The sequence below is a fragment of the Leifsonia shinshuensis genome (assembly GCF_022606355.1).
Classification (GTDB): domain Bacteria; phylum Actinomycetota; class Actinomycetes; order Actinomycetales; family Microbacteriaceae; genus Leifsonia; species Leifsonia shinshuensis_B.
This window is the reverse complement of the sequence record NZ_JAHHZQ010000001.1, coordinates 619,372-677,042: the sequence shown is the minus strand read 5'-3', so window position 1 is coordinate 677,042 and position 57,671 is coordinate 619,372. Positions and strand designations below refer to the sequence as shown.

Below are 57,671 nucleotides of genomic sequence, written 5' to 3'. Positions count from 1 at the left end.
TCGGTGCAGGCGCGCGACGCGATCGGTCGCACCTGGCAGCTTTCGACGGTGCAGCTGGACTTCAACCAGCCGGAGCTGTTCGAGCTGGAGTACAACGCGGCCGACGGCACCCGCAAGCAGCCGGCGATGATCCACCGTGCCCTGCTCGGCTCGATCGAGCGGTTCTTCGCGATCCTGCTGGAGCACTACGCCGGCGCCTTCCCGGTCTGGCTGTCGCCGGTCCAGGTGGTCGGCATCCCGGTCGCCGACGCTTACGGTCCGTTCCTCGACGACGTGATCTCGCGGCTCAAGGCCCGCGGGGTGCGCGCGGAGGTCGACCACTCGGACGACCGGATGCAGAAGAAGATCCGCAACCACACCAAGGCCAAGGTGCCGTTCCAGCTGATCGTCGGTGAGGAGGACGCGACCGCGGGCACGGTCAGCTTCCGCTTCCGCGACGGCACGCAGCGCAACGGCGTCACCGTCGACGAGGCGATCGAACGGATCGTCGCGAGCATCGGGAGCCACGAGCTGGTCGACACGGCATGGACCGACTGAGCGATTCGAGCGTCGGCGACGCGCGCGTCGCCGGTGACGCGGACGGGATCGACGGTCCCGTCCGCGTCGACGACCCGTCGTACCTGGTCGGCGTCCCCGACGAGTTCCAGCGCCTGTGGACCCCGCACCGGATGGTCTACATCCAGCAGGGCGACCCGGGTCACGAGGGCTGCCCGTTCTGCGTGGCGCCGACCCTGAGCGACGAGGACGCCCTGATCGTGGCGCGCGGCGAGCACGCGTACGCACTGCTCAACCTGTTCCCGTACAACAGCGGCCACCTGCTCGTGTGCCCGTACCGTCACATCGCCCTCTACGACGACGCGACGCCCGAGGAGGTCGCCGAGATCGGCAGCCTCACGCAGACGGCGATGCGCGTCATCCGCGAGGTGTCGCACAACGACGGCTTCAACATCGGGATGAATCAGGGCGCTGTGGCCGGGGCCGGGATCGCCGCGCACCTCCACCAGCACATCGTGCCGCGCTGGGCGCAGGACGCGAACTTCTTCCCGATCATCGCGCGCACCAAGGCGCTCCCGCAGCTGCTCGGCGATGTCCGCGCTGCGCTGGCGGACGCCTGGCCGAAGGGCGACGCTTAGGGGCGCGGCGATTCGTCAGCGCACCTGCGTCACGGCGAACTGCTCGCGCGGGTTCGCGTAGAACTCCTGCGACTCGACCAGCTGGAGTTCGCGGTCGCCCGACTGCAGGGTGCGGTCGAGGAGGTCGTAGACGCTCGACACGGTCTTGCTCAGGGCGCTCGCGGCGCTTCCGGAGGCGCCGTAGTGAGCGGTGAACAGTGCGGCGGTGACATCTCCCGAGCCGTTCGCCTTCAGCGGCAGGAGGGGCGTCTGCACGATCCATGCTCCGGCGTCGTCGACCGCGAGCATCTCGATGGTGTCGTCGGGCCGGTCGGGACGCTCGACGCTCGTGACGAGGACGGTGCGCGGGCCCATCGCCCGCGCCGCGTCGACGGAGGCCAGCGTGGACTCCAGGTCGGCGGGCTCGGTGCCGGTGAGGTAGCCGAGCTCGAACTGGTTCGGTGTGATGATGTCGGCGACCGGTACGACACGATCGCGCAGGAGGTCGGGGATCGCCGGGGCGACGAAGCAGCCCGACTTCGCGTTGCCCATGACGGGGTCGCAGGCGTACACGGCGTTCGGGTTCGCCGCCTTGACCCGGGCGACGGCGTCGACGATCACGTCGCCGATGCCTTCGCTGCCCTGGTAGCCGGACAGCACCGCGTCGATCTGCCCGAGCACGCCGCGCTCCTCGATGCCGGTGATCACCGCACGGACGTCGTCCGGTGCGATCAGCGGACCGCGCCACGCCCCGTACCCCGTGTGGTTGGAGAAGTTCACCGTATAGACGGGGAGCACCTCGACGCCGATGCGCTGCAGGGGGAAGACGGCGGCGGAGTTGCCGACGTGACCGTAGGCGACAGCGGACTGGATCGAGAGGATCTTCATCCCACGATCCTCTCATCCCGCAGGGGCCGCCCTCGTCAGGTCAGGTCAGGTCAGGTCAGCTCGGCTCAGGTCAGCTCAGGTCAGGGCCGCGGCCCGGCGACGTCCGCGAGATCGTCGAGCAGCCGGTCGGTCTCTTCCGGCGTGAGGTCGTGCACGGTCAATCGCAGCTGGTGCGATGGCGCCCTCCGCTCGCCGAGCCCGAACTCGTCGCCGGTGCGGGCGAGCCACCCGCGTCGCATCAGCCGCTCGGCGACGATCCGCGCCTCGCCCGGGAGGTCGATCCACAGGTTGAGGCCGTCGCCGGCCTCGGTCGGCAGCCCGCGCTCGGTGAGCTGCGCCGCGAAGTCCGCGTTGCGCTCCGCATAGTGGCGACCGGCCTCCGCGATCTCGGCGAGCACCGACGCGTCGCTCAGCTGGGCCAGCACCAACCGCTGGAGGATATGGCTGACCCAGGTCGTGCCCGGGCTGAGCCGGAAGGCGAGGCGCTCCGCGGTCTCCGGGTCGGTCGCGGCGACGGCGAGGCACATGTCGGGGCCGAGGAACTTCGACACCGAGCGCACGAGCGCGTAGCGCTGGTGGCCCGGGCCGATGAGGGTCTCGTACGGTCGCTGGGACAGCATGGAGAAGTGGTCGTCCTCGATCACGAGCACGTAGGGGTGCTCGACGAGCAGCGCGCGCAGTTCGGCCGCGCGGGCGGGGGAGAGCGTCGCCCCCGTCGGGTTCTGCGCGCGGGGCGTGCAGATGATCGCCCGCACGCCCGCGTCGAGGGCGGCGCGGAGTCCGTCGACCGTCATCCCCTCGGCATCGACCGGAACGGCCACCGCGCGATAGCCACCGTGTCGGACGGTGTGGATGCTGGCGAGGAAGCACGGGTCTTCGAGGGCGACGGCGTCGTCGCGGAGGAGTGCCTGGGCGAGCAGCCGCTCGACGGCGTCGACGGCCCCGTTGGTCACCGTGATCCGCAGATCGTGGTCCGGGAGGTCCTCCCGCACCCAGCTGAGGGCACGCGCCTGCAGCGCGGGGTCGATCACCGGCTCGCCGTAGAGCACCGGGCGGCCGACGGCGCGGGCCAGCGCCGCGGACAGGTCGGGGATGCGACCCGGGTCGGGGTTGCCCGTGCCGATGTCGCGCAGCACGCTGTCGGCCGCGAAGCCCTCCTGGGCCACGGCCTCCACTCCGGCGATGACCGTGCCGGCGCGCCCGCGCGCCACGACCACCCCGGCCTGCGCGAGCAGGCGGTAGGCGGCGACCGCGGTGTTGCGGTTGACCTGCAGCTGGACGGCGAGCTCGCGGACCGGCGGCAGGGCGTCTCCCCGGCGCAGCGCCCCGCGCTCGTGCAGCGCGCGCACGCTCGCGGCGATCTCCGCCGCCGTCGTTCCCGTGATGACTTGTTCGTCCATTGCACTCCCCGGCTTCAGAGTCTACCGAGCCGCGACGGGGATGCTATCGTTCGGCATAGGCCAAAACAATTTTTGTACCGTAGAGAGGGCGACGATGACAGACACAGAGCAGGGCACCGCCACCGGGTCGAACCGGGTCAAGCGCGGCCTGGCCGAGATGCTGAAGGGCGGCGTCATCATGGACGTCGTCACACCGGAGCAGGCCCGCATCGCCGAGGACGCCGGCGCCGTCGCCGTCATGGCGCTGGAGCGCGTCCCCGCCGACATCCGCGCGCAGGGCGGCGTCGCCCGCATGAGCGACCCCGACCTGATCGAGGCGATCATCGCCGAGGTGTCCATCCCCGTCATGGCGAAGGCCCGCATCGGCCACTTCGTCGAAGCGCAGGTGCTGGAGGCCCTCGACGTCGACTACATCGACGAGTCCGAGGTGCTGTCGCCGGCCGACTACGTCAACCACATCGACAAGTGGAAGTTCACCGTTCCGTTCGTCTGCGGCGCCACCAACCTCGGCGAGGCGCTGCGCCGCATCAACGAGGGCGCTGCGATGATCCGCTCGAAGGGCGAGGCCGGCACCGGCGACGTGTCGGAGGCGACCAAGCACATCCGCAAGATCACGTCGGAGATCAACGCCCTGAAGTCGATGACGCGCGACGAGCTCTACGTCGCGGCGAAGGACCTCCAGGCCCCCTACGAGCTGGTCGCCGAGATCGCCGAGACCGGCAAGCTCCCCGTCGTGCTGTTCACGGCCGGCGGCGTGGCCACCCCGGCGGACGCAGCGATGATGATGCAGCTGGGCGCGGACGGCGTCTTCGTCGGTTCCGGCATCTTCAAGTCGGGCAACCCGGAGCAGCGCGCGGCCGCGATCGTCAAGGCGACCACGTTCTACGACGACCCGAAGGTCATCGCGGAGGTTTCCCGCGGCCTCGGCGAGGCGATGGTCGGCATCAACGTCTCCGACCTCGCCGCCCCGCACCGGCTCGCCGAGCGTGGCTGGTAACGCCGGCGGAGCGACGACGACCGCCTCGACCGGCCCGCGCGTCGGCGTCCTGGCCCTGCAGGGAGACTTCCGCGAGCATCTCGCGGTCCTGCGCGGCCTGGGCGCCGACGCCGTGCCGGTGCGGCGTCCGGAGGAGCTGGAGCAGGTCGCTGGTCTCGTCATCCCCGGCGGGGAGTCGTCCGTCATGGACAAGCTGTCCCGCGCGTTCGGTCTCGCCGAGCCGTTGAGGGCCGCGATCGCGGGAGGCCTTCCGGTCTACGGCACGTGCGCCGGGCTGATCATGCTCGCCGACACGATCGTCGACGGGATCGCCGGGCAGCAGAGCCTCGGCGGCCTCGACGTGGCCGTGCGCCGCAACGCGTTCGGCTCGCAGGTGGACTCCTTCGAGACCGACCTCGACATCCCGCAGCTCGGCGAGGAGCCGGTGCACGCGGTGTTCATCCGCGCGCCGATCGTCGAGAGCGTGGGGGAGCGGGCGACCGTGCTCGCGCGCGTGCCGGACGGCCGTGTGGTGGCGGTCGAGCAGGGCGACCTCCTCGGCACGTCCTTCCATCCGGAGATCACCGGGGACACGCGCTTCCACGCCTACTTCCTGGCGAAGGTGCGGGCGCGGGAGGCCGCTATGCAATATCTTTGATGGTCTAGCCCTGGCCTTTCGATGTGGTGATCTCATTTGCTGACGCTCGTACGCTTCCTTTGTCTCGTCGTGTTCTGGCTGGCCGTTCCGGTGGGATCAGCGGGGGCGATCGTAGGCAGCCTCTCTCCGACCTCTACAGCTGAGCAGACGCGACTCGCCGTTCAGTTCAAGGAGCACGGGCGCCAGGTGGATCCATCCAAGCTCGATATCCGCTGGACTGCCGACACCGTAAACGACAGCCAAGCTCTAACGGTTCTCATCGATCAAGCCGATGCTGCGAACCCGCACTTTCTCGACAGTGCGAACATCTGGGTTGAAAACGGCGACCGGTGGAAATGCAGCCCGCGATATACATGGTTCGGTCGCGAAGCTAAGCAGGCCTCGGCGGATCGAACGGGCTACGTGGCATGGATGCTTCCGAAACCGGATCAACAGGATCGCGCGCGGCTTAAGCGCGCCGCGTCGTCGTTGTATCCAGAGTCAGTGGAAGCGGGTCTGATGTTCGAGGTCAGGGCAGATCCAGGCGAAGCCGAACAGGTGCGGATGTCATACGGCCATGACTTTTTGACTGCGTCTGGCGGTATGACGGGCGTGGCCTGTCGCCTGCGTCTTCATCCTGAAAACCAACGATCTCCGCAGCCGTCACTTCCTTTCCCCTCGGTCGCGGTGGCGCACGAGAGTGCGGCGGATACTAGTGTCGAGTTGAGTGCCTCCGTGAATCATCAAGCGCGCTGGCAACTCGCCGCCGTTAGCCCGATGGCGATTCAGGAGCCCTTGCAAGCATCCCCTGGACGTCTGGAATACGTCACAAAATACGTGCAGAGAAGCCAATCGGACTACGTGTCTTCCGGGCCATCGATGACCTTTGTCAACCCGGAAGCGCGGGATCGGTCCAATGCCGTCTTTCAAGTGGCCGTTCTTGTATTGGGGGCTTGGCTAGGCATTGTGGGTGGAGCTCTGTCGCATCTGGTCCTGCCGAAAAGAAGAGGTCAGCGGAATGCTCGGGAGTCCGACTCACAACAGTCGGAGCTCTAATTCCGCGACGTCGCCGCGCTCAATGACCGCCGCATGTCGACGACCTCGACGGCCTGGACGACATTCCGGGGGACGGTAAGCCCGCGGCAGCCGCACCTCGGACAGGTCGCGTTCGCGCGATTTGGGGAGTTCGGCCCGCCCGAGTTGTTTGCAGCAGGCCACGCGCGATTCCGCGCCGTCGAGGTCGAACTCGACCTCTTAGTGATGCCGTCGTGAAGGCTGGGCGCGTTCGGGATGAGTGCGATCAAGTTCTCTGACGCTCGGCCCGCCGCCTTCGGGCGGGTGCCCACCGAGGCATTATTATGGACAGGTTCAAACGCAACTCGAGGGAGCACCAGTGTCCGGGCATTCCAAGTGGGCAACGACCAAGCACAAGAAGGCGGTCATCGACGCCCGCCGAGCCAAGTCGTTCGCCAAGCTCATCAAGAACATCGAGGTGGCCGCCAAGACCGGCGGCGCCGACCTGTCCGGCAACCCGACCCTGGTCGACGCGGTGCAGAAGGCCAAGAAGACCTCCGTCCCCAACGACAACATCGACCGCGCCATCAAGCGCGGCGCCGGTCTCACCGGTGAGACCATCGACTACACGACGATCATGTACGAGGGCTACGGCCCTGGCGGCGTCGCCCTGCTGATCGAGTGCCTCACCGAGAACAAGAACCGTGCGGCCGCAGAGGTGCGTACCGCGATGACCCGCAACGGCGGCACCATGGCCGACCCTGGCAGCGTCGCGTACAACTTCCACCGCAAGGGCGTCATCGTGGTCCCGCACGCCGACGGCGTCGACGAGGACGCCGTGCTGTCGGCGGTTCTCGACGCCGGAGCCGAAGAGGTCACCGACCGCGGCGAGAGCTTCGAGGTGCTGACCGAGGCGACCGACCTCGTCGCCGCCCGCACGGCACTGCAGGAGGCCGGCATCGACTACGACTCGGCCGACGCCGAGTTCGTGGCCACCGTCAACGTGGAGGCCGACGCCGAGGTGGCGCGCAAGGTGTTCCGCCTCATCGACGCGCTCGAAGACTCGGACGACGTGCAGAACGTCTACACGAACCTCGACCTCACGGCCGAGGTGCAGGCGCAGCTCGAAGACGACGAGTAGCCCGATCAGGGCGGACGGTCCGATCACGAAGGCCGGGCCGGTCGAGACAGAGAGGCCGCCGAGATGACGATCCGGGTGCTCGGAATCGATCCGGGGCTGACGCGGTGCGGCGTCGGTGTGGTCGATGTGCGTCCCGACCGCCGGGCGACGCTGGTCGAGGTCACGGTCATCCGCACCCCGGCGGACCTGCCGCTCGAGAAGCGGCTGCTCGCGGTGGGCGCCGGCATCGACGCGCTGCTCGACGAGCATCGCCCGGAGGTCGTCGCCATCGAGCGCGTCTTCGCCCAGCACAACCTGCGGACCGTGATGGGCGTCGCCCAGGTCAGCGGCGTCGCGCTGCACGCGGCCGCGCGCCGCGGCCTCCCGGTCGCCCTGCACACGCCGAGCGAGGTGAAAGCCGCCATCACGGGCTACGGCTCCGCCGACAAACGCCAGGTGCAGGCGATGGTCGCCCGCATCCTCGGGCTCGCGGAGGCACCCAAGCCGGCCGACGCGGCCGACGCCCTGGCCATCGCCATCTGCCATGCCTGGCGGGGGTCGCCGGCGACGGATGGGTCGGGGGCCGAGGGCTCGGACGCGTCGCAGACGCCCGCCCAGGCGGCGTGGCGCGCCGCCGAGCGCTCCGCCCGTGCGTCGGCGGTGCCCCGTAGGCTTGCCAGGTGATCTCCTCCCTCCGCGGTACCGTGCTCTCTGCGATCGGCGGTACCGCTGTGATCGAGGTGGGCGGCGTCGGCTTCGCCGTTCAGCTCACCCCCGACCACGTCCTCTCGCTGCGCGTCGGTGACGAGGCCTTCGTCCACACCACGCTGATCGTGCGCGAAGACGCACTGCAGCTCTTCGGCTTCGCCGATCTCGAGCAGCTGCAGGTCTTCGAGCTGCTCAACGGCGTGTCCGGCGTCGGCCCGAAGTCGGCGATCGGAGTCCTCTCCGTGCTCAGCCCCGACCAGGTGGCCGATGCCGTGGCGGCCGACGACGACGCGCCGTTCCGCAAGGTGTCCGGTATCGGGCCCAAGACCGCCAAGCTCATCGTGGTGTCCCTGACCGGAAAGCTCACCGCCGCACGCCGTGCGCCCGCGCGTGCCGTGAAGGCCGGGGGAGCCGCGTCCGCGGTTCCTGACAGCGTGCTCGTCGCGCTGGTCGGCCTCGGCTGGCCGGAGAAGATCGCGGCGGAGGCGGTGGCCGACGTCGTCGCCGAGACGGATGAGAGCGCGCGTGATTCCGTGCAGACGCTGCTGCGGCTCACGCTGGCTCGCCTCGGCCCGGCTACAGCGGGTCCGGCGAAGGGCGCCTCCCGATGAGCGACGACCTCACCGCCCCCGAGCTGGAGTCCGAGTCCGAGCTCGCCTTCGAGGGTGCGCTGCGCCCCCGCACCCTGTCCGAGTTCGTCGGCCAGGCCAAGGTGCGCGGCCAGCTGCAGCTGCTACTGACGGCCGCGAAGATGCAGGACCGCACGGCCGACCACATCCTCCTGGCGGGCCCGCCAGGGCTCGGCAAGACGACGCTCGCGATGATCGTGGCGCACGAGAGCGAGCGTCCGCTGCGGCTCTCCAGCGGTCCGGCGATCCAGCACGCGGGTGACCTCGCGGCTCTGCTGTCGTCCCTCACGCCGGGGGAGGTGCTCTTCATCGACGAGATCCACCGCATGGCGCGCTCGGCGGAGGAGATGCTCTACCTCGCCATGGAAGACTTCCGCATCGACATCATGGTCGGCAAGGGGGCGGGAGCGACGTCGATCCCGCTCGACCTCGCGCCGTTCACGCTCGTCGGCGCGACCACGCGCTCCGGCCTGCTGCCCAACCCGCTGCGCGACCGGTTCGGGTTCACCGCGCACCTCGAGTTCTACGACGAGGGCGAGCTCACCCAGGTGCTCTCGCGCGCCGCAGCCATGCTGGAGTTCGAGATCGATCGCGAGGCCCTCGCCGAGATCGCGGGTCGCTGCCGCGGAACGCCGCGTATCGCCAACCGGCTGCTGCGCCGCGTACGCGACTACGCCCTCGTCCACGGTCGCCGCGCCGACTTGGAGGCCGTCCGGGCGGCACTGGAGCTCTACGACGTCGACGCGCTCGGCCTCGACCGCCTCGACCGGGCGGTGCTGCACGTCATCCTGGAGCGCTTCGACGGTGGACCGGTGGGGTTGAACACGCTCGCGGTGTCGGTCGGAGAAGAGGCGGAGACCATCGAGTCGGTCGTCGAGCCGTTCCTGGTGCGCATCGGGCTGCTGTCCCGCACCCCGCGCGGGCGGGTCGCGACACCGGCCGCGTGGCGCCACTTCGGGATGTCCAGCCCGCAGCAGGGCCACTCACAGCAACCGTCCTTGATGGATGACCTATAATTCAAGCTGGCCACTCGCCTACCCCCTTGACTTAACCGGAAGGTTCGGCAGACTTCATGCCCATTGATCCGTTGACCATTGTGATGGTCGTCATTCTGGCGGCCCTCGTGTTCTTCATGTTCCGCAACAGCCGCAAGCGGCGCAAGGAGCAGGACGAGACGCGTTCGAAGATGGTGCCTGGCGCCGAGGTCATGACCAACTTCGGGCTCTACGGCACTCTGCTGTCCGTCGACGAGGACGACAACACCGCGCTCATCGAGACCAGCCCCGGCCACGTCGTGAAGGTGCACCGCCAGGTGCTCGCCCGCGTCGTCGAGCCCAAGACTCCCGAGGTCGACGACACCGAGACCACCGGTCCCGAGCTCAACCAGGATCACGCGATCTCGGTCGAGCCGTCGGAGCCGGAGTTCGGTGAGCGGATCGACGGCGCGCCGAAGAAGCCCGGCGCCAAGAGCGACGACTGATAGCATCCCTGTGCTCCGCGCGCCGAGAGGGTGCGCGGATCGCTCGTAGAAAGCTGAGTTCCTAGGTGGCAAAGTCGACCCCGGTCAAAAAAGCCTGGCGTTCGCTGACATGGCTCGGCGTCATCGTGGTGGTCCTTCTCGGAACCCTCGCGGCCGGCGTCATCTTCAGCAACGCGACGTGGCTGCCCAAGCTCGCGCTCGACCTCGAGGGCGGCACGCAGATCATCCTCGCGCCGCAGGTCGAGAACGGTCAGAGCGTGCAGCAGCAGCAGCTCGACCAGGCGGTCTCGATCATCCGTCAGCGCATCGACGCGTCGGGTGTCTCCGAGGCGCAGATCTCCACTGAGGGATCGCGGAACATCGTCGTCTCGCTGCCGGGCAAGCCCGACCAGCAGACGCTCGATCGCGTCAAGGCGAGCGCGCGACTCGACTTCCGCCCCGTGCTGCTGACCAGCGGCCCGACGAACCAGGTCGTCGGCGCCGACGGCAAGTCGACGCCGGCTCCGAGCCCCGCGCCCGGCCTCCAGTCGACGCCGTCGACCAAGCCGACCAACGGCAGCGACCTCGCCTGGGTGACCCCGGAGCTGCAGGCGCAGTTCGCCGCGTACGACTGCGCGGCGAACAAGAACAAGGACCTCAGCGCCGCGCCGACCGACAAGCCGCTCATCACCTGCGACGACAGCAACACGGTCAAGTACCTGCTCGGCCCCGTGGAGGTCAAGGGCCAGAACATCTCCGACGCGAGCGCCGGGATCATGCAGAGCTCGCAGGGCGTTTCGAACGGCCAGTGGGCCGTCAACATCGTCTTCGACGGCACGGGCACCAAGCAGTTCGCCGCCGTGACGACCCGGCTCATCGCGCTGCAGGGCGCGCAGAACCAGTTCGCCATCGTCCTCGACGGTCGCGTGATCTCCGCGCCGACGACGCAGGCGGCCATCACCGACGGCAAGCCGCAGATCTCGGGCAACTTCACCGAGCAGAGCGCCAAGACGCTCGCCGACCAGCTGAAGTTCGGTGCGCTGCCCTTCAGCTTCAAGGTGCAGAGCCAGGACGACATCTCGGCGACCCTGGGAACCTCGCAGCTCATCAGCGGTCTCATCGCCGGACTGATCGGCCTGATCCTGGTCGGCATCTACACGTTCTTCCAGTACCGCCTGCTCGGTTTCGTCACGATCTTCTCGCTCGTGGTCGCCGGCGCGCTCACCTGGCTGACGATCTCGCTGCTGTCGTGGCACTACGACTACCGGCTCTCGCTGGCGGGTGTCGCCGGCCTCATCGTCGCCATCGGCTTCACAGCCGACTCCTTCATCGTGTACTTCGAGCGAATACGAGACGAACTGCGCGACGGGCGAAGTCTCGAATCGGCCGTGGAGGCCGGCTGGGGTCGCGCCCGGCGCACGATCTACGCGTCGAAGGCGACCAACCTGCTCGCGGCCGTCGTGCTGTACGTGCTCGCGGCGGCGAACGTCCGCGGGTTCGCGTTCACGCTCGGCCTGACGACGATCATCGACGTGATCGTGGTGCTGCTGTTCACGCACCCGACGCTGCAGCTGCTCGCCAAGACGCGCTTCTTCAGCAGCGGCCACCCGCTGTCGGGCCTCGACCCCGACGCACTGGGCGCGGTGTACCGCGGCGCCGCCCGCTTCCGTACTCCGGCGCAGACGGCGGTTCCTGCCGGCAAGGCCGCCCGCAGCAGCGGGGAGGCCGCGCGCCGCCAGACGATCGCCGAGCGCAAGGCGGCGGAGCTCGCCTCCGCCTCGACCTCCTCGTCGTCGGATCGCTCGTCCGAGGGGAAGGACAACTGATGGCCAGCCGCCTCACCAGGTTCGGAAACGACCTCTACACCGGTGCCCGCTCGTTCGACTTCGTCGGCAAGCGCAAGATCTGGTACTCGATCGCGATCGTCCTGGTCGTGCTCTCGATCCTGGTCCCGATCGTCAAGGGCGGGTTCAACTTCTCCATCGAGTTCCGCGGCGGATCGCAGTTCTTGATCAGCGACGTGCAGAGCACCGACACCTCGAAGGCGCAGGGCGCCGTGCAGAGCGTCGTCCCCAACGCGGTCTCGCACGTGAGCGTGGTCGGCAACAACGCCATCCAGGTGCAGACCGACCAGTTGTCGGAAGGCCAGACCAAGGCCGTCGGCGACGCGCTCGCGAAGACCTACGGCGTGTCCTCGTCCGAGGTCTCGTCGACCTTCATCGGGCCGTCCTGGGGTGCCGACGTCACGCAGCAGACCATTCAAGGTCTGGTCGTCTTCCTCCTCCTCGCGTTCATCGCGATGGCGCTGTACTTCCGAACGTGGAAGATGTCGGCGTCGGCGATCGTCTCGCTGTTCCACGATCTCATCATCACGGCGGGCATCTACGCACTGGTCGGTTTCGAGGTGTCCCCGGCCACGATGATCGGCTTCCTGACGATCCTCGGCTACTCGCTCTATGACACCGTCGTGGTGTTCGACAAGATCCGCGAGAACACCAAGGAGGAGCTGGAGCTCACGAGGCGGACCTTCCCCGAGGCCGTCAACCTCGCGGTCAACCAGACGTTGGTGCGTTCGATCAACACCGCGGTCGTCGCAGTGCTGCCGGTCGCGTCGATCCTCTTCATCGGTGCGTACGCGTTCGGCGCGGCGACGCTGCGGGACATCTCGCTGGCGCTCCTCATCGGCATCATCGTGGGAACCTACTCGACGATCTTCCTCGCGGCCCCGATGTACTCGCAGTTCCGCGAGGGCGAAGCGGCGATCAAGAAGCACGACCAGAAGGTGCGTTCGGTTCGTCCCAAGGCCAGCGTCACAGCGGTCGAGCCCGTCGCGGCGGAATAGCAGGGGCGTGTGGGCGGTTTCTTCCTGTCGGACGACGAGGTGAGCGCCGCGCGTGCGCGTGAGCTCACCGAATCCGGAGCGGCGTGGCTGCTCGACGTCCGGGAGGTGGACGAGTGGGAGGCCGGTCATGCGCCGGACGCCCATCACATCCCGCTCTCGGAGCTCGGCAACCGCCAGCACGAATTGCCCGAGGACGCCCAGATCCTGGTGATCTGCCACAGCGGGGCGCGGTCCCGCATGGTGACCGACGCGCTGCTGCAGGCGAACTATCCTGCGGCGAACGTCGCAGGCGGGATGCTCGCCTGGCAGGCTTCCGGGGGCGCGCTGTCCGGGCCGGACAACCGGCCATAATGGACGAGAGGAGGCGCGCACATGGTTGACACATCGACACCGCAGTCCGCTTCGCTGCGCCGCCTCGTTCCCCGGATCTTCTCCCGCGCTCAGCCCGCGGGCGCGGTGGACACCCTCATCCGCACGGTGCGCATGCACCACCCCAAGGCCGACTTGTCGCTCATCGAGCGCGCGTACGCCGTGGCCGAGCGCGCACACGACGGCCAGAAGCGGCGCTCCGGGGAGCCGTACATCACGCACCCGGTCGCGGTCGCTCAGATCATCGCCGACCTCGGCATCGGCGCCAAGACGATCGCCGCTGCGCTTCTGCACGACACCGTCGAAGACACCAGCTACACCCTCGACGAACTGCGCGACCAGTTCGGCGACGAGATCGCCATGCTGGTCGACGGCGTCACCAAGCTCGACAAGGTCAAGTACGGCGACAGCGCGCAGGCCGAGACCGTCCGCAAGATGATCGTGGCGATGTCGAAGGACATCCGCGTGCTCATCATCAAGCTCGCCGACCGGCTGCACAACGCGCGCACCTGGGGGTTCGTGCCGGCTGCCAACGCCACGCGGAAGGCGACGGAGACTCTCGAGATCTACGCGCCGCTGGCCCACCGGCTCGGCATCCAGACGATCAAGTGGGAGCTCGAGGACCTCTCGTTCGCGGTGCTCTACCCCAAGCTGTACGCCGAGATCGAGAGCCTCGTGAAGCAGCGCACGCCGGAGCGTGAACGGCTCGTCCAGCAGGTCATCGACGCGATCAACGACGACCTCAAGACCGCGAAGATCCGCGGCAAGGTCGTCGGACGGCCCAAGCAGTACTACTCGATCTACCAGAAGATGGTCGTGCGCGGACGGGAGTTCGACGACATCTACGACCTCGTCGGCATCCGCGTCCTCGTGAACACGGTGCGCGACTGCTACGCGGTGCTCGGCTCGATCCACGCCAGGTGGACGCCGATGCCCGGGCGCTTCAAGGACTACATCGCGACTCCGAAGTTCAACCTCTACCAGTCGCTGCACACCACGGTGATCGGGCCGCAGGGTCGCCCTGTCGAGATCCAGATCCGCACGGAGGAGATGCACCAGCGCGCCGAGTTCGGTGTCGCCGCGCACTGGAAGTACAAGGAGCAGACCACCGGCAAGAGCACGGGAGGCCCGGGCAAGGTCGACACCGACCTGGCCTGGCTGGCCCACATCTCCGACTGGCAGGCCGAGACGGCGGACCCGTCGGAGTTCCTCGACTCGCTGCGCTTCGAGATCGGTGCCAAAGAGGTCTACGTCTTCACCCCGAAGGGACGCGTCATCGGCCTCCCTGCCGGCGCGACCCCGGTCGACTTCGCGTACGCGGTGCACACCGAGGTGGGCCACCGCACGATGGGTGCCAAGGTCAACGGCAGGCTGGTGCCGCTCGAGAGCGCGCTCTCGACCGGCGACGTCGTCGAGATCTTCACCTCGAAGAACCCCGACTCCGGGCCCAGCCAAGACTGGCTGAACTTCGTCAAGAGCCCGCGTGCGCGCAACAAGATCCGCCAGTGGTTCACCAAGGAACGCCGCGACGAGGCGATCGAGCAGGGCAAGGACGCGATCGCGCGCGCGATGCGCAAGCAGAACCTGCCCCTGCAGAAGCTGATGACGCAGGACGCCCTGGTGGAGGTCGCGTCGTCGCTCAAGCACCCCGATGTCTCGTCGCTCTACGCGTCCGTGGGCGAGGGGCATATCTCGACGCAGTCCGTGATCGAGAAGATCGTTGCCTCGCTGCAGAGCGAGGCCGAGTCGGACGGCGAGCTGGAGATCCCGGTCAAGGGTCGCGCCAAGCAGCTCCGGAACAGCGACTCGGGCGTCCTGGTGCGCGGAGCCCCCGACATCCTCGTGAAGCTCGCGAAGTGCTGCACGCCGGTGCCCGGCGACCCGATCGTGGGGTTCGTGACCCGAGGCCAGGGCGTCTCGGTGCACCAGGCCAACTGCCACAACGTGCAGTCGCTGCTGCAGGAGCCCGACCGCATGATCGACGTGGAGTGGGCACCCAGCTCCAAGAGCGTCTTCCTGGTGCAGATCCAGGTCGAGGCGCTCGACCGCTCCGGGCTGCTCTCCGACGTCACGCGCGTGCTCTCGGAGCACCACGTCAACATCCTCTCTGCGACGGTCACCACGTCGAGCGACCGGTTGGCGCTGAGCCGCTTCGTCTTCGAGATGGGGGACACCACCCACCTCGACCGAGTCCTCAACGCCGTACGCCGGATCGACGGCGTCTACGACGTGTATCGCGTCAGCGGCGGCTGAGCGGCGCCTCCGGGCGATCACGCGACGGGCCCGGGAAGCCGGGTCTCTTCGACGACGGCCAGCCGGTGCAGTCCGCGTGCGCTCCCGCGGCGGCGAGAGCGCCTCAGCCGTTCGCCGAGCTCGGCGGGCGAGGCTCGGGCGAGCGCGAGCAGATGCCGCACCTCGAGCGCGTCGGGCGGCTCGAACCTCGACAGGGTGAGCACGAGATCCGATGCTGTGCGCAGTGGCGCCGTCACGCTGACTCCACTGATTACTTCGGTGTCGCCACGATCGAGGGCGTGCTGGTGCGCGTCGAATCCCACGGGCACCCGGCCTCGGCTGCGTCGGTCGATGCAGACCTGCGCCTGCACCGGCGGCCTCGCGCGGGTGCCGTGGATCCACGCCGCCGTGCCGCGGTCGGCGATCAGACGCCCCGGCCGCAGCGCGCTGAACGCGAGCGCGCGCAGCGCCGGGGTGTCAGGGGTGTCGGTCGTCGCGAAGGAGTCGCCGACGCGGAAGAGCTGGCCGTCGAGCACCAGGGCGAACAACTCGGCGAGCGGGAGGACGGAGCGGTCGAGGAGCAGTGGGGATGCTGTGGTCATGCCTCCAGCCTGCTGCGCGGGGGCCTGCTACCGGCCGCCGATCGGTGAATCGGTGGAGACTTCGTCCGCGAACCGAGGTGTGGAGGACGAGCAGCCCAGCACGTTCAACCCAGGAGGATCAACCAGGGCAGGATCAACCCAGGGCGTCGAGCCAGATCTTGCGGGCGTCCAAAGCCTCCTGCGCCGCCTTCACCTTGGCGGAGTCGCCGCTCGCCTTCGCCTCTTCGAGCTCCTGCTCGAGCTTCGCGATCGCGGCGTTGAGCTGGCTGGCAAGGCCCTCCGAGCGTGCCTTCTTCTCGGGGTTGTTGCGTTCCCAGTGCTCCTCGTCGAGGCGGCGGACCGCCGACTCGACCTTGCGGAGCCGGTCTTCGATCGGACGCACCTGGTCGCGCGGCACGCGGCCGATGGCATCCCAGCGCTCCTGGATCGAGAGAAGCGTGGTACGCGCGGTCTCGCGGTCCTTCTCGTTCAGGAGCGGCTCCGCCTCATCGAGCAGAGCGAGCTTCAGCTCGAGGTTGGCCTGGTACTCCTCGTTGTCGCGGGCGTCGACCTCGGCCTTCGCCGAGTAGATCGCGTCGCCGGCGGCCTTGAAGCGCGCCCACAGCGCGTCGTCGTTCTTCTTGCCGGCACGGCCGGCGAGTTTCCACTGGTCGAGCAGCCGGCGGTACTCCGGCACGCCGTCGGCGCCGAGCGGCACCAGGCGCTCCGCCTGCTCGATGAGCGCGTTCTTGCGGGACCGGACGTCGCGGTGCTGGTTGTCGAGGTCGGCGAAGAAGGCCTTGCGGTTGTGCTCGATGGTCGAGCGGGCGGCGCGGAACCGCTTCCAGAGCTCGTTGGCCTCGTTCTTGGGCAGGCGCGGGCCGTCGTGCTGGTGCGCCTGCCAGCTGGTGAACAGGGCGTCGAGCTCGGCGGTGGTCTGCTTCCACTGCGTGCGCGCGGGATCCTGCGCCGCGAGCACCTCGGCCTGCTCGACGATCGCGGTGCGGTCGGCGATGGCCTGCTCGAGGGCGGCCTTGGCCTCCGCGCTCTGCTGCTCGGTGAGCTCCTCGACCGTGCCGCCGAGCGCGTCCAGCCGGGTGAGCAGCGACGGGAGGTCGCCGACAGCGTTCGCGCCCTCGACCGCGATGCGGAGGCTCGCCACCGACTTGGCGACGTCGGCGGCGGGGGCTCCGCGGCGGGCGCGCTGCTCCAGGAGGCCGACCTGACCGGCGAGGTCCGTGTACTTGCGCTCGAAGTACGCGATCGCCTCCTCCGGAGTGCCGTCCGGGTACTCGCCGACGGCTCGCTCGCCATCGCCCTCACGGACGTACACGGTGCCGGTCTCGTCGACGCGACCCCAGGGGTGCTGTTCAGAAGTAGCCAAGAGCCTCACCTTGCTTGCGGTGCCACGTTGGGAATCAGCCTATTGCACGCCGCAGGATCACTGCAGCGTGAAGCTGTCGATCTTCGTCGTCACGGCGGGCTTGCCGTCGGTGCCGCCGCCCTGCACGCCCTTGGCGGTGACGTCGCTCACCAGGGTGTCGAGGCCGCTCGTGATCTTGCCGATGACCGTGTAGCCGCCCGCGGAGTCGGACGGGATGGAAGTGTCCTTGTAGACGATGAAGAACTGGCTGCCCTGGCTGTCGGCGTTGCCGCTCTGGCGCGCCATCGCGAGTGTGCCGGCCGGGTACTTGTCGTCCTTGGGCGCGTTCTCGATCGGGCCGTACGAGTAGCCGGGGCCACCCGTGCCGTCACCCTTCGGGTCGCCGCACTGCAGAACGTAGAACCCGCCGTTGGTGAGCCGGTGACAGCTGAGCCCGTCGTAGAACTTCTTCTGCGTCAGTGCGATGGTCGACGAGACCGCCTGGGGAGCTGCGGCGCCGTCCAGGGAGACGCCGAGCTTGATCCCGTTGATCGTGAGGTCGCCCGTCCAGGTGCGGCCTTCGGCGATCGACTTCGACGGGACGCCCGCCGCCGTCGAGGCCGATGGGGACGGCGACGCCGAGGCGGAGGTCGCGGCCGGCTTGGCGAAGAAGAGCAGCTGCGTTCCGATCGCCAGGGCGACGATGACGATGACCGCGATCCCTCCGATCCAGTTGTCGCGCCTGCGGCGCTTCACCTTCTCTTCGTGCACGGTCTGTCGCGCCTGGTAGGCGCGCAGGCGCTCGCGTGCCTGCCGTGCGTCGCGGTCGTTCTGCTTGCTGGGTGCCACGTCTGTCCTCCGGGGGCGCCGTCGAGCGGGGGATGCATGCCTGTCGAGCGGATGGGATGCTGCACGAACCTTATCCGTCGCGGCTATGCGCGCCCAAACCGAACCGCGACGGGGAGGTCGGCGGCCGCGGTGCGGCTCGCGTGGAACCGATCTGAGCTTCCCGCCGTGCCACTACGCTGTATGGACATGAACAGGCTCCGGCGATCGAAGGTCCGGCGATGGGCTCCTCGCGCCGGTGCGCTTGCCACCTCCGAGCTGACCCTGGCGGTGATCGTGCATCGGCGCGAGGAGAGCGTCCGTCGCTGATCGCCGACGTGGATGTCGGTGGCTGCGACTAACCTTGTCGGGTGGTCGACGTGCAACCTGGGCTCCGGACGGGAGCGACGCCTCTCGCCGTGCGCATGCGGCCGAAATCCCTCGACGAGGTCGCCGGTCAACGTCATCTGCTGCGTCCCGGCTCGCCACTCGTCGCCCTCGCTACCGACAAGGAGGGGCAGAGCGGCTCGGTCTCCGTGATCCTGTGGGGTCCACCCGGCACGGGGAAGACCACGCTCGCCCAGGCCATCGCGCACTCGTCCGGGCGGCGGTTCGTCGAGCTCTCCGCCGTCACGGCGGGCGTGAAAGACGTCCGGCTGGTCATGGACGAGGCACTCTCGACCCGTGATCTCTACGGCGTCTCGACGGTGCTGTTCCTCGACGAGATCCACCGGTTCACCAAGGCCCAGCAGGATGCGCTGCTCCCCGGCGTCGAGAACGGCTGGGTCATCCTCGTCGCCGCGACCACCGAGAATCCCTCGTTCTCGGTAATCTCGCCGTTGCTGTCGCGCTCTCTCCTGCTCACGCTGGAGACACTGAGCGATGACGATCTCGGCGTCGTGATCGACAGGGCCGTCGCCGACGACCGCGGCCTCGCCGGCCAATACGCGCTCGACGACGAGGCCCGTGCCGCGCTCATCCGGCTGGCGTCCGGCGACGCGCGCCGGGCGCTCACGGCGTTGGAGGCCGCATCGGTCTCCGCCGCGTCGGCGACTCCGGCGACCGCGAAGAAGAAGCCGGTCATCACGGCCGAGCTCGTGGCCCAGGCCGTCGACCGCGCCCTGCTGCGCTACGACCGCAACGGCGACGAGCACTACGACGTGATCAGCGCCTTCATCAAGTCGGTGCGCGGGTCCGACGTCGACGCCGCCCTGCACTATCTCGCCCGCATGATCGAGGCGGGGGAGGATCCCCGATTCATCGCCCGCAGAATCATCGTCTCGGCCTCCGAAGACATCGGGATGGCCGACCCGCAGGCGCTCGTCGTCGCGATCGCGGCCGCCGACGCCGTGCAGTACATCGGGATGCCGGAGGGGCGGATCCCGCTCGCGCAGGCCGTCGTGCACCTCGCCACCGCGCCCAAGTCGAACGCCGCCTACATGGCGCTCGACGCGGCCATCGCCGACGTGCGGGCCGGCAAGATCGGCCGAGTGCCCAAGCACCTGCGCGACGCGCACTACCCGGGGGCCAAGCGGCTCGGCCACGGCAAGGGCTACAAGTACCCGCACGACGACGCGCTCGGCGTCCTGGAGCAGCAGTACCTCCCCGACGAACTGCGCGACACGACGTACTACACGCCGACCGAGCACGGCAACGAGCGCGACGTCGCTGCGAGGCTGGCGAAGCTGCGCCGCATCGTGCGCGGACGCTGACCGCGATCTGCTAGAATCGACGGGCCTAGAAGCGCGTCCAGGGAGCGGCTGCCCGAGATGCGCTTTCGACGGGAACAGCCCTGTAGCCGGGCGTCCCTGGCGTGAATCCCTCTCTCTTGCAGGTGAAAAACCCTGCGCACGGCGCCCCTGTGCGCCGTGCGACCAACATTCGTAGAGAGAAAACCGAAAGGAAACCGTGTCTTCACGTTCCCGCAGCAAGACCCGCGAGTCGCGCGCCCTGGGCATCGCCCTGACCCCGAAGGCGGCCCGCTACATGGAGAAGCGCCCGTACGCCCCGGGCGAGCACGGCCGCACCAAGCGCAAGGCCGACTCCGACTACGCCGTGCGTCTGCGCGAGAAGCAGCGTCTTCGCGCCCAGTACGGCATCCGCGAGAAGCAGATCCGCATCGCGTTCGAAGAGGCGCGCCGCACCCAGGGCCTGACCGGTGAGAACCTGGTCGAGCTCCTCGAGATGCGTCTCGACGCGCTGGTGCTCCGCGCCGGCTTCGCCCGCACCATCTCGCAGGCCCGCCAGTTCGTGGTGCACCGTCACATCCTGGTCGACGGCAAGATCGTGGACCGCCCGTCGTTCCGCGTGAAGCCGGGTCAGCTCATCCACGTCAAGGCCCGCTCCGAGGGCAGCGAGCCCTTCCAGGTCGCGGCCGCCGGCGGTCACGTCGACGTCCTGCCGAAGGTGCCCGGCTACCTCGAGGTCGAGATCGACAAGCTCCAGGCCCGCCTCGTGCGCCGCCCGAAGCGCGCCGAGGTCCCCGTCACGTGCGAGGTCCAGCTGGTCGTCGAGTACTACGCGGCCCGCTGAGGCAGCGCTCTCGACAGCAGAGACTCCCGCGAACGGGGTCGTGGCTTCGGCCGCGGCCCCGTTCCGCGTTTCTCGCGCGTTCCCGGCAACGGGGTTCCGGTCCGCCGCGTTCCCGTTACGCTGGACGTATGCCCGTCTCGGAATGGAGGGAGCCGACATGTCCGGAGGCGACATCGCTGGTCTGATCGCGGCGGGAGTGTTCGCCGTGCTCGTCGGGTTCATCGCGGTCCCGTTGCTCAAACTGGGGCGCGTGCTCGACTCGACGCGCGACGCCATCAAGGAGGCCAGCGACGGGATCACGCCCATCCTGGACGAGACGGCGACCACCCTGCAGGAGACGAACAAGCAGCTCGCGAGGGTCGACGTCATCACGAAGAACGTGGCCGACGTCACCGGGAACGTGTCGGCGCTCGTCGCCCTCTTCGCGGCGACCGTCGGCGGTCCGTTGATCAAGCTGGCGGGCTTCAGCGCGGCGGTGCGCGCGGCCTTCCGGGTGCCGGGCGCGACCGGCCGTTCCCGGCGCAAGGCGGACTAGACTTGCGCGAGTGCGCTCACGCACACATCCACGGAGGGAAGATCCTGCAATGAAGAGTTTCCTGTGGCTCCTGATCGGCGTCGCCGTCGGCTTCGTCGTCGCCCACAAGGTCAACGAGACCCCCAAGGGTCGCGAGTTCTTCGGCACGCTCGACAAGAAGGCCCGTGACTTCGGGGAGGCCGTGTCAGACGGCTACCGTCAGCGCGAGGCCGAGATCCGTTCCGCCATCGACGGTGACTGAACCCGTCGCCACTCCTCGCCTCTTCGCACCTCCCCACTCGACTTTCGCACCACCTCGAATGACCGGAACCCATGCAGACTGCTGAAATCCACCGCCGCTGGCTCGACTTCTTCGCCACGCGCGGTCACACCGTCGTCCCGTCCGCCTCGCTCGTCAGCGACGACCCGTCGCTGCTGTTCACGGTCGCCGGGATGGTCCCGTTCGTGCCCTATCTGACCGGTGTGGTGCCCGCGCCCTTCCCGCGCGCCACCAGCGTCCAGAAGTGCATCCGCACCCTCGACATCGACGAGGTCGGCAAGACTCCGCGGCACGGAACCTTCTTCCAGATGTGCGGCAACTTCTCGTTCGGGGACTACTTCAAGGAGCAGGCGATCACGTTCGCCTGGGAGCTGCTGACGTCGTCCGAGGACGAGGGGGGCCTCGGGTTCGACCCGAAGGACCTGTGGGTCACGGTCTACGAGGAGGACGACGAGGCGCGCGAGATCTGGAGCCGCGTCGCCGGGCTCCCGGCCGAGCGCATCCAGGGCCTCGGCAAGGACACCAACTACTGGTCGACCGGCCAGCCCGGCCCGGCCGGCCCCTGCTCCGAGATCTTCTTCGACCGCGGCCCGGCCTACGGCGTCGACGGCGGCCCCGCGACCGACGATGACCGGTACGTGGAGATCTGGAACCTGGTCTTCATGCAGTACCTGCGTGGGGAGGGAACGGGCAAGACCGACTTCGAGATCCTCGGCGACCTGCCCAAGAAGAACATCGACACCGGTCTCGGTCTCGAGCGCGTCGCGTTCATCAAGCAGGGCGTCGACAACATGTACGAGATCGACCAGGTGCGCCCTGTCCTCGATCGCGCGGCGGAACTCGCGGGCAAGCCCTACGGCAACGAGGCCCACGAGGACGACGTGCGACTGCGCGTGGTCGCCGACCACGTCCGCAGCGCGCTGATGCTGATGACCGACGGCGTGACGCCGTCGAACGAGGGGCGCGGCTACGTGCTGCGCCGCCTGCTCCGCCGCACGGTCCGGGCGATGCGCCTGCTTGGCGTGGAGACGGCGACGTTCCCCGAGCTCTTCCCGGCCTCCCGCGACGCCATGAAGGCTGCGTACCCGGAGGTGGCGGCCGAGTTCGCCCGCACGTCGCAACTCGCATACGCGGAGGAGGAGACCTTCCTGCGCACGCTCGCATCGGGCACCAGCATCCTCGACACCGCGGTCGCGAATACGCGCAAGGCGGGCAGCGATCAGCTCGCGGGCGACACCGCGTTCCTGCTGCACGACACGTACGGCTTCCCGATCGACCTGACGCTGGAGATGGCGGAGGAGGCCGGGCTCAGTGTCGACCGCGCGGCGTTCGACACGCTGATGGCCGACCAGCGCGCCCGGGCGAAGGCCGACGCCAAGGCCAAGAAGACCGCTCTCGCCGACCTGTCGGTCTACAGCGCGTTCCGCGCACAGGGCGAGACGGTGTTCACCGGCTACACCGACCTCGAGACCGAGTCGAGCGTGCTCGGCCTGATCGTCGACGGCCAATCGGTCAACGCTGCCCGCGAGGGCCAGATCGCCGAGGTCATCCTCGGTGCCACGGCGCTGTACGCGGAGTCGGGCGGGCAGAGCGCCGACGCCGGCACGATCGTGGGCCCGGGCTACGAGCTCGACGTGCTCGACGTGCAGAAGCCGGTGAAGGGCCTGATCAGCCACAAGGTGCTCGTCCGCAGTGGCGAGGTCGGCGTGGGGGCGCCCGCGACCAGCCTGGTCGACGCCCAGTACCGCCGTGGCGCGACGCAGGCGCACTCGGGCACGCACATCATCCACGCGGCCCTCCGCCAGGTGCTCGGCCCCAACGCCCACCAGTCGGGATCGTTCAACAAGGCGGGCTACCTCCGCCTCGACTTCTCCTGGAACCAGGCGCTGTCGCCGGAGACCCGCAGCGAGATCGAGGAGATCTCGAACAACGCGATCCGTGACAACCTCCCGGTGACGACCCGCGAGCTCCCGCTCGCCGAGGCCAAGGCGCTGGGCGCGATGGCCCTCTTCGGAGAGAAATACGGCGATGTCGTGCGCGTGGTCGACATCGGCGGCCCCTGGTCGCGCGAGCTCTGCGCGGGAACGCACGTGTCCACCAGCGCTGAGATCGGCATGATCAATCTGGTCAGCGAGTCGTCGGTCGGCTCGACCAACCGCCGGGTGGAATCGCTGGTCGGCCTGGAGGCCTTCCAGGATCTGGCTGTCGAGCGCACCATCGTCTCCCAGCTGTCCGGCGCGCTGAAGACCCCGCGCGAGCAGCTCCCGGAGAAGATCGCGGACCTCATGGCGAGCCTCAAGGCCGCCGAGAAGCGCATCCAGGCGTTCGAGGCGCGTGCTGTGCTCGACAAGGTGCCGGCACTGCTGGAGTCGGCGACCCGCCGCGGCGCCGTCACGGTCGTCGCGGAGGATGCCGGCGAGCTGAACTCGGCCGACGACCTGCGCCTCCTGGTGACGACCGTGCGCGAGCGGCTGGGCTCCGACCCGGCGACCGTCGCGCTGGCGGCGCGCGCCGCGGGCAAGCCCGTGGTCATCGTGGCGACGAACCAGGCCGCACGCGACGCCGGCGTGAACGCCGGTGCGCTCGCCAAGACCGCGGCCGGCGTCCTCGGCGGCGGCGGCGGCGGCAAGGCCGACCTCGCGCAGGGTGGCGGCACGGATGCCGAGGCGATCCCCGCCGCGCTCTCCGCAGTGGTCGCGGCGATCGGCTGACGCGTGCGGAGCGGAGTGCGGCTCGGCATCGACGTCGGCAAGGTCCGGATCGGCGTGAGCCGTTCGGACCCGCACGGGATGCTGGCGACACCGCTGGAGACGGTCGCTCGCTCCGAAGACGCTGCGGATCGCCGCAGGATCGCCGGGATTGTGACCGAACTCGGAGTTTTCGAGATTATCGTCGGGTTACCCCTGGCGCTCTCGGGCGCGCACACCGCGTCGACGGCGGACGCCGTCTCGTTCGCGGAAGCGCTCGAAGCCGAGGTCGAGGTGCCCGTGCGGCTGGTGGACGAGCGGCTTTCGACCGTTTCGGCGCATTCGGCCCTCCGAGCGTCGGGCAAGAACTCGAAAAGCGCGCGTCCAGTGGTGGATCAGGTGGCCGCCACGATAATTTTGCAGCACGCCCTCGACGCGGAGCGCGCTTCAGGCCGTCCGCCGGGCCATCCCGTCGAACCGAGCATTGGACCCTAGTTTGTCGCAGAACCCGCAGGAGAAGCCGGAGCCGCCCGTCTTTCCCGCCGTGAACCGGCAGCCGATGACCCGCCGCGAGGCGCGGGAGGCCAGGGAGGCTCAGGAAGCCAGGGAGGCTCAGGAAGCCAGGGAGGCCCAGGAAGCCAGGGAGGCCCAGGAAGCCAAGTCCACGCAGGGGGCCGGCGAGGCGCACGAAGCACAGGCGGCCCGACAAGACGCGGCGGCCGACGTTCCGGCAGCGCCTGTCGACCAGCGCCATCCGCAGACTCCGGGTCCGTGGACCCCGCCTCCGGCGGAGACGACCGCCCAGGTGGCGACGCTCGCCGGGCTGGACTTCGATTCGGTTGTGACCGGTCCGATCTCGGTCGGCTCCGAGGCGGCGGCGGAGCTCGGCCGCGAGCCGGTCGGCGCGGCGGCGCGGCACGAAGCGGCGCGCGGTGCGGCAGCCGACGACCACGGTGTCGCCGGAAGCCCGGTGCACGCGATCTTCTCGCCGCTGGCCGACGATCGCGGTGAGGTCGGTGGAGGGGACCCGGAGCACCCGCTGGCGTGGCGGCAGCAGAACTACCTCTCGCACGACAAGCCGCCCAAGCGCAGACGGCGCTGGGTGAAGCCCGTCGTCGTGACCGCGGTAGTCGTCGCGGTGCTCGCTGGGCTCGCCGGGGGCGCGTACGCGGCGTTCCAGCCCCAGGTCGCCAAGCTCATCACGGCGCTGTCGCCGGTCGACAACGACTACACGGGGACGGGGACCGGCCAGGTCATGTTCACGATCAAGTCGGGTGACACCGGAGACTCGATCGCGACGAATCTGCAGAAAGCCGGTGTCACGAAGAGCTACGACGCCTTCTACCAGCTGCTGCTCCGTCAACACCCCGAGGTCCAGTTCCAGCCCGGCGTCTTCAAGCTGGCCAAGCGGATGAGCGCCCAGGCCGCCTTGACCGCCCTGCAGGATCCCGCGAGCCGCATGCAGAACACTGCGGTCATCCCGGAAGGGACGGCGGAGAAGGACGCGCTTCAGACGGTGTCGGAGTCGACCAAGATCCCGCTCGCCGAACTGCAGCAGGCTGCGGCCAATCCGGCCGAGTTCGGCCTCCCGCCCGAGGCGAAGACGCTCGAAGGCTTCTTGTTCCCCGCGACGTACACCTTCGCTCCGGGAGCGACGGCGCACGACGTCGTCAAGACCATGGTCGACCGGTCGTTCCAGGCCCTGGACGAAGCAGGAGTCGCCCCGGGCGACCGGTGGAACACGGTCGTGCTCGCATCGATCGTGCAGCGCGAGGCCGGCCTCAAAGACGACTATCCCAAGGTCGCCCGGGTGTTCCTCAATCGGCTCGCGCAGGGCTGGGACCTGCAGTCGGACGCCACGGTCGCCTATGGCACCGGCAACACGCACCGGGTGGAGACGACGGACGCCGAGCGCGCCGACGCGTCGAACCCCTACAACACCTACGCGCATTCGGGACTCCCGGTCGGTCCGATCTCGAACCCGGGCGACCTGGCCATCAACGCGGTCGTGCATCCTGCGGACGGCCCGTGGATGTTCTTCGTGACCTGGAACCTCAAGACCGGCGAGACGATCTTCTCGACCACGGTCGCCGAGCATGATGCGGCGGTCGCGAAATGGCAGCAGTGGATGAAGGACAACCCCGGCTATGGATGAGAAACCGAAGACCCCGTCGCGCGGCGGTGCGGCCAGCCGCACACCGGCGGAAGCGCCCGACGTGCCGGCCGAGGAGGCCTCGGTCGGAGACGGCGTGTCCGAAGCCTCGGCGGAGGCGGAGATCGCCGCTCTGGTCGAGGCCGAGCGCGAGGTGCAGGCCGAGGAGGCCGCGATCGTCGAGGCTGAGGCTGCGGCCGACAGTGAGGAGCCCTTGGACGGCGATCACGACGGCAGCGACGGCGATCACGACGGCAGCGACGGCGATCACGACGGCAGCGACGGCGATCACGATGGCAGCGACAGCGATCACGACGGCGGCGACAGCGAAGACGACGTCGACGGGCCTGCGGCCGAGATCGACGCGGAAGAGACCGGCCCCGCAGCGCCCGAGACCGAACCGGCGCGCCGCCTGGCCGTCCTCGGATCTCCGATCGGCCACTCCAGATCGCCTGCGCTCCACCGTGCGGCCTACGACGTCCTCGGCCTTCCCTGGTCGTACGAGTCGGTCGATGTCGCCGAGGACGGCCTGGCCACATTCCTCGACGGCCTGGGGCCGGAGTGGCGCGGCCTCTCGCTCACGATGCCGCTCAAGCAGACCGTCGTGCCGTTGCTGACGGCCGTCGACCGGGTCGCGGTGCAGACCGGGGTCGCGAACACCGTGCTGCTCGACGGTGACGCCGTCAGCGGCTTCAACACCGACGTGGCGGGCATCGTTCGCGCGCTCGGCGCAGCCGGACTGCAGAGCGCACGGTACGTGCACGTGCTCGGCGGGGGAGCGACGGCCGCGTCCGCGCTCGTCGCCGCTGCCGAGCTGGGGGCAGAGCGGGTCGACGTGCACGTGCGCGACCTGCAGAAGAGCCTCTGGCTGGAACCGCTCGCGCACGAGCTCGGCCTGATGGTGCGGATCCGTTCGTTCGCGCAGGCGGATCGCTCGCTCGACGTGCCGGAGCTCGTGATCAGCACCCTGCCGGGCGGCGCCTCCACGGCGGCGGTCTACACCGACTCCACCCGGCGTCGCGCGGTGCTCCTGGATGTGGCGTACGACCCGTGGCCCAGCGCGCTCGGCCGCTCCTGGCAGCTGGTCGGCGGCAAGGTCGTCTCCGGTCTGGCGATGCTGGCCCACCAGGCGTTGCTCCAGGTGCGGATCTTCGTCTCGGGCGACCCGCTCCAGCCGCTTCCGGACGAAGACGAGGTGCTCGGCGCCATGCTCACGGCCGTCGGAATCGACGCGGAGGGCGCCCCGCTCGACGACGGCTCCGGCGCCGCGGAAGCCGAGTAGTCAGAGGCGATGACCGGCTTCGACGTCCGGCCGGCGCGGCCCGAGGAGTGGGCCGCCGTCGGTGGCCTGCGATGGGACTCCATCCGGGAGTTCGGAGGAGAGCCCGACGACACCAGGGCGGTCTTCGCGGAACGGTTCGCGGCCTGGGCGGCGGACCGGGATTCCCACGAGTGCTTCGTCGCGGTCGAAGACGGCCTCGTGCTCGGCATGACCTGGCTCGCCGTCGTCGCCCGGGTGCCGAGCGCGCGGCGGTTCGAGCGGGCCTCCGGCGATCTGCAGTGCGCGTACGTCGTGCCGCACCGGCGCGACGACGGCATCGGCGGCCGCCTGATCGACGCCGTGCTGGCGCGCGCCGCCGAGCTCGGGCTCGAACGCGTCACGGTGCACTCCAGCCCGCGTGCCGTTCCCGTCTACGAGCGTCACGGGTTCAGTTCGGACGACGACAGGCTGCTGCACGCGTTCGTCGTGCACACCGATGTCTTCGCGGCAGGAGACGGCGCGGGCCGGGCGTAACCACGCGAAGCGCCACCCCGCCGCTGTGCCAGAATCGAGTCATGCTTCGTTGGCTCACGGCCGGGGAATCCCACGGCCCCGAACTCATCGCCGTCCTGGAAGGGCTCCCCGCCGGGGTCCCCGTCTCCCTGGACGCGGTCCGCGCCGATCTCGCCCGCCGCAAGCTCGGCTATGGGCGCGGTGCGCGCATGAAGTTCGAGCAGGACGCCCTCGACATCTCGGGCGGTGTCCGTCACGGCCTGAGTCTCGGCAGCCCGATCGCGCTGCGGATCGGCAACACCGAGTGGCCCAAGTGGGTCGATGTGATGAGCGCTGAGCCCGTGGATCCCGAGAAACTCTCGACCGGTCGCGGTGCCGCCTTGACGCGTCCGCGTCCGGGCCACGCCGACCTGGTCGGGATGCAGAAGTACGGTTTCGACGAGGCGCGACCCGTGCTGGAGCGTGCCAGCGCCCGGGAGACCGCCGCGCGCGTCGCGCTGGGCGCCATCGCGCGCTCCTTCCTCGCCGAGCTCGGCATCACGCTGGTCAGCCACACGCTGTCGATCGGGCCGGTTCGCGTGCCGGAGGGCGCCCCGCTGCCCACGCCGGCCGACGTGGCGACGCTCGACGCCGACCCGCTGCGCTGCTTCGACCCCGCGACGTCCGAGCGCATGGTGGCCGAGGTGGACGACGCGCACAAAGACGGCGACACCCTCGGCGGTGTGGTCGAGGTCCTGGCCTACGGCCTCCCGCCGGGGCTGGGCTCGCACGTGCACTGGGACCGCCGGCTCGACGGTCAGCTCGCCGCCGCACTCATGGGCATCCAGGCGATCAAGGGGGTGGAGGTCGGCGACGGCTTCCTCACGACCACGCGCCGCGGGTCGCAGGCGCACGACGAGCTCGTCGCCGAAGACGGGACGATCGTGCGGACCAGCGACAAAGCCGGCGGTACCGAGGGCGGCATGAGCACCGGCGGCGTACTGCGCGTGCGCGCGGGCATGAAGCCGATCGCGACGGTCCCGCACGCGTTGCGCACCATCGACATCGCGACCAGCGAGGCCGCTCCCGCCCATCACCAGCGTTCAGACGTCTGCGCGGTGCCGGCGGCGGGTGTCGTCGCCGAGGCCATGGTCGCTCTGGTGCTGGCCAACGCCGTGCTCGAGAAGTTCGGGGGAGACTCGGTGACCGAGACGGGGCGCAACCTGCGCGGCTACCTCGACGCCATCCCGGAGAACCTGGCGACCGAGCGCGTCAGCGCGCCCTACGCCTGACCGACCGTGACGATCGTCCTGATCGGCCCTCCTGCGGCGGGCAAGACGCGGGTGGGCAAGCGCCTGGCCCGACGGCTCGGCCTGTCGTTCGTCGACACCGACGCCGTCGTGGTCGCCCAGCACGGCGCGATCGCAGAGATCTTCGCCGAGCACGGTGAGCCCTACTTCCGCGCCCTGGAGCGTGCGGCGGTCGCGGAGGCCGTCGCCCGTCCCGGCATCGTGTCGCTCGGTGGTGGCGCGGTGCTCGATCCGGACACCCGGGCCGACCTGGCGGCGACTCGGGTCGTGCTGCTGACCGTGCAGCCCGCCGCCATCGCGGCGCGCATCACCAACCGCAAGCGCCCGCTGGTGACCGACCTCGAGTCGTGGAAGCGGCTCGTCGAAGCACGGAGCCCGCTCTACCGCTCGCTCGCGGACTACACAGCCGACACCTCGTCCCGGCCGATCGATGCCATCGTGGAGGAGATCGCGCGCTGGATCGAAGACTCAGGACCGATGAAGGAGACGCATGACTGACCAGCCCACCGAGATCCTCGTCGCGGGAGCGGACCAGTATCCGGTCGTCATCGGGCGCGGCCTCCGGTTCGGTCTGTCATCGCACCTCGGCGCCGGGGTGAACAAGGTCCTCGTGGTACACCCGCCGACGCTCGGCGCCGCCGCCGCCGAACTGCGAGAGTCGCTCACCGGGCAGTTCGAGGTGCTCCTGGCCGAGGTCCCGGACGCCGAGGCGGCGAAGCGCGTCGAGGTCGCCTCCTTCCTCTGGGGCATCATGGGCCAGGCCGACTTCACGAGGTCCGACGCCGTGATCGGCTTCGGCGGCGGGGCCGTCACCGACCTGGCCGGGTTCGTCGCGGCCACCTGGCTGCGCGGCGTGCGCCTGGTCCAGGTCCCGACCACCGTGCTGGGGATGGTGGACGCCGCAGTCGGCGGCAAGACGGGCATCAACACCGCCGAGGGCAAGAATCTCGTCGGAGCGTTCTACGCGCCCGCTGCGGTGGTCTGCGACCTGGACACCCTGACCTCGCTCGGGCGCAACGAGCTGCTGGCCGGATTCGCGGAGATCGTCAAGTACGGCTTCATCGCCGAGCCGGAGATCCTGGACATCATCGAGCGCGACGTCGACGTCGCGACCGATCCCGAGTCGCCGGAGTTCCGCCGGCTGGTCGAGCTGTCGGTCGGGATCAAAGCGCGCGTGGTCGGCGAGGACTTCACCGAGCAGGGTCTCCGCGAGGTCCTCAACTACGGGCACACGCTCGGCCACGCGATCGAGCACGCCGAGCGCTACCAGTGGCGACACGGCGCTGCCGTGTCCGTCGGCATGGTGTTCGCCGCCGAGCTCGCGCGCCTGAGCGGCCGGCTGAGCGACGAGGTCGTCGACCGGCACCGCCGGATCCTCGAGTCGCTCACCCTCCCGACCACCTACCCGGCCGGCCGCTGGCAGACGCTGCTGGCGACCATGCAGCGCGACAAGAAGGCGCGCGGGAGCCTTCTGCGGTTCATCGTGCTCGACGACCTCGCGCGGCCGACCGTCCTCGCCGGACCGGACCAGAGCCTGCTCTTCGCCGCCTACCAGGAGATCGGCTCCTGATGGCGAAGACCATCGCCGAGAAGCTTCTGATCAAGCCGGGAGACGCGCTGAGCCTCGGCGGGGGCGGCCCGGAGGACCGCGCTGCGCTCGGCGACTTGCCGAGCGGTGTCGTCGAGGCGGCGCCTTCGGAGGCCACCGTCTCCGTCGTCTTCGTGCGCAGCCGCGACGAGCTCCTGTCCCGTTTCGGCAGCGGGCTCCCCGCCCTGTCGGGCGCCCGCGCCGTCTGGTTCCTGTACCCGAAGGGCGGCCGGGCCGACGTCAATCGCGACACCTTCATCCGGGAGGCGGGATCGTACGGCTGGCGCCCGATCAGCAACGTCGCGATCGATGACGTCTGGTCTGCCGTGCGCGTCCGTCCGCTCGCCGACGGCGAAGCATCGGTAGGGTGAGCGGCATGGCAACCGTCCTCGTCCTCAACGGCCCCAACCTCGGCCGCCTCGGCACGCGCGAGCCCGATGTCTACGGCGCGGGAACGCTCGACGACCTGCGGGCGGTGCTCGCAGAGGATGCGCCGGAGCTCGAGGTCGATCTGCGCCAGACCGACACCGAGGGCGAGCTGCTGGGCTGGCTGTACGAAGCGGCCGACAGCGGTGCGCCGGTCATCCTCAACGCCGGAGCCTGGACGCACTACTCGTACGCGCTGCGCGACGCGGTCTCGCTCGTCACGAAGGCCGGCGGAACCGTGATCGAGGTGCACCTGTCCAACCCGCACGCGCGCGAGGAGTTCCGGCACACGAGCGTCATCAGCGCGGTGTCGACGGGCGTGATCGCCGGCTTCGGGTTCGAGTCGTACCGGATGGCTCTGGCGTTCATTCGCCGAAACGCGCGCTGACGTCTAGAATCTTGTGGGGCTCCGCACGCCGAGCCCTCCGTGGACGGCGCTGAGCGCCATAACCACCCGAATCTTCCGCAAACCGAATGGAACTCGCGCATGGCATCGACCGCTGACATCAAGAACGGCATCGTCCTCAACATCGACGGACAGCTCTGGAGCGTCATCGAGTTCCAGCACGTCAAGCCGGGCAAGGGTGGGGCGTTCGTCCGCACGAAGCTGAAGAACGTGACCACCGGCAAGACGGTCGACCGCACGTACAACGCGGGCGCGAAGATCGAGATCACCAACGTCGACCGCCGCGACTACCAGTACCTGTACCAGGACGGCGCGGACTTCGTCTTCATGGACACCAGCGACTACGACCAGATCACCATTCCCGGCTCGGTGGTCGGCGACGCCGCCAACTTCATGCTCGAGAACCAGAACGTGACGGTCGCGCTGCACGAGGGCTCGCCGCTTTACGTCGAGCTCCCGGCCTCCGTCGTGCTCGAGATCACCTACACCGAGCCTGGCCTCCAGGGCGACCGTTCCACCGGCGGCACCAAGCCGGCGACCGTCGAGACCGGCTACCAGATCCAGGTCCCGCTGTTCCTGGAGACCGGCACCAAGGTCAAGGTCGACACCCGCAGCGGCGACTACCTCGGCCGCGTCAACGACTAGTGAGCGCCCGGACCAAGGCGCGCAAGCGCGCCCTCGACGTGCTCTTCAGTGCCGACCTGCGGCAGCTGACCCTGCCGCAAGCGCTGGCCGCCGAGGCGGAGCGCGCCGCGAACGAGCCGACGCGTGAGGCCTCCTGGCTGTATGCGCGCGAGATCGTCGACGGCGTAATAGACCACCAGGACGAGATCGACGAGCAGATCGAGACGTACGCGCAGGGCTGGACCCTCGCCCGCATGCCCGCCGTCGATCGCGCCATCCTGCGCATCGGCGTCTGGGAACTGCTGTTCAACGACGAGGTGCCGGACGGCGTGGCGATCTCGGAAGCGGTGGAGGCGGCGACCGTGCTGTCGACGGACGACTCCGCTGGCTTCGTGAACGGCCTGCTCGCCAAGATCGCACAGAACCGCCCGCAGCGCGCATGAGCGGTGGACGCAGGCTCGCCAGGATCGCCGTCGCAGCCGTGCTCGCGGTCGCGGTGGCGGCCGGCGTCGCGTCATGCTCTCTGCTCGGCGGCAACTCGAACGTCCCGGTGGCGACCGCGAAGCCTCCGACCGGTACGGACGCCGCCGTGGACTTCGACGGCGGGTTCGTCTCGGCCGGCACCGGCTCGAAGAAGGTCGACATCTGGTTCGACGCGATGTGCCCGGTGTGCGGCGCGTTCGAGAAGACCAACGGCGAGACGCTGGCGAACGCGGTCAAGGACGGCTCGATCACGCTGCGCCTGCACCCGTTGACGTTCCTCGACCGCGCGTCGAACGGCACCGGCTACTCGACGCGGGCCGCGGCGGCTCTCGTCTGCGTGGGCGTGCACGACCCCGATCATGTGCTCGACTACTATCAGGCGCTCTTCACGGACCAGCCGGACGAGAACTCGAACGGTCTGACCGACAAGGAGCTCGCCAAGCGCGCCACCGACCTCGGCATCACCGATATCTCCGCGTGCATCGACCGCAGCGGGCCGTACCAGGCCTGGGCGCAGGCGAACACCGCGCACTCGCAGTCGGGCCCGATCACCGTCGACGGCAAGAAGGTCCTCGACACGATCCAGGGCACGCCGACCGTCCTCGTGAACGGCAAGCAGTACACCGGGTCGATCAGCGACGAGAAAGAGTTCGCGAGCTTCCTCGGCGTTAAATAGCCCCCTCCGCCCGGGCGCGGGCGAGGTGACGTTATAGGTGACGTCCGCGGGCCGATCACGACACGGAGACCGACGACGGCGTGTCGGCCGTCGTCGCCCCGGCGAACTCCGGCGCTCGCGTTCGCGTTGTGATTCCGGGTGAAGCGGCGGGATTCGAGGCGCTGAAGCGGCTTTCCGCGCGGCTGTCGGCCCCTGTCACCCCGACGTCGTGCTCCAGTCGGCACGGTGTGCGGCGGCCATAGGGTCTCGCTGTCTCTTCACGACGCGACCCGGTCGTCCCGGCAGGGTGGCGCCGCGCGAGGGCCCGTCGGGTTCCGATCGGCCGCACGCGCGAACCCAGAGCCCTGCGGGGCATCGCCGTCAGAAGCTGTAGGAGCCGCCATGCGCCGGTCTCGTTCTCCCTGGTCGTCGGATCCGCGTGGGCGTTCGCTGTTCATCAGACTCGCCGCCGTCGTCGCCTCGCTGGCCATGGCGGTGTCGCTCGGGGTGTTGACGGCACCGGCCGAGGCGGCCGAGGATCTCGAAGACCCGGTGATCTCCGATGTGACTCTCGCGCAGCACGCGCAGATCCTCCCGTGGGCGACATCGGGAACGACGGCGACGGCCCCCTACCCGGGGAACATGTCTCCGCTCGGACCGATCACGATCAGTGCTCCTGCGCAGACTCCCGCCTATCAGGCGGACACCAGCATTCAGCTGAAGCCTCTCACGATCCCGTCCGGGTGCCTGGGATCCAACACGGCCGTGGGGTACACCGCGGAGTGCGTGACGCACACGATGACGATGACGTTCCCTCATCCGGTGATCAATCCCGTCGTCGCCCTCGCGACGGGAGCGGAGTCCAACACGACACCGGTCACGCAGTGCGCCGCCCAATGGCAGGACGTCTCGTTCTCGGCCATCAACGGCTCGGCGCCGGCCACCGGTCAGGTCACGTTGAATTCTCCGGTGGATCCGTCGAAGCAGAGTTTCGCCGGCAACCGATTGAGCTACCTCCCGACCGCGCTGCAGGCGACACCGTGCAAAGGTACGGCGTCTCCGTACGCCTTCCTCCGTGTCGGCGGCCTGATCTCCAGTGTGACCTTCACGTTTCACACGATGAGGACGATCACGGTCAACACCCCGGGCACGGCCTTCGGCGATCCCCTGTCGGCGACGCGCGGAGTGCACCTGCTGGCGTGGTTGCCGCGGGCAGACCTGTCGTTGGCGAAGACCGGTCCCACCTCTGTCGAGGCCGGAGGGCCGATCACCTGGCAGATCCGGGTCTCGAACGCGGCCGGAAGCTCGACGTCGCACGGGTTCATCGTCACAGACGCCGTTCCCGCCGGCGTGACCGACGCGGCCATCGTCTCCGGCGGAGCCGATTGCTCCCTCTCCGGCAATGACCTGGTGTGCTCGCGCGCTCCCGCGGGGTGGACTCCGTCCCAGAACGGCACCGTCCCCTCACTGATCGATCTGTCCGGGGGGAACTCCTCGGCGGTGATACCCGGCATCCTGAACGCCGGCGCCACCTTCGGCCCGATCGTCCTGACGGGCACGGCTCCGACGACCTCCGGCGGCACCCTGGTGAACGGCGCGAGCGTCGCGGGCGCCGACGTCGACGTGAACGTGCCGAACAACACGAGCTCGGTCACGACGACCATTCTGGACGCGCCGTCGTTGTCGCTGGTCAAGTCCGCGACCTCGGGCGGGGCGCCGGTGACCGCGCTGACCGTTGGGGAGACGGTCGACTACTCCTTCCTGGTCACGAACACCGGAACCGTGGCGTTGTCCGGCGTCGGGATCACGGAGACGACCTTCACCGGGAGCGGGTCGATGAGCGCGCCCGTGTGCCCCGCGGGTGATCTCGCGCCGGGAGCGCAGACGACGTGTACGGCGTCGTATGTCGTGACGGCCGCCGATGTCGCCGCCGGGATCATCGACAATACGGCGGTCGCGCACGGGACGGCGCCCGGCGCCCCCGCTCCCACTCAGTCGGGCCCGTCGTCGACGCAGGTTCCGCTCGCGCAGGGCGGTCAGATCACGTTGGTGAAGACCGGCGCCCTCGCAGCGGGAGCCACCGGCGCTGCCGGCGACACGGTGAACTACTCCTTCCTTGCCACCAACACCGGGGACGTGACGTTGACGGGCGTGACGGTCACGGATCCGCTGCCGGGTCTCTCGGGCCTGACCTACTCGTGGCCGGGGGCCCCCGGCACGCTGCTTGCGGGCCAGTCGGTGGCGGCCACGGCGACCTACCTCCTCGGTCAGGCGGATGCGGATGCCGGATCCGTCGTGAACACGGCGACGACAGCGGGAACGGATCCCGGCGGAGAGTCGGTGACTGCGTCGGACTCGGCGACGGTCTCGGTGGCGTCCGCCCCGGCGATCACGCTGGTGAAGACCGGGGCGCTCGCCGCGGGCGCTGGCGGCGTGGCGGGTGACACGGTCAACTACAAGTTCGTCGCCACCAACACCGGGAACGTGACGTTGACGGGCGTGACCATCGCCGACCCGCTGCCGGGGCTGTCCGGGCTGACCTTCACCTGGCCGGGCACGCCGGGGACGTTGTCGCCCGGAGAAGCCGCCTCGGCGATGGCCACGTACGTTCTGACGCAGGCGGATGTGGATGCGGGGTGGGTGGTGAACACGGCCACCGCGACGGGCGCGGGCCCGGACGGTGGCACGGTGACCGGTGTCGACTCTGCGACGGTCGATGTCTCGCCCGCCCCCGGTATCAGCCTGGTGAAGGCGGGCGAGCTGGCTGCAGGTGCGACGGGGGCCGCCGGTGACACGGTGGACTACACCTTCGTGGCCGCCAACACGGGAAACGTGACGCTGACGGGCGTCACGATCACGGATCCGATGCCGGGCTTGTCCGCGCTGGCCATCACGTGGCCGGGTGCGCCGGGGACCCTGCTCCCGGGACAGGAGGCCACCGCGACGGCGACCTACGTGCTGACGGCGGCGGATGTGGCCGGCGGCTCCGTGGTGAACACGGCCACGGCCACAGGGACGGATCCCGGAGGGGCGCAGGTGACGGGCGACGACACGGTGACCGTCGAGATCGCGCCCGCCCCGGATATCACTCTCGTGAAGTCCGGCGGCCTGGCTGCCGGCGCGACCGGTGTGGCGGGTGACACGGTGGACTACTCGTTCACCGCGACCAACACGGGGAACGTGACCCTGACCGGAGTCACGATCACGGACCCGCTGCCCGGGCTATCCGCTCCGACCTTCACCTGGCCGGGCACACCGGGGACGTTGACTCCGGGTGAGGCAGCGACGGCGACGGCGACGTATGTGCTCACACAGGCCGATGTGGATGCCGGCTCGGTGGTCAACACGGCCACCGCGACGGGAACCGATCCCGGGGGAGTCCCGGTCACGGGCGACGACACGGCCACGGTCTCGGTCGCTCCTGCTCCGGGCATCGCCCTGGTCAAGACGGGTGGTTTGGCCGCCGGTGCGACCGGTGCGGCCGGCGACCGGGTGGACTACACGTTCCAGGTAACGAACACGGGGAACGTGACAGTGACGGGTGTCACCGTCACGGATCCGCTTCCGGGACTGTCCGCGCCGGCGTTCACGTGGCCCGGAGCGCCGGACACGCTGACACCCGGCCAGTCGGCGACCGGGACCGCGACGTACGCCCTGACCCAGGCCGATGTGGACGCCGGGTCGGTGGTGAACACGGCCACGGCGACGGGCACGGACCCCGGCGGCGCTCGCGTGACCGATGACGACACCGCCACAGTCGGCATCGCTGCCGCGCCCGCGATCGGTCTCGTCAAGACGGGTGTGCTGGCCGCGGGCGCGACCGGCGCTGCCGGCGACACCGTGGACTACACCTTCCTCGCCACGAACACAGGCACCGTGACGCTCACCGGGGTCACGATCGCCGACCCGCTGCCGGGGCTTTCGGCATTGAGCTTCACGTGGCCGGCAGCGCCGGGAACGTTGGTTCCGGGTCAGTCCGTGACCGCGACGGCGACGTATGCGCTCACTCCGGCCGACGTGGCTGCGGGCTCGGTGGTGAACACGGCCGCAGCGACGGGTGCGGATCCCGGCGGGGCCCAGGTGACCGGCGAAGACACGGCGACTGTCGAGATCGCGGCGGCCCCCGCCATCGGCCTGGTGAAGACCGGCGCTCTGGCCGCGGGTGCGACCGGTGCGGTCGGTGACACGGTGGACTACACGTTCACGGTGACCAACACGGGCACCGCGGCGTTGACCGGTGTCACGATCGCAGACCCGCTGCCCGGGCTGTCCGGGCTCACCTTCACGTGGCCGGGTGCGCCGGGGACGTTGACGCCGGGTCAGTCGGCGACCGCGACCGCGACCTACGTGCTGACGCAGGCCGATGTGGACGCCGGTTCGGTGGTGAACACCGCAACGGCGACGGGCACTGATCCGGGCGGCGTTCCGGTGACCGGTGACGACACTGTGACGGTCACGGTGCCGCAGGCTCCGGCGATCAGCCTGGTGAAGACCGGGGGCCTGGCCGCGGGTGCGAGCGGTGCGGTCGGGGACACGGTGGACTACTCCTTCGCGGCCACGAACACCGGGAACGTGACGCTCACGGGCGTCACGATCACCGACCCGCTGCCGGGGCTCTCGGCCTTGACGTTCACGTGGCCGGGCACGCCGGGGACGTTGACGCCGGGTCAGTCGGCGACCGCGACCGCGACCTACGTGCTGACGCAGGCCGATGTGGACGCCGGTTCGGTGGTGAACACCGCAACGGCGACGGGGACGGATCCGGGCGGCGTTCCGGTGACCGGTGATGACACCGTGACGGTCACGGTGCCGCAGGCTCCGGCGATCAGCCTGGTGAAGACCGGGGGCCTGGCCGCGGGTGCGAGCGGTGCGGTCGGGGACACGGTGGACTACTCCTTCGCGGCGACCAACACCGGGAATGTGACGCTCACGGGTGTCACGATCGCCGACCCGCTGCCGGGGCTCTCCGGGCTCACCTTCACCTGGCCCGGCACTCCCGGGACGCTGGAGCCCGGCCAGTCCGTGACCGCCGTGGCGACCTACGCTCTGACCGCCGCGGACGTGAACGCCGGCGCCGTGGTCAACACCGCCACCGCGACGGGCACAGACCCGGGCGGAGACCCGGTGACCGGCGACGACACGACGACGGTCTCCATCACCCCGGCTCCGGGTATCGCCCTGGTCAAGACGGGAGGTCTCGCCGCGGGTGCGACAGGCGCCGTCGGTGAGACGGTGAACTACACCTTCACTGCGACGAACACCGGGAACGTCACGCTCACGGATGTCACGATCGCCGACCCGATGCCGGGCCTGTCGCCGTTGACCTTCACCTGGCCCGGCGCTCCCGGGACGCTCCTGCCGGGGCAGGCCGTAGCGGCGACCGCTGCCTACACGCTCGCCCAGGCGGACATCGATGCCGGCTCGGTGCTGAACACCGCCACCGCGACGGGCACCGACCCCGGCGGGGATCCGGTGACCGGCGACGACACGGTGACAATCACCGTTCCGCAGGCACCAGCGATCACCCTGCTCAAGACGGGCGCGCTCGCCGCGGGTGCGACGGGCGCCGTCGGCGACACGGTGGACTACACCTTCACCGCGACGAACACCGGGAACGTGACCCTGACCGGTGTCACGATCACCGACCCGCTTCCCGGACTCTCCGCACTGGCTTACACCTGGCCGGGTGCCGTGGGGACGCTGTCTCCCGGTCAGTCCGTGTCTGCGACGGCGACGTATGCGTTGACCCGGGCGGACACCACCGCGGGGTCCGTGGTGAACACGGCCACTGCCTCGGCCACCGACCCCGGTGGGGATCAGGTGACAGGCGACGACACGACCACGGTCTCCATCGATCCCGCACCCCGGATCGCCCTGGTGAAGACCGGCGGCTTGGCGGCCGGCGCCGTGGGCGCTGTCGGTGACACGGTCGACTACACCTTCTCGGCGACCAACACCGGGAACGTGACGCTCACAGGCGTCACGATCACGGATCCGTTGCCCGGTCTGTCGACGTTGACGTACCAGTGGCCGGGGACCCCCGGGACGCTGGTGCCGGGGGAGTCCGTGACCGCGACGGCGACGTATGTGCTGACGGCGGCGGATGTGGATGCCGGCTCGGTGGTGAACTCCGCCACCGCGACAGGCACCGATCCCGGCGGGGATCCGGTGACCGGCGATGACACGACCACGGTGCCCCTCACGCCCGCTCCCGGGATCGACCTCGTGAAGACGGGAGGTCTCGCCGCCGGTGCGACCGGGGCGGTCGGAGACACCGTCCACTTCGCCTTCACGGCGACCAACTCGGGGAATGTCACGCTGACCGAGGTGGCGATCAGCGACCCGCTGCCCGGATTGTCCCCGCTGACCTTCACGTGGCCAGGCGTCGCCGGCACGCTGGGCGCCGGTCAGTCGGCGACCGCCACGGCGACCTACGTGCTCACCCAGGCCGATGTCGACGCAGGGCGGGTCGTGAACTCCGCCATCGTCACGGGGACCGATCCGCGCGGAAGGACGGTCACCGGGCGGGATTCGACCACGGTTCCACTGCATCCCGAGCCAGGCCTGTCGCTGGTGAAGTCGGGTCGGCTGGCATCCGGAGGCACGGGAGCCCCCGGTGACACGGTGTCCTACACGTTCGTGGCCACGAACACCGGTGACGTCGTGCTGACGGGTGTCACGATCGCCGACCCGCTGCCCGGGCTGTCCGCCATCCACTACAGCTGGCCGGCGGGCCCCGGGACGCTGACCCCCGGGCAGTCCGTGACCGCGACCGCGACCTATGTGCTCACCAGGTCCGACCTGGGCGCAGGGTCCGTCGTGAACACCGCGACCGTGACGGGCGTGGATCCCCGAAGCGGTGATCCGGTGACCGCGAAGAGCAATCGCGTGGTGATCGCCCTCGGCGTCCTGGCCGCCACCGGCACGACCTCGTTCTCCGCCTTCGCGGCCCTGCTGGCGGTCCTCTCGATCCTCGCCGGCGTGACGCTCTCGTCCGCACTGATCACCGTCCGTCGCAGAAAGGCCTCCGAATGAGCACCAGCACCCTGAGCCGAGCGGCCTGCGCCGCGGTCGTGACAATTCCCCTGGTGGCGCTGGTGGTGATGGGGGTGACCGGCTGCACGGCATCGGCGCCTCCGCACCCGGCCGCACCGACTGCCACGACGGCCGTCCCGCATGACGGCACCATCACTCAGATCACGCACAGACCGGGGACGCAGACGGGCTATGTCGGGGCGCTGAAGGATGTCAGGATCGGCACGTGCTCGGCCGACGCGTCCCCCGCGCACTTCGAGGGGACCGTCACCAATCCGACGTCGACCGAGCAGAGCTATCGGATCTACGTCTCCCTCCAGTCCGCGGGTTCGACCATCGGCGTACACGAGGTCGACGTCCGCGGAGTGCCGGGTCACGCCACCGAGAAGTGGTCGGGAACCCTTCCCGCCGGCAAACCGGGGGCCACGTGCCTTCTGCGCGTGGAACGGCACAGCTGAGCTCGACTGGCGCCTTCGGGTCGCGCCCCTGCTAGGCTCGACCCAATTGACATCCTTTAACAGCCGTCCTGTGAGGCGGGGAAGGAGGTCGGCATGACAGCGCGTACCGTGCTGCAGCAGGCTGACATCGCCCGGGCGTTGACTCGGATCTCCCACGAGATCCTTGAGTCCAACCGCGGAACCGACGATCTGGTGATCCTGGGGATCCCGACGCGAGGCGTCGTGCTCGCCCGGCGGATCGCCGAGAACATCCAGCGCATCGAGCCGCAGACCGTGGCATCGCCCGACGACATCGTCGGTGCGCTCGACGTGACCATGTACCGCGACGACCTGTCGCGGAACCCCACGAGGGCTCCCCAGCCCACCGCGCTGCCGGGACCGATCGACGGACGCACCGTCGTCCTCGTCGACGACGTGCTGTTCTCGGGCCGGACGATCCGCGCGGCCCTCGACGCGCTCAGCGACCTGGGCAGACCGCGGGCGGTGCGACTGGCCGTGCTGGTGGACCGCGGGCACCGGGAGCTCCCGATCCGCGCGGACTTCGTCGGCAAGAACCTCCCGTCGGCGGCGTCCGAGCGCATCTTCGTGCGACTCGACGAGGTCGACGGCGAGGAGTCCGTGACGATCGAGGAGCCGGGCACGACCGCTGGACCTGGCACGACCGCTGGACCTGGCACGACGGACGACGGAGGCCGCGCATGAGGCACCTGCTCAGCACCAAGACGCTGTCGCGCGACGACGCCATCACCCTGCTCGACGTCGCGGAGGACATGGCCGACGTGCAGGAGCGGGAGGTCAAGAAGCTCCCGACACTGCGCGGCAAGACGGTCGTGAACCTCTTCTTCGAAGACTCGACGCGCACGCGCATCTCGTTCGAGGCCGCGGCCAAGCGGCTCTCGGCCGACGTGATCAACTTCTCGGCGAAGGGGTCGAGCGTCTCCAAGGGCGAGAGCCTCAAGGACACCGCCCAGACGCTCGCCGCGATGGGCGCCGACGCCGTCGTGGTGCGGCACAGCGCCTCCGGTGCGCCGCAGACGCTGGCGACCAGCGGCTGGATCGACGCCGGCGTGCTGAACGCGGGCGACGGCATGCACGAGCACCCGACGCAGGCGCTGCTGGACGCCTTCACGATGCGCCGCAGATTGCACGGCCGCGGCTCGCGGGGCCGCGACCTCGACGGAGTGAGCGTCACGATCGTCGGCGACATCCTGCACTCGCGGGTCGCCCGCTCGAACGTGTGGCTGCTGCAGACCCTCGGGGCCGACGTGAGGCTCGTCGCTCCGCCGACGCTGCTCCCGGTGGACGTGTCGGGCTGGCCGGCCACCATCGGCTACGACCTGGACAGCGCGATCGACGCGCGGCCGGACGTGGTGATGATGCTCCGCATCCAGGGCGAGCGCATGCACGCCGCCTACTTCCCGACCGAGCGCGAGTACGCCCGGCGCTGGGGACTCGACGAGGAACGACTGGCCCGGCTCGGGGCGGATAGCATTGTCATGCATCCCGGGCCCATGAACCGCGGGCTGGAGATCTCGGCGGCAGCCGCCGACTCGCCGCGGTCGACGGTGCGGGAGCAGGTCGCCAACGGTGTGTCTGTGCGGATGGCGGCGCTGTACCTGCTGCTGTCCGGTGGCGACCGGGACGGCCAGAAGACGAGAGAAGAGCCGGCGGACGGCGGTGCGCGATGAATGACGGTGTGTACAGGAGTGACAAGGTGAGCCAGCAGTACCTGATCAGGGGCGCCTCGCTGGCCGACGGCACCCGCACCGACCTCCTTCTCGCAGCTGGGAGGATCGCCGCGACCGGCGCCGAGGCGTCTGTCGCCGGCGCCACCGTGATCGACGCGGACGGCCTGATCGCCCTGCCCGGGCTGGTCGATCTGCACACGCACCTGCGCGAGCCCGGCTACGAGCAGAGCGAGACCGTGCTCACCGGCACGCGCGCGGCCGCGGCGGGAGGGTTCACTGCGGTCTTCCCGATGGCGAACACCTCCCCGGTCGCCGACACCGCCGGCGTCGTGGAGCAGGTGCTCAGCCTCGGCGAGGCGGCCGGCTACGCGACCGTGCAGCCGATCGGCGCGGTGACCGTCGGGCTGGCGGGCGAGCGGCTGGCCGAGCTCGGGGCCATGGCGGACTCGCGGGCGCGGGTGCGGGTGTTCTCCGACGACGGCAAGTGCGTCTCCGACCCGCTGCTGATGCGCCGCGCGCTCGAGTACGTCAAGGCGTTCGGCGGCGTCATCGCCCAGCACGCGCAGGAGCCCCGGCTCACCGAGGGCGCGCAGATGAACGAGGGCGCGCTGTCCGGCGAGCTGGGACTGACCGGCTGGCCTGCCGTGGCGGAGGAGTCGATCATCGCCCGCGATGTGCTCCTGGCCGAGCACGTCGGCTCGCGCCTGCACGTCTGCCACGTGTCGACGGCCGGCTCGGTCGACGTCATCCGCTGGGCCAAGGCCCGCGGGGTGGACGTCACGGCCGAGGTGACACCGCACCACCTGCTGCTGACCGAGGAGCTCGCTGCGGGGTACGACGCGCGCTACAAGGTCAATCCGCCGCTGCGCCGCGCCGAAGACGTGGAGGCGCTGCGCGCCGGCCTCGCCGACGGCACCATCGACATCGTCGCGACCGACCACGCGCCGCACCCGGTCGAGGCGAAGGACTGCGAGTGGGACGCCGCCGCGTTCGGCATGGTCGGCCTGGAGTCGGCTCTGTCGGTCGTCCAGGCCTCCGTGGTCGACACCGGACTGCTCGACTGGAGGGACATCGCCCGCGTGCTCTCGTCGACCCCCGCGCGGATCGGCCGGCTGGAGGGCCACGGCCTCCCGCTCGAAGCCGGAGCGCCGGCGGAGCTGTTCCTGTACGATCCGACCGCATCGCGCGTGTTCTCGACGGGCGACCTCGCCGGCAAGGGCGTCAACTCGCCGTACCTGTCCAGGACGCTCCCCGGCCGCGTGATCGCCACGTTCCACCGTGGCTACGCGACCGTGCTCGACGGCGTGGTCGTCGACCAGCTGGAGGTGGCCCGTGGATAAGCTCCTGCCGACGATCGGCATCCTGCTCGTCGTCATCGTCGTGCTCGTCCTCGCGATCGTCGGCTGGCGCCGGCGCGTACGCCGTGACGCACCGGCCGGAGGCGGCTACCCGTCGCCGGACACGGTGTCGGCCGTGACTGCCTCCGCCGAGGTGCTCTACGTCGCGACGACAGCGGCGGGGGAGCCGCTGGAGCGCCTCGCGCTGCCCGGGCTCGCATACCGCGGCAGGGGCACTGTCGAGGTCTCGGGCGACGGTGTGCAGCTGCGGGTGACGGGGGAGCAGCCCGTGTTCATCCCCGCGGGCGCCCTGAGCGGCATCGGCGCGTCGACGGTCGCGATCGACCGCGTCGTGGAGCGCGACGGCCTCCTGCGCCTCGGCTGGACGACCAGCGGCGGCGCGGCCGCCGACAGCTACTTCCGGGTCGTGGACCCGGCAGGCCGGGGTCGGTTGACCTCGGCCGTCGAAGACATCATCCCGGCGGCCAGCACGCCGGACGACAGCACCGAAAGGGAGGTGTGACGTGGCCGCAGCAGAACCTGCCGTCCTCGTCCTCGAAGACGGGAAGCGCTATGTGGGCAGGGCCTACGGCGCCCGTGGCCGCACGCTCGGCGAGGCGGTCTTCGCCACCGGAATGACCGGCTACCAGGAGACCCTGACCGACCCGTCCTACGCGGGCCAGATCGTCCTGATGACGGCGCCGCACATCGGCAACACCGGCACCAACGACGAGGACATGGAGTCCCGGCGGATCTGGGTGGACGGCTTCGTCGTCCGCGAGCCCAGCCGCGTCGTCTCCAACTTCCGCGCGCAGCGCAGCCTCGACGACGACCTCGTCGAGCAGGGCGTCGTGGGCATCAGCGGCATCGACACCCGTGCCGTCACCCGGCATATCCGGTCGGCGGGCGCCATGCGCGCCGGGATCTTCTCGGGCGACGACTTCGGCCTGAGCGACTCGGAGCAGCTTGAGCTGGTACTGTCCGGCGCGAAGATGTCCGGCCGCAACCTGTCTGCGGAGGTCTCCACCGTCGAGCCCTACACCGTCCAGGCGGTCGGTGAGCGCGTCGGCTCCGTGGCCGTCCTCGACCTGGGCGTGAAGAGGTCGACCCTCGAGAACCTCGCGGCCCGCGGACTCGACGTCCACGTCCTCCCGCAGCAGGTCACCGCCGAGCACGTGCTCAGCCTCAAGCCGTCCGCACTGTTCTTCTCGAACGGCCCCGGCGACCCGCAGGCCTCCGACAAGCACGTCGCACTGCTCCAGGAGACGCTGCGCGCCGGCGTGCCGTACTTCGGCATCTGCTTCGGCAACCAGCTGCTCGGCCGTGCGCTCGGTCTCACCACCTACAAGCTCCCGTTCGGGCACCGCGGCATCAACCAGCCGGTGCTCGACAAGCGCACGGGACGCGTGGAGATCACGGCGCAGAACCACGGGTTCGCGGTCAAGGCGCCGATCGACGCGACCTTCGACTCTCCCGCCGGATTCGGCACGGTGGAGGTCAGCCACTTCAGCCTCAACGACAACGTCGTCGAGGGTCTCAACTGCCTCGACATCAACGCGTTCAGCGTGCAGTACCACCCGGAGGCGGCGGCGGGCCCGCACGACGCGAATTATCTCTTCGACCGGTTCCTCGAGATGATCCGCGCGGTGGAGCGAGGGGAAGCGCGCAGCGATGCCGCGAGCCCGGCGCCGCAGAAGCCCGCCGGCGAGGCCACGAACGACACCACCCAGGAGAACGACTGATGCCCAAGCGCGACGACATCCACTCCGTCCTGGTCATCGGGTCCGGCCCGATCGTCATCGGCCAGGCGTGCGAGTTCGACTACTCGGGCACCCAGGCGTGCCGGGTGCTCAAGCAGGAGGGCGTGCGCGTCATCCTGGTCAACTCCAACCCGGCCACGATCATGACCGACCCCGACTTCGCCGACGCCACGTACGTCGAGCCGATCACCTGGGAGGTCATCGAGACCATCATCGCGAAGGAGAAGCCGGACGCCATCCTGCCGACCCTGGGCGGCCAGACCGCGCTCAACGCCGCGATGCAGCTCCACGAGCACGGCGTGCTCGAGAAGTACGGCGTCGAGCTGATCGGCGCGAAGTTCGAGGCCATCCAGAAGGGCGAGGACCGGCAGATCTTCAAGGACCTCGTCATCGAGGCCGGTGCGGAGGTCGCCCGCTCGCACATCGCGCACTCCGTCGAAGAAGCACTGGAGTACGCGGAAGACCTGGGCTACCCGCTCGTCGTGCGCCCGTCGTTCACGATGGGCGGCCTCGGCTCCGGCTTCGCCTACACGCCGGACGAGCTGCGCCGGATCGCCGGCGACGGCATCCACCAGAGCCCGACCAGCGAGGTCCTGCTCGAGGAGTCGATCCTCGGCTGGAAGGAGTACGAGCTCGAGCTGATGCGCGACACCTCCGACAACACGGTGGTCGTCTGCTCCATCGAGAACGTCGACCCGGTCGGCGTGCACACCGGCGACTCCATCACGGTCGCGCCGGCGCTCACGCTCACCGACCGCGAGTACCAGAAGCTGCGCGACATCGGCATCGACATCATCCGCGCGGTGGGCGTCGACACCGGCGGCTGCAACATCCAGTTCGCGGTCAACCCGGAGAACGGCCGCATCATCGTCATCGAGATGAACCCGCGCGTCTCCCGCTCGTCGGCGCTGGCCTCCAAGGCGACCGGTTTCCCGATCGCCAAGATCGCGGCCAAGCTCGCGATCGGCTACCGACTCGACGAGATCCCCAACGACATCACGAAGGTCACGCCGGCGAGCTTCGAGCCGACGCTGGACTATGTGGTCGTCAAGGTTCCGCGGTTCGCGTTCGAGAAGTTCCCTGCCGCCGACCCGACGCTCACCACGACCATGAAGTCGGTCGGCGAGGCGATGGCCATCGGCCGCAGCTTCACCAGCGCGCTGCAGAAGGCGCTGCGCTCCCTGGAGAAGCGGGGCTCCTCGTTCCACTGGGGCGCCGAGTCGCGCACGGTCGAGGAGCTGCTGGCGTCGATCGCGACGCCGACCGACGGCCGGATCGTCGACGTGCAGCAGGCCCTGCGCCTGGGAGCGACGCCGGAGCAGGTCTTCGAGGCCACCAAGATCGACCCGTGGTTCATCGACCAGATCGTCCTCATCAACGAGGTCGCCGAGCAGATCCGCGACGCCCAGACCCTCGACACCGACACGCTCCGCTATGCGAAGGACCACGGCTTCTCCGACGCCCAGATCGGCGAGCTGCGCGGCTTCGGCGAGGCGGACGTGCGCGAGGTGCGCCACATCCTGGGTGTGCGGCCGGTCTACAAGACGGTCGACACCTGCGCAGGCGAGTTCCCCGCACTCACGCCCTACCACTACTCGAGCTACGACGAGGAGACGGAGGTCGCGCCGAGCGACTCCCGCAAGGTGGTCATCCTGGGCTCCGGCCCGAACCGCATCGGCCAGGGCGTCGAGTTCGACTACTCGTGCGTGCACGCATCGTTCGCCCTGCACGACGCCGGGTTCGAGACGATCATGATCAACTGCAACCCGGAGACCGTGTCGACCGACTACGACACCTCCGACCGCCTGTACTTCGAGCCGCTGACGCTCGAGGACGTGCTGGAGGTCATCCACGCCGAGTCGCAGTCCGGTGAGCTCGTCGGCGTCGTCGTGCAGCTGGGCGGCCAGACCGCCCTCGGTCTCGCCAAGGGGCTGGAGGCCGCCGGCGTCCCGATCCTCGGCACCACCCCCGAGGCGATCGACCTGGCGGAGGAGCGCGGCCTGTTCGCCGAGATCCTCGAGAACGCCGGCCTGCTCGCTCCGCGCAACGGCACCGCCGTCGACTTCCCGAGCGCCGCGCACGCGGCCGAGCAGATCGGCTACCCGGTGCTGGTGCGCCCGAGCTTCGTGCTCGGCGGCCGTGGCATGGAGATCGTCTACGACACTGCCTCGCTCGCGGACTACTTCGAGCGCGTGGCCGGTCAGGGCATCGTCGGACCCGCGCACCCGCTGCTGGTCGACCGGTTCCTCGACGACGCGATCGAGATCGACGTGGACGCGCTCTTCGACGGCGAGCGGCTCTACATCGGCGGTGTGATGGAGCACATCGAGGAGGCCGGAATCCACTCCGGCGACTCGAGCTGCACCCTGCCGCCCATCACGCTCGGGCGCCGTGAGATCGACCGGGTGCGCGAGGCGACGCTGAAGATCGCCGAGGGCATCGGCGTCCGCGGCCTGCTCAACGTGCAGTTCGCGATCGGCGCCGGTGTGCTCTACGTGCTGGAGGCCAACCCGCGCGCATCGCGCACCGTCCCGTTCGTCTCGAAGGCGCTCGGCATCCCGCTCGCCAAGGCCGCCTCGCGGATCATGGTCGGCGACACGGTCGCCAGCCTGATCGCCGAGGGACTCCTGCCCGAGACCGACGGCTCCGTCATCCCGATGGACTCGCCGGTCGCCGTCAAGGAGGCCGTGCTCCCGTTCAAGCGCTTCCGGACCCGCGAGGGCAAGATCGTCGACTCCGTGCTCGGCCCGGAGATGCGCTCGACCGGTGAGGTCATGGGCATCGACCGCGACTTCCCGACGGCGTTCGCGAAGAGCCAGGCCGCGGCCTACGGCGGCATGCCGCTGGGGGGCACCGTGTTCGTCTCGGTGTCCGACCGCGACAAGCGTGCGATCGTCCTCCCCGTGCTCCGCCTGCAACAGCTCGGCTACGACATCGTCGCCACCGAGGGAACCGCCGAGGTGCTGAACCGCAACGGCATCGCCGCACGCGTCGTCCGCAAGTTCAGCGAGGCCCCGGAGGAGGAGTCGGTCGTCGGACTGATCACGCGCAACGAGGTGGACGTCGTCATCAACACCCCGAGCGGTCGCTCGGCGCGCGCGGACGGGTACGAGATCCGTGCGGCGGCGGTGGCGGGCGACAAGCCCTTGTTCACCACGATCGCCGAGCTGAGCGCCGCCGTGGCGTCGCTCGACGCGGTCCGCGAGGGCTTCGAAGTGACTTCGTTGCAGGAGTACGCGCTGCAGAGGGCCGCGCGCGCGTGACCGACGGCGCGAGCACCGCAGCCGTCTCGTTCGGCGACCGCCTGGCCGGCGTGTTCGCCGAACGGGGCCGCCTGTGCGTCGGCATCGACCCGCACGCGCACCTGCTGGCGGACTGGGGACTGGCCGCCTCCGCCGACGGCGTGCGCGAGTTCGGACTCCGCGTGGTGGAGGCCGTGGCCGGCCGGGCGGGAATCGTCAAGCCGCAGGTCGCGTTCTTCGAGCGCTACGGGTCGGCCGGCTACGCGGCGCTGGAGGACGTGGTCCGCGCGGCGCGCGCAGCCGGCCTGCTCGTGATCGCCGACGCCAAGCGCGGCGACATCGGAACGAGCGTCGCCGCCTACGCGGAGTCGTGGCTCACCCCCGGCTCGCCGCTCGAGGCCGACGCGCTGACGGTCGCCGCGTTCCAGGGCGTCGCCTCGCTCGATGAGCCGATGCGGCTCGCGGAGGAAGCGGGGAAGGGACTGTTCGTGCTCGCCGCGACCTCCAATCCGGAGGCCGCGGCAGTGCAGCAGGCGGTCGTCGCCGACGGACCCCGTGCCGGGAGGACCGTCGCCCGTGCGATCATCGAAGACGTGCACGCGTTCAACCAGGCTCAGCCTCCGCATCCGTTCGGCACCGTGGGCCTGGTGCTCGGGGCCACGGTCGTGCTCGGCGACTACGGCATCGACACGGCCGTCGCCGTCGAGCCCGCCTTCCCGGTGCTCGCGCCCGGCTTCGGGCACCAGGGCGCGAAGGTGGAGGACGTCCGACGTCTCTTCGGCGCATTCGCGCCCGGCGTGATCGTGAGCGAATCCCGGGGCCTGCTGAGCGCCGGCCCCGACCGGCTCGCCGCCGCCGTCGCGCGTCGCGCCGAGGAGGTGCGCGCCAGCCATGGCTGAGCCCCGGTCCGAGCCGATCCGCACCGCCTCGCCCCGCCCGGCGCCGCCCGAGGTGGACCGTGCGGCGGCGTCGGCCGCTGCGGTCGCGGCGCGCCGTGCGCGCGCGGCCGTGAAGAACGCGATCGCCGCGCGCCAGGTGTCCCCGCTGGTCGTCCTCGACCATGCGACCGCCGCGCCCGACGGTGTCGAGGGCCGACTCCGCGTGACCGAGTTCCTGCTCAGTGTTCCGGCGATCGGAACGACCAAGATGCAGGAGGCTCTGCAGAAGCTCGCGATCTCGCCGGCCAAGCGCCTCGGCGGCCTCGGCCGCCATCAGCGTCTCAAGCTGCGCGAGTTCCTGATCGAGCGCGAGAACAAGGCCGGCCGCCGCCGCAACCAGCTGGTGGTCCTCGCCGGGCCGACCGCGGTCGGCAAGGGCACGGTGTCGACCTACATCCGCGAGAACTACCCCGACGTCCTCCTGTCGGTGTCGGCGACCACCCGGGCACCGCGACCCGGCGAGGTCGACGGCGTCAACTACTACTTCGTCGACGACGCCGAGTTCGACCGGATGATCGCCGAGGGCGAGCTGCTGGAGCACGCGACCGTCCACAACGCCTACCGCTACGGCACGCCGCGCGCCCCGATCGAGGACGCGCTGGAGCAGGGCAGGAGCGTGCTGCTCGAGATCGACCTCCAGGGCGCGCGTCAGGTGCGCGAGTCGATGCCGGAGGCCAGGCTCATCTTCCTGCTTCCTCCCACCTGGGAGGAACTGGTGCGCCGGCTCATCGGCCGGGGCACCGAGGACTCGGCGGAGCAGCAGCGTCGTCTGGAGACCGCGAAGGTCGAGCTGGCCGCCCAGGACGAGTTCGACTACCGGGTCGTCAACCACACGGTCGCCGAGGCCGCTCGCGAGGTCGTAGACTTGATGAATGTCCGCGCGGCGCCGTCGCGCCCGTAGACCACCGAGTCTCAGAAAACACAGCGTCGCGCCGCATCCGGCGTCTTCCGCAAGTTCTCCGCGCTCCGCACTCACGAGCCGGACGCACGAACAGAGAGGGTTTCCGCATGGCAACCAGCAACAACGGCATCATCGACCCGCCGATCGACGACCTCCTGGCTCGCGTCGAGTCCAAGTACGCGCTCGTCATCTTCGCCTCCAAGCGCGCGCGTCAGATCAATGACTACTACGCCGATCTGCACGAGGGCAGCCTGTTCGACAACGTCGGGCCGCTGGTCGACTCCTCGGTCGACGACAAGCCGCTGTCGGTGGCGCTGCACGAGATCAACGAGGACAAGCTCGTCATCAAGCCGCTCGCCGCGGAGTAAGCGGGCAGAGCGAGCCCCGCAGCCTGAGAGCCGCTGAACCAGCGGTTCTGCATCAGCGCCAGGAACCACCGCCCAGCGCAGCCGCACGATCGCAGCCGGAGCCCCGGCAACCGATAGAGGAACTCTGCCCACCGAGAGGACTGGCGCCGTGAGCCCACGATTGACCATCGTCGTCGGAGTGACCGGCGGCATCGCCGCGTACAAGGCCGTCGGCGTCATCCGCGCGCTCGTCCTCGAGGGGCATTCGGTGCACGTCGTCGCGACGGAGGCTGCGCTGCGGTTCGTCGGCCGCCCGACGCTCGAAGCGATCAGCCGCAACCCGGTGGCGACCGACCTCTACGAGGGCGTGGCCGAGGTGCGGCACGTCGCCATCGGTCAGTCGGCCGATCTGATCGTGATCGCGCCGGCGACCGCCAACACCCTCGCCAAGCTGGCGGCCGGCCTCGCGGACGACCTGCTCGGCAACACCGTCCTCGCCTCCACGGCGCCGCTGGTCGTCGCGCCGGCGATGCACACCGAGATGTGGCGCAACCCGGCCACGGTGGCCAACGTCGCGACGCTCCGCAGCCGCGGCGTCACCGTCGTCGGGCCGGCCTCCGGCCAGCTCACCGGAGCCGATTCGGGCCCAGGCCGGCTCGAGGAGCCCGACGTGATCGTGCGTGCCGCACTGCGTGCCGCCGGCATCTCGCCTCGCCTCGCCGTCTCCGCCGTCCCCGAACCGGTGGCCGACGTCGTCGTGCTCTCGGAGCGTCGGCGTGCGAACGAAGCGTCCCGGCTGCCGCGCGGCGGCGTCGACCTCGCGGGCAAGCGCATCGTCGTGACGGCGGGAGGCACCAGGGAGCCGCTCGATCCCGTGCGGTTCCTCGGCAACCGATCGAGCGGCCGCCAGGGCGTCGCCGTGGCCGCCGCGGCGCAGGCCCGCGGAGCCGACGTGCTGCTGATCGCCGCGCACCTGGAGGTCGATCCTCCGGAGGGCGTGGAGCTGGTCGAGGTGCAGACCGCTCTCGAGCTGCAGGAGGCCGTGACCGAGGCGGCCCGCTCGGCGGACATCGTCGTGATGACGGCCGCGGTGGCCGACTATCGGCCCGCGGTGACACGCGAGTCCAAGATCAAGAAGTCCGAGGCCGGCGACACGCTGAGCATCGAGCTCGTCGCCAACCCCGACATCCTCGCCGCGCTCTCCGCCACACGACGCGACGGGCAGGTCGTCGTGGGGTTCGCGGCGGAGACCGAGCCGGACCCGTCCACGCTGATCGAGCTGGGCCGCACCAAGCTCGCCGCGAAGGGAAGCGACTTCCTGGTGCTCAACCAGGTGGGCTGGGAGCAGGGTTTCGCAACGGAGAGCAATGAGGTCGTGGTGCTCCGCAAGGGCGGCGATATAGTGATGGAGGCCTCGGGGAGCAAGCTGTCGGTGGCCGACCGTATCCTCGACGTCGTCGTGTAATCGACGACCGGGCCACGGCATCCCGGGCTCACTCCGCGCCGCGATCAAGGAGAACAATGACAGATCTGCGTCTCTTCACGTCCGAGTCCGTCACCGAGGGGCACCCGGACAAGATCTGCGACCAGATCTCGGACAGCATCCTCGACGCCCTGATCGCGGTCGACCCGCACAGCCGCGTCGCGGTCGAGACGCTCGTGACGACGGGGCTCGTGCACGTCGCGGGCGAGGTCACGACCAAGGGGTACGTCGAGATCCCGGCGCTCGTGCGCGAGAAGATCGTCGAGATCGGCTACGACTCGTCCGACGTCAGCTTCGACGGCACCCAGTGCGGTGTCTCCGTCTCGATCGGCGCCCAGTCGCCCGACATCGCGCAGGGCGTCGACAACGCGCTCGAGTCGCGCGCCGAGCAGAGCATCGACGACCTCGACCGGCAGGGAGCCGGCGATCAGGGCATCATGTTCGGCTTCGCCACCACCGAGACCCCGCAGTACATGCCGCTGCCGATCTGGCTGGCCCATCGGCTGGCAGAACGCCTCGCCGCCGTGCGCAAAGACGGCACGCTCGACTACCTTCGGCCCGACGGCAAGACCCAGGTGACGATCGGCTACGAGGGCTACACGCCGCGCTCGGTCGAGACCGTCGTGCTCTCCACCCAGCACGCGCCCCACGTCTCCAGCGAGCAGCTTCAGGCCGAGGTCGTCGAGGAGGTCATCGCGCCGGTCATGCACGCCGCCGGGCTCGAGACCGCCCGCATCCGCACGCTCATCAACCCGACCGGGCGATTCGAGATCGGCGGCCCCAAGGGCGACGCCGGCCTTACCGGCCGCAAGATCATCGTCGACACCTACGGCGGCGCGAGCCGGCACGGCGGTGGAGCCTTCTCGGGCAAGGACCCGTCGAAGGTCGACCGCTCTGCGGCCTACGCCATGCGCTGGGTCGCCAAGAACGCCGTGGCGGCCGGCCTCGCCGACCGCCTCGAGGTGCAGGTGGCGTACGCGATCGGCAAGGCGGCACCTGTCGGCCTCTACGTGGAGACCTTCGGCACGGGAACCGTCCCCGACGAGCGCATCATCCGTGCGATCCGCGAGGTGTTCGACCTGCGCCCTGCCGCCATCGTGCGCGACCTCGACCTGCTCCGGCCGATCTACGCGCAGACGGCGACCTACGGCCACTTCGGCCGCGATCTCCCCGACTTCACCTGGGAGCGGCTGGACCGCGTCGACGACCTGCGCTCCGCCGCAGGGCTCTAGCGTGGGGGCGGCCGCGACGGTCGCTCGTGTCGTCCTCGACTCGCCGCTGCCGCAGCTCGACCACCTGTTCGACTACAGCGTGCCCGCGGAGCTCTCCGGGCAGGTTCGGCCGGGCGTGCGCGTGCGCGTTCCGCTGCGGTCGGCCGGACGCGTCGCCGACGGATTCGTCGTCGAGCTCGCGGAACCGGATGCGGCGTTCTCCGGCACCTTGAGTGCGATCGAGGCGGTCGTCTCCCCGGTGCCGGTCCTGACCGAACCGGTGTGGCGCCTCGCCCGCCGGCTCGCCGATCGGAGCGCGGGGACGGCGAGCGACATCCTGCGACTGGCCGTTCCCGGGCGCATGGTGCGGGTCGAGAAGGCGTGGCTCGCCGCTCAGGAGCAAGCCGGCGACGCCTCCAGCGATCGACCCTCGACCCGGGCGGAGCCACCGACCGAGGCGACGCCTTTCCCGGTGCGCGGCTACCCCGCCGGCGCCCTGGAGGCGGCGGTCGCGGCGGGGGAGCGCCTGGCGCTACGGCCGATCCCGCGCCTCAGCCGCCTCCCCGACGGCACCTGGGTCGGGGAGTGGGCCGTCACTCTGGCGGCGCTCGCCACCGCGACCTGGCGCAACGGCGCGACGGCGATCGTCGCCGTACCCGATCACCGCGACCTGGAGCAGCTGGCGGCGGCGCTGGCGGCGATCGCGCCCGCGAGCGCCGTGGTGCGCGCGGACGCCTCGCAGTCGAACCCCGACCGCTACAAGGGCTTCCTCGCAGCCCTGTCCGGCCCGCGCATCGTGATCGGGAACCGCTCAGTGGTCTACGCGCCTGCGCCCCGGCTGGGCCTCCTCGTGGTCTGGGAGGACAGCGACCCGCTGCTGGCGGAGCCGCTCAGCCCCTATGTGCACGCCAGAGACGCCGCGCTGGTCCGCCAGGAGCTCGAGGGCTGCGCTCTCGTCGTGAGCGGCCTCGTGCGCAGCGTGGAGGCGCAGCGTCTGGTCGAACTCGGCTGGCTGCGTGATGTCGGCCCCGAGCGTGCCTTCTCTCCCAAGGTCGTTCTGACCGCCAACCAGAGCGCGTCCGAGCCGGCGGCGCGTGCAGCGCGCATCCCGTCGTCCGCGTGGCGGGCGGCACGCGAGGCCCTCTCCGGTGAGAGCGGCAGGCCGCCGGGACCGGTGCTGGTACAGGTCGCCCGTCCCGGCTATCTGCCGGTGCTCTCCTGTGCGCACTGCGGCCAGGCCGCGCGCTGCGCGAGGTGCTCCGGACCGCTCGGTCAGGGACGCGCCGGCGCGACCCCGTCGTGCGGCTGGTGCGGCGCGCTGGCGACCGACTGGAGCTGCACGCGGTGCGAGCACACGAAGCTGCGCATGGTGACGCCGGGCTCCGGCCGCACGGCCGAGGAACTGGGACGTGCCTTCCCGGGAACGCGGGTGATCCTCGCCGACGGCGACCATCCCGTGCTGCGCGTCGGGCCTGCGCCCGCCCTCGTCGTCGCCACCCGCGGGGCCGAGCCGATCGCCGACGGCGGGTACCAGGCCGTGCTCCTGCTCGACGGCGAGCGCATGCTCGCCAGGGAGACGCTCCACGTCGCGGAGGACTGCCTGCGCTGGTGGACCAGTGCGTCGGTGCTGGCCGCACCCGGCGCGCCGACCGTGCTGGTGGGCGTCTCCGGCGATCTCGCGCGGGATTTCGCGACCGATCGCCTCGTCGATTTCGCCCGCGAGGAGCTGGCCGACCGGCGTCAGCTGCGTTTCCCGCCCGCCGTGCGGCTCGCCTCCGTCACCGGTGCCGAGGGTGCCGTTCGCGGCGTGCTGGAGGCAGTGGATCCCGGCCTCCTGCTCGACGTCCTCGGCCCGGTCGAAGTGGACGAGAAGGTGGTGCGCGCCATCCTCCGGTTCGAGTACGCGCGCGGCGCCGACGTCGCAGCGGCCGTGCGCGCTGCGGTGGTGCGCAACGCGACACAGCGGCGCAGGGCTCCGGGAGGCCGTCCCGGCTACCGCCCGGCGCCCACCCTCCGCGTCCGCTTCGACGACCCCGAGATCCTCTGACCGCACCTGCCGAGGGGCACGTCGCTGTCACTTTCAGCGCCCGAAAGCGACAACAACGTGCCCCTGGGCGGGAGCGGGAGCGACGAGCGCAGGTAGACTCGGTGGCTGACCAGACCGAAAGAACCTTGCTATGCGACTCGTCTTCGCCGGCACGCCCGCCGTCGCCGTCCCCTCTCTGACCGTCCTCGCCGATCGCTTCGAGCTCGCCGCCGTCATCACGCGCGACGACGCCCCGCTCGGCCGCAAACGGGTGCTCACCCCGTCGCCGGTCGCGGCGGCCGCGGCCGACCTCGACCTCCCCGTCATCAAGGCGAACCGGCTGGGGGAGGACGTCACCGAGCAGGTCGTCCGCCTGCAGCCGGACCTCGGCGTCATCGTCGCCTACGGCGGGTTGGTGCGTGAGCCTCTGCTCTCGACGCCGCGGCTGGGCTGGGTCAACCTGCACTTCTCCCTGCTGCCGCGGTGGCGGGGCGCTGCTCCCGTGCAAAGGGCCGTGATGGCCGGCGACGCTGAGACCGGGGCCGCCGTGTTCCAGCTGGTCCCCGGGCTCGACGCGGGCGATGTCCTCGCGCAGCTGCGGCACCCGATCCCGGCCGATGCCACCGCGGGGGAGCTCCTCGACAACCTGGCGGCCGAGGGGGCCGAGCTGCTCGCCGACACCGTGGCTGCGATCGCCGACGGGACGGCCGTCGCGGTGCCGCAGAGCGGAGACCCGGTCCTCGCGCCCAAGCTCACGATCGACGACGCCCGACTCGACCTGACCCTGTCCGTCGACGAGGTCTACGCGCGACTGCGCGGTGTCACGCCGGAGCCCGGCGCGTGGCTCCTGCTCGACGGCGAGCGGTTCAAGGTCCACGCCGCGCGTCCCGCCGGGGGCCTGTCGCTGCCGCCCGGCGTGGTCGCCGAGGTCGATGGCCGAATCGAGGTCGGCACCGGCACCACGCCGCTGGAGCTCGTCACCGTGCAGCCGGCGGGCAGACGCGCCATGGCGGCCGCCGACTGGTGGCGCGGCGCCGGGGGATCGGTGGTGTTCTCGTGAACGACCGGACCAGGGTCCAGCCCTCCCGCCGGGTCGCGTACGACGTGCTCTCCGCGGTGCGGGAGTCCGACGCGTACGCGAACCTCCTGCTGCCCGGCCGCATCGCGCGAGCGGGGCTCTCGCCGGCCGACGCGGCGCTCGCCACGGAGCTGACCTACGGCACCCTGCGGATGCAGGGCTACTACGACCGGGTCATCGCCCGGGCGGCGGGGCGCCCCGTCGACCGGATCGACCCTCCACTGCTCGACGTCCTCCGGCTGGGCGCCCACCAGCTGCTGTCGACCCGCGTGCCGTCGCACGCAGCGGTCAACGAGTCGGTCGCTCTCGCACGACAGGTCGGCAGCCGCTCGGGCACGGGTTTCGTCAACGGCGTGCTCCGCGAGATCGGCCGGTCGACGCCGGAGCAGTGGCGCGAGCGGGTGCTGGCGGACGCGAAGAACGAAGACGAGCGTTTCGCCGCCATCACCTCCCACCCGGCGTGGATCGTCCGGGCCTTCCATCGGTCTCTGGAGGCGGAGGGCCGCGGGGAGGAGCTGGAGGCACTGCTGGAGGCGGACAACGCCGCGCCGCGCGTCAACCTCGTGGCGCTGCCCGGTCTGGCCGAGCCGCCAAGCGGCACA

General features: G+C 70.1%; 52 protein-coding genes (2 of these 52 only partly in view). 47 read left to right on the top strand and 5 right to left on the bottom strand.

Going from position 1 to position 57,671, the window contains the following annotated elements; genetic code table 11:
• Both thrS and KNO15_RS03285 read left to right on the top strand, forming a co-directional pair.
• On the top strand, positions 1–537 hold the 3' portion of the coding sequence (thrS, locus tag KNO15_RS03290) for a threonine--tRNA ligase (protein ID WP_241702018.1). 1,428 nt of this gene lie to the left of the window's left edge; the window shows 537 of its 1,965 coding nt (coding positions 1,429–1,965); its start codon lies beyond the left edge, outside the window; its stop codon occupies positions 535–537.
• Positions 525–1,133: an HIT family protein gene (locus KNO15_RS03285; protein WP_241702017.1), complete on the top strand. Its 609-nt coding sequence runs from the start codon at positions 525–527 to the stop codon at positions 1,131–1,133. Before thrS ends, KNO15_RS03285 begins: the two co-directional genes overlap by 13 nt.
• 15 nt (positions 1,134–1,148) lie before the next feature.
• Here the strand turns inward: KNO15_RS03285 and pdxY are convergent, their stop codons facing one another.
• Together pdxY and KNO15_RS03275 are read right to left on the bottom strand one after the other, a co-directional pair.
• Entirely contained in the window at positions 1,149–2,000 is an 852-nt protein-coding gene (gene pdxY / locus KNO15_RS03280) for a pyridoxal kinase PdxY (RefSeq protein ID WP_241702016.1), read from the bottom strand.
• Between the two features lie 80 nt (positions 2,001–2,080).
• On the bottom strand, positions 2,081–3,400 hold the full coding sequence (locus KNO15_RS03275; protein WP_241702015.1) for an aminotransferase class I/II-fold pyridoxal phosphate-dependent enzyme: 1,320 nt from the start codon (positions 3,398–3,400) through the stop codon (positions 2,081–2,083).
• Between the two features lie 94 nt (positions 3,401–3,494).
• Here KNO15_RS03275 and pdxS point away from each other — a divergent pair, with 94 nt between their 5' ends.
• The 12 genes from pdxS to KNO15_RS03215 all read left to right on the top strand — a co-directional run bounded on the left by pdxS (position 3,495) and on the right by KNO15_RS03215 (position 15,407).
• Positions 3,495–4,397 carry a pyridoxal 5'-phosphate synthase lyase subunit PdxS gene (gene pdxS / locus KNO15_RS03270; RefSeq protein ID WP_241702014.1) on the top strand — a complete coding sequence of 301 codons (903 nt, stop codon included), beginning with the start codon at positions 3,495–3,497 and terminating at the stop codon, positions 4,395–4,397.
• A complete protein-coding gene (gene pdxT, locus KNO15_RS03265; protein WP_241702013.1) occupies positions 4,387–5,034 on the top strand; it encodes a pyridoxal 5'-phosphate synthase glutaminase subunit PdxT in 648 nt (215 codons plus the stop codon). Before pdxS ends, pdxT begins: the two co-directional genes overlap by 11 nt.
• 186 nt (positions 5,035–5,220) lie before the next feature.
• The gene (locus tag KNO15_RS03260; protein WP_241702012.1) at positions 5,221–6,069 is read left to right on the top strand and encodes a hypothetical protein; all 849 of its coding nucleotides are present in this window, start codon (positions 5,221–5,223) and stop codon (positions 6,067–6,069) included.
• Positions 6,070–6,406: 337 nt separating this feature from the next.
• Positions 6,407–7,168, top strand: a complete 762-nt coding sequence (locus KNO15_RS03255; protein ID WP_241702011.1) for a YebC/PmpR family DNA-binding transcriptional regulator — start codon at positions 6,407–6,409, stop codon at positions 7,166–7,168.
• Between the two features lie 69 nt (positions 7,169–7,237).
• Entirely contained in the window at positions 7,238–7,831 is a 594-nt protein-coding gene (ruvC, locus tag KNO15_RS03250) for a crossover junction endodeoxyribonuclease RuvC (protein ID WP_241702674.1), read from the top strand.
• Positions 7,828–8,466, top strand: coding sequence for a Holliday junction branch migration protein RuvA (ruvA, locus tag KNO15_RS03245; RefSeq protein WP_241702010.1), 639 nt, complete (start codon positions 7,828–7,830; stop codon positions 8,464–8,466). Before ruvC ends, ruvA begins: the two co-directional genes overlap by 4 nt.
• Complete coding sequence (ruvB, locus tag KNO15_RS03240; RefSeq protein WP_241702009.1) at positions 8,463–9,500, top strand: Holliday junction branch migration DNA helicase RuvB; 1,038 nt, start codon at positions 8,463–8,465, stop codon at positions 9,498–9,500. Before ruvA ends, ruvB begins: the two co-directional genes overlap by 4 nt.
• Before the next feature lie 56 nt (positions 9,501–9,556).
• Positions 9,557–9,964: a preprotein translocase subunit YajC gene (gene yajC / locus KNO15_RS03235; RefSeq protein ID WP_241702008.1), complete on the top strand. Its 408-nt coding sequence runs from the start codon at positions 9,557–9,559 to the stop codon at positions 9,962–9,964.
• 65 nt (positions 9,965–10,029) lie between these two features.
• On the top strand, positions 10,030–11,769 hold the full coding sequence (gene secD, locus KNO15_RS03230; RefSeq protein ID WP_241702007.1) for a protein translocase subunit SecD: 1,740 nt from the start codon (positions 10,030–10,032) through the stop codon (positions 11,767–11,769).
• Positions 11,769–12,785, top strand: a complete 1,017-nt coding sequence (secF, locus tag KNO15_RS03225) for a protein translocase subunit SecF (protein WP_241702006.1) — start codon at positions 11,769–11,771, stop codon at positions 12,783–12,785. Before secD ends, secF begins: the two co-directional genes overlap by 1 nt.
• Before the next feature lie 9 nt (positions 12,786–12,794).
• The gene (locus KNO15_RS03220; protein WP_241702005.1) at positions 12,795–13,136 is read left to right on the top strand and encodes a rhodanese-like domain-containing protein; all 342 of its coding nucleotides are present in this window, start codon (positions 12,795–12,797) and stop codon (positions 13,134–13,136) included.
• A 21-nt stretch (positions 13,137–13,157) separates the two neighbouring features.
• Positions 13,158–15,407 (top strand): RelA/SpoT family protein, encoded by a 2,250-nt coding sequence (locus KNO15_RS03215; RefSeq protein WP_241702004.1) that lies wholly within the window; start codon positions 13,158–13,160, stop codon positions 15,405–15,407.
• 17 nt (positions 15,408–15,424) lie between these two features.
• On the opposite strand, the gene KNO15_RS03210 is transcribed toward KNO15_RS03215, so the two are convergent.
• From KNO15_RS03210 to KNO15_RS03200, 3 genes are all read right to left on the bottom strand, one after another.
• Positions 15,425–15,988: a type IV toxin-antitoxin system AbiEi family antitoxin gene (locus KNO15_RS03210; protein ID WP_241702003.1), complete on the bottom strand. Its 564-nt coding sequence runs from the start codon at positions 15,986–15,988 to the stop codon at positions 15,425–15,427.
• Between the two features lie 133 nt (positions 15,989–16,121).
• Positions 16,122–17,351, bottom strand: coding sequence for a DUF349 domain-containing protein (locus KNO15_RS03205; RefSeq protein ID WP_241702002.1), 1,230 nt, complete (start codon positions 17,349–17,351; stop codon positions 16,122–16,124).
• A gap of 57 nt (positions 17,352–17,408) precedes the next feature.
• Positions 17,409–18,179 carry a peptidylprolyl isomerase gene (locus tag KNO15_RS03200; RefSeq protein WP_241702001.1) on the bottom strand — a complete coding sequence of 257 codons (771 nt, stop codon included), beginning with the start codon at positions 18,177–18,179 and terminating at the stop codon, positions 17,409–17,411.
• Between the two features lie 347 nt (positions 18,180–18,526).
• Here KNO15_RS03200 and KNO15_RS03195 point away from each other — a divergent pair, with 347 nt between their 5' ends.
• The 33 genes from KNO15_RS03195 to KNO15_RS03035 all read left to right on the top strand — a co-directional run.
• The gene (locus tag KNO15_RS03195) at positions 18,527–19,867 is read left to right on the top strand and encodes a replication-associated recombination protein A (protein WP_241702000.1); all 1,341 of its coding nucleotides are present in this window, start codon (positions 18,527–18,529) and stop codon (positions 19,865–19,867) included.
• A 196-nt stretch (positions 19,868–20,063) separates the two neighbouring features.
• On the top strand, positions 20,064–20,687 hold the full coding sequence (rpsD, locus tag KNO15_RS03190) for a 30S ribosomal protein S4 (RefSeq protein WP_241701999.1): 624 nt from the start codon (positions 20,064–20,066) through the stop codon (positions 20,685–20,687).
• Between the two features lie 157 nt (positions 20,688–20,844).
• On the top strand, positions 20,845–21,222 hold the full coding sequence (locus tag KNO15_RS03185; RefSeq protein WP_208039433.1) for a DUF948 domain-containing protein: 378 nt from the start codon (positions 20,845–20,847) through the stop codon (positions 21,220–21,222).
• Positions 21,223–21,271: 49 nt separating this feature from the next.
• On the top strand, positions 21,272–21,463 hold the full coding sequence (locus tag KNO15_RS03180; protein WP_055915845.1) for a hypothetical protein: 192 nt from the start codon (positions 21,272–21,274) through the stop codon (positions 21,461–21,463).
• 71 nt (positions 21,464–21,534) lie between these two features.
• Entirely contained in the window at positions 21,535–24,192 is a 2,658-nt protein-coding gene (alaS, locus tag KNO15_RS03175; RefSeq protein ID WP_241701998.1) for an alanine--tRNA ligase, read from the top strand.
• 3 nt (positions 24,193–24,195) lie between these two features.
• Positions 24,196–24,663, top strand: coding sequence for a Holliday junction resolvase RuvX (gene ruvX / locus KNO15_RS03170; protein WP_241701997.1), 468 nt, complete (start codon positions 24,196–24,198; stop codon positions 24,661–24,663).
• 1 nt (position 24,664) lies between these two features.
• The gene (gene mltG / locus KNO15_RS03165) at positions 24,665–26,323 is read left to right on the top strand and encodes an endolytic transglycosylase MltG (RefSeq protein ID WP_241701996.1); all 1,659 of its coding nucleotides are present in this window, start codon (positions 24,665–24,667) and stop codon (positions 26,321–26,323) included.
• Complete coding sequence (locus KNO15_RS03160) at positions 26,316–27,602, top strand: shikimate dehydrogenase (protein ID WP_241701995.1); 1,287 nt, start codon at positions 26,316–26,318, stop codon at positions 27,600–27,602. Before mltG ends, KNO15_RS03160 begins: the two co-directional genes overlap by 8 nt.
• Positions 27,603–27,611: 9 nt before the next feature.
• Positions 27,612–28,115, top strand: a complete 504-nt coding sequence (locus KNO15_RS03155) for a GNAT family N-acetyltransferase (RefSeq protein WP_241701994.1) — start codon at positions 27,612–27,614, stop codon at positions 28,113–28,115.
• Positions 28,116–28,156: 41 nt separating this feature from the next.
• On the top strand, positions 28,157–29,365 hold the full coding sequence (gene aroC / locus KNO15_RS03150) for a chorismate synthase (RefSeq protein WP_241701993.1): 1,209 nt from the start codon (positions 28,157–28,159) through the stop codon (positions 29,363–29,365).
• A gap of 6 nt (positions 29,366–29,371) precedes the next feature.
• Positions 29,372–29,881: a shikimate kinase gene (locus tag KNO15_RS03145; protein ID WP_241701992.1), complete on the top strand. Its 510-nt coding sequence runs from the start codon at positions 29,372–29,374 to the stop codon at positions 29,879–29,881.
• Complete coding sequence (aroB, locus tag KNO15_RS03140; RefSeq protein ID WP_241701991.1) at positions 29,874–30,953, top strand: 3-dehydroquinate synthase; 1,080 nt, start codon at positions 29,874–29,876, stop codon at positions 30,951–30,953. The genes KNO15_RS03145 and aroB overlap by 8 nt, the downstream gene beginning before the upstream one ends.
• Positions 30,953–31,342 carry a hypothetical protein gene (locus KNO15_RS03135; protein ID WP_241701990.1) on the top strand — a complete coding sequence of 130 codons (390 nt, stop codon included), beginning with the start codon at positions 30,953–30,955 and terminating at the stop codon, positions 31,340–31,342. The genes aroB and KNO15_RS03135 overlap by 1 nt, the downstream gene beginning before the upstream one ends.
• Before the next feature lie 5 nt (positions 31,343–31,347).
• Positions 31,348–31,785: a type II 3-dehydroquinate dehydratase gene (locus KNO15_RS03130; RefSeq protein WP_241701989.1), complete on the top strand. Its 438-nt coding sequence runs from the start codon at positions 31,348–31,350 to the stop codon at positions 31,783–31,785.
• 99 nt (positions 31,786–31,884) lie between these two features.
• Positions 31,885–32,448: an elongation factor P gene (gene efp / locus KNO15_RS03125; protein ID WP_241701988.1), complete on the top strand. Its 564-nt coding sequence runs from the start codon at positions 31,885–31,887 to the stop codon at positions 32,446–32,448.
• Positions 32,448–32,870: a transcription antitermination factor NusB gene (gene nusB / locus KNO15_RS03120; protein WP_208039424.1), complete on the top strand. Its 423-nt coding sequence runs from the start codon at positions 32,448–32,450 to the stop codon at positions 32,868–32,870. Before efp ends, nusB begins: the two co-directional genes overlap by 1 nt.
• A complete protein-coding gene (locus tag KNO15_RS03115) occupies positions 32,867–33,586 on the top strand; it encodes a DsbA family protein (protein ID WP_241701987.1) in 720 nt (239 codons plus the stop codon). The genes nusB and KNO15_RS03115 overlap by 4 nt, the downstream gene beginning before the upstream one ends.
• Positions 33,587–33,967: 381 nt before the next feature.
• The gene (locus KNO15_RS03110; RefSeq protein WP_241701986.1) at positions 33,968–40,600 is read left to right on the top strand and encodes a DUF11 domain-containing protein; all 6,633 of its coding nucleotides are present in this window, start codon (positions 33,968–33,970) and stop codon (positions 40,598–40,600) included.
• Positions 40,597–41,058 carry a hypothetical protein gene (locus tag KNO15_RS03105; protein ID WP_241701985.1) on the top strand — a complete coding sequence of 154 codons (462 nt, stop codon included), beginning with the start codon at positions 40,597–40,599 and terminating at the stop codon, positions 41,056–41,058. The genes KNO15_RS03110 and KNO15_RS03105 overlap by 4 nt, the downstream gene beginning before the upstream one ends.
• A gap of 93 nt (positions 41,059–41,151) precedes the next feature.
• Positions 41,152–41,760: a bifunctional pyr operon transcriptional regulator/uracil phosphoribosyltransferase PyrR gene (pyrR, locus tag KNO15_RS03100; RefSeq protein ID WP_241701984.1), complete on the top strand. Its 609-nt coding sequence runs from the start codon at positions 41,152–41,154 to the stop codon at positions 41,758–41,760.
• Positions 41,757–42,746 (top strand): aspartate carbamoyltransferase catalytic subunit, encoded by a 990-nt coding sequence (locus KNO15_RS03095; RefSeq protein WP_241701983.1) that lies wholly within the window; start codon positions 41,757–41,759, stop codon positions 42,744–42,746. Before pyrR ends, KNO15_RS03095 begins: the two co-directional genes overlap by 4 nt.
• On the top strand, positions 42,743–44,086 hold the full coding sequence (locus tag KNO15_RS03090) for a dihydroorotase (protein WP_374113136.1): 1,344 nt from the start codon (positions 42,743–42,745) through the stop codon (positions 44,084–44,086). Before KNO15_RS03095 ends, KNO15_RS03090 begins: the two co-directional genes overlap by 4 nt.
• Positions 44,079–44,606 (top strand): PH-like domain-containing protein, encoded by a 528-nt coding sequence (locus KNO15_RS03085; protein ID WP_241701981.1) that lies wholly within the window; start codon positions 44,079–44,081, stop codon positions 44,604–44,606. Before KNO15_RS03090 ends, KNO15_RS03085 begins: the two co-directional genes overlap by 8 nt.
• Before the next feature lies 1 nt (position 44,607).
• On the top strand, positions 44,608–45,825 hold the full coding sequence (gene carA, locus KNO15_RS03080; protein WP_241701980.1) for a glutamine-hydrolyzing carbamoyl-phosphate synthase small subunit: 1,218 nt from the start codon (positions 44,608–44,610) through the stop codon (positions 45,823–45,825).
• Positions 45,825–49,106 (top strand): carbamoyl-phosphate synthase large subunit, encoded by a 3,282-nt coding sequence (gene carB, locus KNO15_RS03075; RefSeq protein WP_241701979.1) that lies wholly within the window; start codon positions 45,825–45,827, stop codon positions 49,104–49,106. The genes carA and carB overlap by 1 nt, the downstream gene beginning before the upstream one ends.
• On the top strand, positions 49,103–49,984 hold the full coding sequence (gene pyrF, locus KNO15_RS03070; RefSeq protein ID WP_308220418.1) for an orotidine-5'-phosphate decarboxylase: 882 nt from the start codon (positions 49,103–49,105) through the stop codon (positions 49,982–49,984). Before carB ends, pyrF begins: the two co-directional genes overlap by 4 nt.
• Positions 49,977–50,924: a guanylate kinase gene (gene gmk, locus KNO15_RS03065; protein WP_241701978.1), complete on the top strand. Its 948-nt coding sequence runs from the start codon at positions 49,977–49,979 to the stop codon at positions 50,922–50,924. Before pyrF ends, gmk begins: the two co-directional genes overlap by 8 nt.
• A gap of 107 nt (positions 50,925–51,031) precedes the next feature.
• Positions 51,032–51,292: a DNA-directed RNA polymerase subunit omega gene (gene rpoZ, locus KNO15_RS03060; RefSeq protein ID WP_055915880.1), complete on the top strand. Its 261-nt coding sequence runs from the start codon at positions 51,032–51,034 to the stop codon at positions 51,290–51,292.
• A 160-nt stretch (positions 51,293–51,452) separates the two neighbouring features.
• Positions 51,453–52,736, top strand: coding sequence for a bifunctional phosphopantothenoylcysteine decarboxylase/phosphopantothenate synthase (locus KNO15_RS03055; protein ID WP_241702672.1), 1,284 nt, complete (start codon positions 51,453–51,455; stop codon positions 52,734–52,736).
• A 56-nt stretch (positions 52,737–52,792) separates the two neighbouring features.
• On the top strand, positions 52,793–53,986 hold the full coding sequence (gene metK / locus KNO15_RS03050) for a methionine adenosyltransferase (RefSeq protein ID WP_241701977.1): 1,194 nt from the start codon (positions 52,793–52,795) through the stop codon (positions 53,984–53,986).
• Position 53,987: 1 nt separating this feature from the next.
• Positions 53,988–56,012 (top strand): primosomal protein N', encoded by a 2,025-nt coding sequence (locus KNO15_RS03045; RefSeq protein WP_241701976.1) that lies wholly within the window; start codon positions 53,988–53,990, stop codon positions 56,010–56,012.
• A gap of 130 nt (positions 56,013–56,142) precedes the next feature.
• On the top strand, positions 56,143–57,051 hold the full coding sequence (fmt, locus tag KNO15_RS03040) for a methionyl-tRNA formyltransferase (RefSeq protein WP_241701975.1): 909 nt from the start codon (positions 56,143–56,145) through the stop codon (positions 57,049–57,051).
• Positions 57,048–57,671, top strand: the start of a protein-coding gene (locus tag KNO15_RS03035) for an RsmB/NOP family class I SAM-dependent RNA methyltransferase (protein ID WP_241701974.1). The gene runs 753 nt beyond the window's last position; 624 of the gene's 1,377 nt are visible here — the first part of the coding sequence; its start codon is at positions 57,048–57,050; its stop codon lies beyond the right edge, outside the window. Before fmt ends, KNO15_RS03035 begins: the two co-directional genes overlap by 4 nt.

What these genes read in the sequence shown, in the direction of transcription:
- KNO15_RS03285 (WP_241702017.1), top strand. Translation starts at nt 525, where the DNA reads ATGGACCGACTGAGCGATTCGAGCGTCGGCGACGCGCGCGTCGCCGGT.
- pdxY (WP_241702016.1), bottom strand. Translation starts at nt 2,000, where the DNA reads ATGAAGATCCTCTCGATCCAGTCCGCTGTCGCCTACGGTCACGTCGGC.
- KNO15_RS03275 (WP_241702015.1), bottom strand. Translation starts at nt 3,400, where the DNA reads ATGGACGAACAAGTCATCACGGGAACGACGGCGGCGGAGATCGCCGCG.
- pdxS (WP_241702014.1), top strand. Translation starts at nt 3,495, where the DNA reads ATGACAGACACAGAGCAGGGCACCGCCACCGGGTCGAACCGGGTCAAG.
- ruvB (WP_241702009.1), top strand. Translation starts at nt 8,463, where the DNA reads ATGAGCGACGACCTCACCGCCCCCGAGCTGGAGTCCGAGTCCGAGCTC.
- yajC (WP_241702008.1), top strand. Translation starts at nt 9,557, where the DNA reads ATGCCCATTGATCCGTTGACCATTGTGATGGTCGTCATTCTGGCGGCC.
- secF (WP_241702006.1), top strand. Translation starts at nt 11,769, where the DNA reads ATGGCCAGCCGCCTCACCAGGTTCGGAAACGACCTCTACACCGGTGCC.
- KNO15_RS03215 (WP_241702004.1), top strand. Translation starts at nt 13,158, where the DNA reads ATGGTTGACACATCGACACCGCAGTCCGCTTCGCTGCGCCGCCTCGTT.
- KNO15_RS03210 (WP_241702003.1), bottom strand. Translation starts at nt 15,988, where the DNA reads ATGACCACAGCATCCCCACTGCTCCTCGACCGCTCCGTCCTCCCGCTC.
- KNO15_RS03185 (WP_208039433.1), top strand. Translation starts at nt 20,845, where the DNA reads ATGTCCGGAGGCGACATCGCTGGTCTGATCGCGGCGGGAGTGTTCGCC.
- KNO15_RS03180 (WP_055915845.1), top strand. Translation starts at nt 21,272, where the DNA reads ATGAAGAGTTTCCTGTGGCTCCTGATCGGCGTCGCCGTCGGCTTCGTC.
- alaS (WP_241701998.1), top strand. Translation starts at nt 21,535, where the DNA reads ATGCAGACTGCTGAAATCCACCGCCGCTGGCTCGACTTCTTCGCCACG.
- KNO15_RS03160 (WP_241701995.1), top strand. Translation starts at nt 26,316, where the DNA reads ATGGATGAGAAACCGAAGACCCCGTCGCGCGGCGGTGCGGCCAGCCGC.
- KNO15_RS03155 (WP_241701994.1), top strand. Translation starts at nt 27,612, where the DNA reads ATGACCGGCTTCGACGTCCGGCCGGCGCGGCCCGAGGAGTGGGCCGCC.
- aroC (WP_241701993.1), top strand. Translation starts at nt 28,157, where the DNA reads ATGCTTCGTTGGCTCACGGCCGGGGAATCCCACGGCCCCGAACTCATC.
- aroB (WP_241701991.1), top strand. Translation starts at nt 29,874, where the DNA reads ATGACTGACCAGCCCACCGAGATCCTCGTCGCGGGAGCGGACCAGTAT.
- KNO15_RS03135 (WP_241701990.1), top strand. Translation starts at nt 30,953, where the DNA reads ATGGCGAAGACCATCGCCGAGAAGCTTCTGATCAAGCCGGGAGACGCG.
- KNO15_RS03130 (WP_241701989.1), top strand. Translation starts at nt 31,348, where the DNA reads ATGGCAACCGTCCTCGTCCTCAACGGCCCCAACCTCGGCCGCCTCGGC.
- efp (WP_241701988.1), top strand. Translation starts at nt 31,885, where the DNA reads ATGGCATCGACCGCTGACATCAAGAACGGCATCGTCCTCAACATCGAC.
- KNO15_RS03115 (WP_241701987.1), top strand. Translation starts at nt 32,867, where the DNA reads ATGAGCGGTGGACGCAGGCTCGCCAGGATCGCCGTCGCAGCCGTGCTC.
- KNO15_RS03110 (WP_241701986.1), top strand. Translation starts at nt 33,968, where the DNA reads ATGCGCCGGTCTCGTTCTCCCTGGTCGTCGGATCCGCGTGGGCGTTCG.
- KNO15_RS03105 (WP_241701985.1), top strand. Translation starts at nt 40,597, where the DNA reads ATGAGCACCAGCACCCTGAGCCGAGCGGCCTGCGCCGCGGTCGTGACA.
- pyrR (WP_241701984.1), top strand. Translation starts at nt 41,152, where the DNA reads ATGACAGCGCGTACCGTGCTGCAGCAGGCTGACATCGCCCGGGCGTTG.
- KNO15_RS03095 (WP_241701983.1), top strand. Translation starts at nt 41,757, where the DNA reads ATGAGGCACCTGCTCAGCACCAAGACGCTGTCGCGCGACGACGCCATC.
- KNO15_RS03090 (WP_374113136.1), top strand. Translation starts at nt 42,743, where the DNA reads ATGAATGACGGTGTGTACAGGAGTGACAAGGTGAGCCAGCAGTACCTG.
- carB (WP_241701979.1), top strand. Translation starts at nt 45,825, where the DNA reads ATGCCCAAGCGCGACGACATCCACTCCGTCCTGGTCATCGGGTCCGGC.
- gmk (WP_241701978.1), top strand. Translation starts at nt 49,977, where the DNA reads ATGGCTGAGCCCCGGTCCGAGCCGATCCGCACCGCCTCGCCCCGCCCG.
- rpoZ (WP_055915880.1), top strand. Translation starts at nt 51,032, where the DNA reads ATGGCAACCAGCAACAACGGCATCATCGACCCGCCGATCGACGACCTC.
- metK (WP_241701977.1), top strand. Translation starts at nt 52,793, where the DNA reads ATGACAGATCTGCGTCTCTTCACGTCCGAGTCCGTCACCGAGGGGCAC.
- fmt (WP_241701975.1), top strand. Translation starts at nt 56,143, where the DNA reads ATGCGACTCGTCTTCGCCGGCACGCCCGCCGTCGCCGTCCCCTCTCTG.